Annotated in this window: 46 protein-coding genes, 1 tRNA gene and 1 pseudogene (1 of these 48 cut by a window edge); 9 read left to right on the top strand and 39 right to left on the bottom strand. The window is 64.5% G+C overall.

Annotation, left to right across the window (positions count from 1 at the left end; genetic code table 11):
• Window positions 1-874: 2-oxo acid dehydrogenase subunit E2 (locus tag BLR75_RS11185; protein WP_175469373.1), on the top strand; the 874-nt coding region annotated here is incomplete at its 5' end.
• 36 nt (window positions 875-910) lie between these two features.
• On the opposite strand, the gene BLR75_RS11180 is transcribed toward BLR75_RS11185, so the two are convergent.
• Window positions 911-2,911 (bottom strand): peptidase U32 family protein, encoded by a 2,001-nt coding sequence (locus BLR75_RS11180; RefSeq protein WP_084315551.1) that lies wholly within the window; start codon window positions 2,909-2,911, stop codon window positions 911-913.
• 162 nt (window positions 2,912-3,073) lie between these two features.
• On the opposite strand from BLR75_RS11180, the gene BLR75_RS11175 reads away from it, so the two are divergent.
• A complete protein-coding gene (locus tag BLR75_RS11175; RefSeq protein WP_371858160.1) occupies window positions 3,074-5,167 on the top strand; it encodes a TonB-dependent receptor family protein in 2,094 nt (697 codons plus the stop codon).
• Between the two features lie 1,128 nt (window positions 5,168-6,295).
• Here the strand turns inward: BLR75_RS11175 and BLR75_RS11170 are convergent.
• From BLR75_RS11170 to BLR75_RS11115, 12 genes are all read right to left on the bottom strand, one after another.
• The gene (locus BLR75_RS11170; RefSeq protein ID WP_084314724.1) at window positions 6,296-8,578 is read right to left on the bottom strand and encodes an ATP-dependent DNA helicase; all 2,283 of its coding nucleotides are present in this window, start codon (window positions 8,576-8,578) and stop codon (window positions 6,296-6,298) included.
• Window positions 8,575-10,221, bottom strand: a complete 1,647-nt coding sequence (locus BLR75_RS11165; RefSeq protein ID WP_090416049.1) for a VRR-NUC domain-containing protein — start codon at window positions 10,219-10,221, stop codon at window positions 8,575-8,577. The genes BLR75_RS11170 and BLR75_RS11165 overlap by 4 nt, the downstream gene beginning before the upstream one ends.
• 175 nt (window positions 10,222-10,396) lie before the next feature.
• A complete protein-coding gene (locus BLR75_RS11160) occupies window positions 10,397-11,212 on the bottom strand; it encodes a gamma-glutamyl-gamma-aminobutyrate hydrolase family protein (RefSeq protein ID WP_084314726.1) in 816 nt (271 codons plus the stop codon).
• 321 nt (window positions 11,213-11,533) lie between these two features.
• The gene (locus BLR75_RS11155; RefSeq protein ID WP_084314727.1) at window positions 11,534-12,181 is read right to left on the bottom strand and encodes a cupin domain-containing protein; all 648 of its coding nucleotides are present in this window, start codon (window positions 12,179-12,181) and stop codon (window positions 11,534-11,536) included.
• Window positions 12,182-12,224: 43 nt separating this feature from the next.
• Window positions 12,225-12,455: a hypothetical protein gene (locus BLR75_RS11150; protein WP_084314728.1), complete on the bottom strand. Its 231-nt coding sequence runs from the start codon at window positions 12,453-12,455 to the stop codon at window positions 12,225-12,227.
• A 42-nt stretch (window positions 12,456-12,497) separates the two neighbouring features.
• Window positions 12,498-12,671, bottom strand: coding sequence for a con-10 family general stress protein (locus tag BLR75_RS11145; protein WP_084314729.1), 174 nt, complete (start codon window positions 12,669-12,671; stop codon window positions 12,498-12,500).
• Between the two features lie 94 nt (window positions 12,672-12,765).
• Window positions 12,766-13,440: a polysaccharide lyase family 7 protein gene (locus tag BLR75_RS11140; protein ID WP_084314730.1), complete on the bottom strand. Its 675-nt coding sequence runs from the start codon at window positions 13,438-13,440 to the stop codon at window positions 12,766-12,768.
• A gap of 109 nt (window positions 13,441-13,549) precedes the next feature.
• Complete coding sequence (locus BLR75_RS11135; RefSeq protein WP_084314731.1) at window positions 13,550-14,242, bottom strand: DUF2238 domain-containing protein; 693 nt, start codon at window positions 14,240-14,242, stop codon at window positions 13,550-13,552.
• Between the two features lie 76 nt (window positions 14,243-14,318).
• Complete coding sequence (locus tag BLR75_RS11130) at window positions 14,319-15,509, bottom strand: sugar transporter (RefSeq protein ID WP_084314732.1); 1,191 nt, start codon at window positions 15,507-15,509, stop codon at window positions 14,319-14,321.
• Between the two features lie 757 nt (window positions 15,510-16,266).
• Window positions 16,267-16,845, bottom strand: coding sequence for a hypothetical protein (locus BLR75_RS26505; RefSeq protein ID WP_139207016.1), 579 nt, complete (start codon window positions 16,843-16,845; stop codon window positions 16,267-16,269).
• A 205-nt stretch (window positions 16,846-17,050) separates the two neighbouring features.
• Complete coding sequence (locus BLR75_RS11120; protein ID WP_084314734.1) at window positions 17,051-17,452, bottom strand: helix-turn-helix domain-containing protein; 402 nt, start codon at window positions 17,450-17,452, stop codon at window positions 17,051-17,053.
• Window positions 17,453-17,460: 8 nt separating this feature from the next.
• Window positions 17,461-17,745: a type II toxin-antitoxin system HigB family toxin gene (locus BLR75_RS11115; protein ID WP_084314735.1), complete on the bottom strand. Its 285-nt coding sequence runs from the start codon at window positions 17,743-17,745 to the stop codon at window positions 17,461-17,463.
• Window positions 17,746-17,959: 214 nt separating this feature from the next.
• Here BLR75_RS11115 and BLR75_RS27035 point away from each other — a divergent pair.
• The 3 genes and pseudogenes from BLR75_RS27035 to BLR75_RS11100 form a co-directional block, all read left to right on the top strand.
• Window positions 17,960-18,064, top strand: a pseudogene (locus tag BLR75_RS27035) (hypothetical protein); the annotation flags it as partial.
• Between the two features lie 66 nt (window positions 18,065-18,130).
• Window positions 18,131-18,382, top strand: a complete 252-nt coding sequence (locus BLR75_RS11105; RefSeq protein ID WP_084314736.1) for a type II toxin-antitoxin system Phd/YefM family antitoxin — start codon at window positions 18,131-18,133, stop codon at window positions 18,380-18,382.
• A 9-nt stretch (window positions 18,383-18,391) separates the two neighbouring features.
• Window positions 18,392-18,739: a type II toxin-antitoxin system RelE/ParE family toxin gene (locus BLR75_RS11100; RefSeq protein WP_084314737.1), complete on the top strand. Its 348-nt coding sequence runs from the start codon at window positions 18,392-18,394 to the stop codon at window positions 18,737-18,739.
• Window positions 18,740-19,103: 364 nt separating this feature from the next.
• On the opposite strand, the gene BLR75_RS11095 is transcribed toward BLR75_RS11100, so the two are convergent.
• The 16 genes from BLR75_RS11095 to BLR75_RS11030 all read right to left on the bottom strand — a co-directional run bounded on the left by BLR75_RS11095 (window position 19,104) and on the right by BLR75_RS11030 (window position 29,716).
• Window positions 19,104-20,465, bottom strand: coding sequence for a phage terminase large subunit (locus BLR75_RS11095; protein WP_084314738.1), 1,362 nt, complete (start codon window positions 20,463-20,465; stop codon window positions 19,104-19,106).
• Window positions 20,455-20,886, bottom strand: a complete 432-nt coding sequence (locus tag BLR75_RS11090) for a hypothetical protein (RefSeq protein ID WP_041014704.1) — start codon at window positions 20,884-20,886, stop codon at window positions 20,455-20,457. Before BLR75_RS11090 ends, BLR75_RS11095 begins: the two co-directional genes overlap by 11 nt.
• 35 nt (window positions 20,887-20,921) lie before the next feature.
• Window positions 20,922-21,917, bottom strand: coding sequence for a major capsid protein (locus BLR75_RS11085; protein WP_084314739.1), 996 nt, complete (start codon window positions 21,915-21,917; stop codon window positions 20,922-20,924).
• Between the two features lie 145 nt (window positions 21,918-22,062).
• Entirely contained in the window at window positions 22,063-22,605 is a 543-nt protein-coding gene (locus tag BLR75_RS11080) for a hypothetical protein (protein ID WP_084314740.1), read from the bottom strand.
• On the bottom strand, window positions 22,602-22,883 hold the full coding sequence (locus BLR75_RS11075; RefSeq protein ID WP_041014701.1) for a hypothetical protein: 282 nt from the start codon (window positions 22,881-22,883) through the stop codon (window positions 22,602-22,604). Before BLR75_RS11075 ends, BLR75_RS11080 begins: the two co-directional genes overlap by 4 nt.
• The gene (locus tag BLR75_RS26495) at window positions 22,877-23,173 is read right to left on the bottom strand and encodes a hypothetical protein (protein WP_125912193.1); all 297 of its coding nucleotides are present in this window, start codon (window positions 23,171-23,173) and stop codon (window positions 22,877-22,879) included. Before BLR75_RS26495 ends, BLR75_RS11075 begins: the two co-directional genes overlap by 7 nt.
• 11 nt (window positions 23,174-23,184) lie before the next feature.
• Window positions 23,185-24,729, bottom strand: coding sequence for a YfjI family protein (locus tag BLR75_RS11070; protein WP_084314741.1), 1,545 nt, complete (start codon window positions 24,727-24,729; stop codon window positions 23,185-23,187).
• Window positions 24,726-25,139: a CHC2 zinc finger domain-containing protein gene (locus BLR75_RS11065; RefSeq protein WP_084314742.1), complete on the bottom strand. Its 414-nt coding sequence runs from the start codon at window positions 25,137-25,139 to the stop codon at window positions 24,726-24,728. The genes BLR75_RS11070 and BLR75_RS11065 overlap by 4 nt, the downstream gene beginning before the upstream one ends.
• A gap of 2 nt (window positions 25,140-25,141) precedes the next feature.
• Window positions 25,142-25,447, bottom strand: coding sequence for a hypothetical protein (locus BLR75_RS11060; protein ID WP_084314743.1), 306 nt, complete (start codon window positions 25,445-25,447; stop codon window positions 25,142-25,144).
• A complete protein-coding gene (locus tag BLR75_RS26725) occupies window positions 25,444-25,608 on the bottom strand; it encodes a hypothetical protein (RefSeq protein WP_169720295.1) in 165 nt (54 codons plus the stop codon). Before BLR75_RS26725 ends, BLR75_RS11060 begins: the two co-directional genes overlap by 4 nt.
• 281 nt (window positions 25,609-25,889) lie before the next feature.
• A complete protein-coding gene (locus BLR75_RS11055; protein ID WP_084314744.1) occupies window positions 25,890-26,171 on the bottom strand; it encodes a hypothetical protein in 282 nt (93 codons plus the stop codon).
• On the bottom strand, window positions 26,168-26,389 hold the full coding sequence (locus BLR75_RS11050) for a helix-turn-helix transcriptional regulator (RefSeq protein WP_084314745.1): 222 nt from the start codon (window positions 26,387-26,389) through the stop codon (window positions 26,168-26,170). Before BLR75_RS11050 ends, BLR75_RS11055 begins: the two co-directional genes overlap by 4 nt.
• A gap of 105 nt (window positions 26,390-26,494) precedes the next feature.
• A complete protein-coding gene (locus tag BLR75_RS26485; RefSeq protein ID WP_139207015.1) occupies window positions 26,495-27,133 on the bottom strand; it encodes a hypothetical protein in 639 nt (212 codons plus the stop codon).
• A complete protein-coding gene (locus BLR75_RS11040; RefSeq protein ID WP_084314747.1) occupies window positions 27,130-28,416 on the bottom strand; it encodes a tyrosine-type recombinase/integrase in 1,287 nt (428 codons plus the stop codon). The genes BLR75_RS26485 and BLR75_RS11040 overlap by 4 nt, the downstream gene beginning before the upstream one ends.
• 166 nt (window positions 28,417-28,582) lie before the next feature.
• Window positions 28,583-28,656: transfer RNA gene (locus tag BLR75_RS11035), tRNA-Gly, on the bottom strand.
• A gap of 166 nt (window positions 28,657-28,822) precedes the next feature.
• Complete coding sequence (locus BLR75_RS11030; RefSeq protein ID WP_084314748.1) at window positions 28,823-29,716, bottom strand: alpha/beta fold hydrolase; 894 nt, start codon at window positions 29,714-29,716, stop codon at window positions 28,823-28,825.
• A gap of 353 nt (window positions 29,717-30,069) precedes the next feature.
• Between BLR75_RS11030 and BLR75_RS11025 the strand changes: the two genes are divergently transcribed.
• Together BLR75_RS11025 and BLR75_RS11020 are read left to right on the top strand one after the other, a co-directional pair.
• Window positions 30,070-31,047, top strand: coding sequence for a substrate-binding periplasmic protein (locus tag BLR75_RS11025; protein WP_245726131.1), 978 nt, complete (start codon window positions 30,070-30,072; stop codon window positions 31,045-31,047).
• A gap of 10 nt (window positions 31,048-31,057) precedes the next feature.
• Window positions 31,058-33,934, top strand: coding sequence for an HD domain-containing phosphohydrolase (locus BLR75_RS11020; RefSeq protein WP_084314750.1), 2,877 nt, complete (start codon window positions 31,058-31,060; stop codon window positions 33,932-33,934).
• A gap of 98 nt (window positions 33,935-34,032) precedes the next feature.
• Here BLR75_RS11020 and BLR75_RS11015 read toward each other — a convergent pair whose 3' ends face one another.
• The 4 genes from BLR75_RS11015 to BLR75_RS11000 form a co-directional block, all read right to left on the bottom strand.
• Window positions 34,033-34,773, bottom strand: a complete 741-nt coding sequence (locus BLR75_RS11015) for a murein L,D-transpeptidase catalytic domain family protein (protein WP_084314751.1) — start codon at window positions 34,771-34,773, stop codon at window positions 34,033-34,035.
• 68 nt (window positions 34,774-34,841) lie between these two features.
• Complete coding sequence (locus tag BLR75_RS11010) at window positions 34,842-35,888, bottom strand: L,D-transpeptidase (RefSeq protein WP_084314752.1); 1,047 nt, start codon at window positions 35,886-35,888, stop codon at window positions 34,842-34,844.
• Between the two features lie 305 nt (window positions 35,889-36,193).
• Window positions 36,194-36,889, bottom strand: a complete 696-nt coding sequence (locus BLR75_RS11005) for a pseudouridine synthase (RefSeq protein ID WP_084314753.1) — start codon at window positions 36,887-36,889, stop codon at window positions 36,194-36,196.
• On the bottom strand, window positions 36,889-37,098 hold the full coding sequence (locus tag BLR75_RS11000; protein ID WP_084314754.1) for a cysteine-rich CWC family protein: 210 nt from the start codon (window positions 37,096-37,098) through the stop codon (window positions 36,889-36,891). Before BLR75_RS11000 ends, BLR75_RS11005 begins: the two co-directional genes overlap by 1 nt.
• A gap of 275 nt (window positions 37,099-37,373) precedes the next feature.
• Between BLR75_RS11000 and BLR75_RS10995 the strand changes: the two genes are divergently transcribed.
• On the top strand, window positions 37,374-37,571 hold the full coding sequence (locus tag BLR75_RS10995) for a hypothetical protein (RefSeq protein WP_084314755.1): 198 nt from the start codon (window positions 37,374-37,376) through the stop codon (window positions 37,569-37,571).
• A 6-nt stretch (window positions 37,572-37,577) separates the two neighbouring features.
• On the opposite strand, the gene BLR75_RS10990 is transcribed toward BLR75_RS10995, so the two are convergent.
• Complete coding sequence (locus tag BLR75_RS10990; RefSeq protein WP_084314756.1) at window positions 37,578-38,507, bottom strand: LysR family transcriptional regulator; 930 nt, start codon at window positions 38,505-38,507, stop codon at window positions 37,578-37,580.
• Window positions 38,508-38,664: 157 nt separating this feature from the next.
• On the opposite strand from BLR75_RS10990, the gene BLR75_RS10985 reads away from it, so the two are divergent.
• Complete coding sequence (locus tag BLR75_RS10985; protein WP_371858153.1) at window positions 38,665-40,593, top strand: alkyl/aryl-sulfatase; 1,929 nt, start codon at window positions 38,665-38,667, stop codon at window positions 40,591-40,593.
• A 45-nt stretch (window positions 40,594-40,638) separates the two neighbouring features.
• Here the strand turns inward: BLR75_RS10985 and mmsB are convergent, their stop codons facing one another.
• From mmsB to BLR75_RS10960, 5 genes are all read right to left on the bottom strand, one after another.
• Window positions 40,639-41,523, bottom strand: coding sequence for a 3-hydroxyisobutyrate dehydrogenase (gene mmsB / locus BLR75_RS10980; RefSeq protein WP_084314758.1), 885 nt, complete (start codon window positions 41,521-41,523; stop codon window positions 40,639-40,641).
• A 151-nt stretch (window positions 41,524-41,674) separates the two neighbouring features.
• Window positions 41,675-42,778: an enoyl-CoA hydratase/isomerase family protein gene (locus BLR75_RS10975; RefSeq protein ID WP_084314759.1), complete on the bottom strand. Its 1,104-nt coding sequence runs from the start codon at window positions 42,776-42,778 to the stop codon at window positions 41,675-41,677.
• Window positions 42,779-42,824: 46 nt separating this feature from the next.
• On the bottom strand, window positions 42,825-43,643 hold the full coding sequence (locus BLR75_RS10970; protein WP_084314760.1) for an enoyl-CoA hydratase: 819 nt from the start codon (window positions 43,641-43,643) through the stop codon (window positions 42,825-42,827).
• A 245-nt stretch (window positions 43,644-43,888) separates the two neighbouring features.
• Window positions 43,889-45,052 carry an isobutyryl-CoA dehydrogenase gene (locus tag BLR75_RS10965; protein WP_084314761.1) on the bottom strand — a complete coding sequence of 388 codons (1,164 nt, stop codon included), beginning with the start codon at window positions 45,050-45,052 and terminating at the stop codon, window positions 43,889-43,891.
• Window positions 45,053-45,083: 31 nt separating this feature from the next.
• A protein-coding gene (locus BLR75_RS10960; RefSeq protein ID WP_084314762.1) for a CoA-acylating methylmalonate-semialdehyde dehydrogenase crosses the window boundary here: on the bottom strand, window positions 45,084-45,800 show its 3' portion. It continues 777 nt past the right edge of the window; 717 of the gene's 1,494 nt are visible here — the last part of the coding sequence; its start codon lies beyond the right edge, outside the window — the gene reads right to left on this strand; the stop codon is at window positions 45,084-45,086.

Here is a 45,800-nt window from a genome sequence, read left to right as displayed (position 1 = left end):
CCGCGAGTTCGGCGTCGAGCTGGCCGTCGTTCCGGGGACCGGTCCGAAGGGCCGCATCCTCAAGGAAGACGTGCAGGTCTACGTCAAGGCGATGATGCAGAAGGCCAAGGAAGCGCCGGCCGGCGCGACCGGCGGTGCCGGCATCCCGCCGATTCCGGAAGTCGACTTCAGCAAGTTCGGCGAAGTGGAAGAAGTGGCGATGACCCGCCTGATGCAGGTCGGCGCCGCCAACCTGCACCGCAGCTGGCTGAACGTGCCGCACGTGACCCAGTTCGACTCGGCCGACATCACCGAGGCGGAAGCCTTCCGCGTCGCGCAGAAGGCCGTCGCCGAGAAGGCTGGGGTCAAGCTGACCGTGCTGCCGATCCTGCTGAAAGCCTGTGCGCATATTCTCAGGGAGATGCCGGACTTCAACAGCTCCCTGGCCCCCAGCGGCAAGGCGCTGATCCGCAAGAAGTACGTGCACATCGGCTTCGCCGTGGACACCCCGGACGGCCTGCTGGTGCCGGTGATCCGCGACGTCGACCGGAAGAGCCTGCTGCAGCTGGCCGCCGAAGCCGCCGAACTGGCGGAGAAGGCGCGCACCAAGAAGCTCTCCGCCGACGCCATGCAGGGCGCCTGCTTCACCATTTCCAGCCTCGGCCACATTGGCGGCACCGGCTTCACGCCGATCGTCAACGCGCCGGAAGTGGCGATCCTCGGCGTGTCCAGGGCGAGCATGCAGCCGGTATGGGACGGCAAGGCCTTCCAGCCGCGCCTGATGCTGCCGCTGTCGCTGTCCTACGATCACCGGGTGATCAACGGCGCCGCCGCCGCACGCTTCACCAGGCGTCTCGGCGACCTGCTCGGCGATATCCGCACGCTGCTGCTGTGATTTTCCGGCGGGGCCGCGATGGCCCCGCCTTTCCGCTCAGTGCGCCGGCTTGCGGATGGTCTTGAGCAGGTCTTCCGGGCTGATCTGGCCGACGATCTGCGCCACCGCGCTGCCCGGCTGCGGCAGGTCGAGGATGTGGCCCTTCATCTTGCCGATCACGTGCATTTCGCAGGGCTTGCAGTCGAACTTCAGGGTCAGCACCTCGTCGCCGTGGATCAGCTGCATCGGCTGCACCTTGGTGCGCACGCCGGTGACGCCCTTGGCCTGCTTCGGGCAGAGGTTGAAGGAGAAGCGCAGGCAGTGCTTGGTGATCATCACCGGCACCTCGCCGGTTTCCTCGTGGGCCTCGTAGGCCGCGTCGATCAGCTGCACGCCGTGGCGGTGGTAGAACTCGCGGGCCTTGTGGTTGTAGACGTTGTACAGGAAAGACAGGTGCGCTTCCGGGTAGACCGGCGGCGGATTCGTCTCGGCCTTGCGCGCGCCGCGCGGATGGGCGGCGACGCGGGCACTGGTCAGCGCTTCGATGGCCTCGCGACGCAGCGCCTTGAGCTGCGAGTTGGGGATGAAGTACGCCTGCGGCGCATCCAGTTCGACGGCCTCGGCATGGTAGATGGTGGTGCCGAGCTGGCCGAGCAGGTCGCGCAGTTGTTCCAGCGCCTGCTCCGGCTTGTTCGCCGCGCCGAACGGACCGTCCAGGGCGACCGTGGCGCTGACGCCTTCCTCGCTGGTGGCGGTCAGTTCCAGGCGCTCCTCGCGCAGGCGCGCCTGCCAGGACAGGCCGATGCGGCGCTCGGCGGAGGTCTTCTGCAGCGCCTGCTGCCAGTTGTGGTCGAGGTTGCGCGACAGCGGGTGGTTCGGCCGCAGGCGATACATGCCCTCGGGCATCTCGTTGGGTTCGACGCGATAGCGCCAGCGCTTCTCGCCGTCCTCCTCGAACTCATTGCGCAGCTCGGCGATGTTGGCGCGGAAGCCGACCACCTCGCGCTTGACCAGCACGTTGAGACCGTCGCCGTTGGACAGCGGCTCGTGGGTGACGGCGATCAGGTCGCGCTTGCCGACTTTCTCCACCACGCCCACCGGCAGGCCGGTGAAGGTCGGCGAGTCGAAGGCGCCGATGTCGACCTTGCGCGCGTTGACGAAGTAGTCGGTGCTGCCGCGGTGGAAGGTCTTGTCCGGGGCCGGCACGAAGAAGTGATCGGTGCGGCCGCTGGAGGCGCGAGCCAGGTCCGGGCGCTCGCCGAGGATTTCGTCCAGCAGCTGGCGGTAGTAGGCGGTGATGTTCTTCACGTAGCCCACATCCTTGTAGCGCCCCTCGATCTTGAACGAGCGCACGCCGGCATCCACCAGGGCGCGCAGGTTGGCGCTCTGGTTGTTGTCCTTCATCGACAGCAGGTGCTTCTCGTAGGCCACCACGCGGCCCTGGTCGTCCTTCAGGGTGTACGGCAGGCGGCAGGCCTGCGAGCAGTCGCCACGGTTGGCGCTGCGTCCGGTCTGCGCGTGGGAGATGTTGCACTGGCCGGAGAAGGCCACGCACAGCGCGCCATGGATGAAGAATTCGATGGCCGCGTCGGTTTCGTCGGCGATGGCGCGGATTTCCTGCAGGTTCAGCTCGCGGGCCAATACCAGTTGGGAGAAGCCGGCCTGGTCGAGGAACTTCGCCCGCCCCAGGGTACGGATGTCGGTCTGGGTGCTGGCGTGCAGCTCGATGGGCGGGATGTCCAGGTCGAGGACGCCGAGGTCCTGCACGATCAGCGCGTCGACGCCGGCGTCGTACAGCTCGTGGATCAGCTTGCGCGCCGGCTCCAGCTCGTCGTCGTGGAGGATGGTGTTGATGGTGGTGAACACCCGTGCGTGATAACGATGGGCGAACTCCACCAGGGCGGCGATGTCGCTTACCTCATTGCAGGCGTTGTGCCGCGCACCGAAGCTCGGGCCGCCGATGTAGACGGCATCGGCCCCATGCAGGATGGCCTCGCGGGCGATGGACACATCGCGGGCGGGGCTGAGCAGTTCGAGGTGGTTCTTGGGCAACGACATGACAAGGGCATCCGGCACGGGCGGGGCGCGTATTGTAGCGGCCAAGTGGCGCATCGGCACCCGCGGGGCGCCATGCGGCAGGTTCCGTCGTCGGATCGAACGGTGGAAAACGCTGCGCGGTTTTCCACCCTACGCTTGCCGGAGGGGTTCCGGGGACAAGGGATGACAGCGAAGCGTTCGACATGCATGGCGCTGCTTGGCGCGGCCTTCTCCCTGGCCGGGGAGGCGCAGGAGCGCGCCGAGCTCGATCCGATGGTGGTCACCGGCAGCTACAGCCTGAGCCGCAGCTTCGACCAGCCGGCCTCGGTGGACAGCGTCGACCGCCGGCAGATCGCCGAGGGCCAGCTGCGCATCAACGCCTCCGAAGCCCTGGCCCGCGTGCCCGGGCTGGTGGTGCAGAACCGCCAGAACTACGCCCAGGACCTGCAGATATCCTCCCGAGGCTTCGGCGCGCGCTCGGCCTTCGGCGTGCGCGGCATCGAGCTGCTGATGGATGGCATCCCGGCCAGCACGCCGGATGGCCAGGGCCAGGCGGCGACCTTCAACCTCGACGTCGCCGAGCGCTTCGAGGTGCTGCGCGGTCCGGCCGCGACGCTCTACGGCAGCAACGCCGGCGGGGTGATCCAGATGTTCTCCCGCGACGGCCAGGGCGCGCCGCGCGTCGGCGCGGAAAGCCTGCTCGGCAGCGACGAGCTGAAGCGCAACCATGTCTACGCCGAGGGCGGCAACGACGCCGGCGACGCGGGCTTCGTGCTGGACGCCTCGCGCCTGGACACCGACGGCTACCGCGACCACAGCGCCGCGCGCCGCGACCAGACCTTCGCCAAGCTCAACCTCAGGCCCGACGACCAGAGCCGTCTGGCGCTGATCGCCAGCACCCTGGAGCAGAACGGCACCGAGGACCCGCTGGGGCAGACATGGGCAGGCTTCGACGCCGACCCGCGTTCGGTCACGCCCAACGCCCGGCTGTTCGATACGCGCAAGAGCATCGACCACCAGCAGCTCGGCCTGAACTACGAGCGCCAGTTCGGCGCGGCCAGCCTGCAGTTCGCCGCCTACGCCGGCCAGCGCAGCGTGCTGCAGTTCCTCGCCATCCCGCCCACCGCCATCGCCAATCGCCTCGGCAGCGGCGGGGTGGTGGATTTCGACCGCGACTTCCACGGCGGCAGCCTGCGCTGGCTGCAACCGCTGCAGGGCGTTCCGGGCGAGCTGAGCCTGACCTTCGGCGTCGATTACGACTGGAGCGAGGACGATCGCCGCGGTTTCCGGAGCTTCAATGGCGACCAGCTCGGCGTGAAGGGCGCCTTGCGCCGCGACGAGCTGGACACCGCCAGCAGCCTCGATCCCTATGTGCAGGCCAGCTGGGTGCTTGGCGACTGGACCCTGCTGGCCGGCATCCGCCGCGCCAGCATGAAGATGGAGGTGGACGACCATTTCCTCTCCAACGGCGATTCCAGCGGCTCCCGGCGCTTCGAGAAGAACGTGCCGTCGCTGGGGGTGATGTATGCCTTCAGCCCGCAGCTGCACGGCTACGTCAGCGCCGGCAAGGGCTTCGAGACGCCGACCCAGGCGGAAATGGCCTATGCCCCGGGGCAGCTGGAAAGCTTCAACTTCGACCTGCAGGCGGCCAGCAGCAGGCAGTACGAGCTGGGGCTGAAAGCGTTGCTGGGCGAGGTGGCGAGGATCAACGCGGCGCTGTTCGAGATCCGCACCGACGACGAGATAGTGGTCGCCGAGGCCACGGGCGGGCGCACCAGCTTCCAGAATGCCGGCAAGACCCTGCGGCGGGGCTTCGAACTGGGCGTCGAGGCGGATCTGAGCGAACAGTGGACGGTGAGCCTGGCCTATACGCGGCTGTCGGCGACCTACGATTCCAGCTTCGAGTCCGGCGGCGAGACCATCGACAAGGGCAACCACCTGCCCGGCATCCCGGCCAGCAGCCTGTTCGGCGAACTGGTCTGGCGCCCGCGCGATGGCGTCAGCACCGGGCTGGAGGGGCAGTACCGCAGCAAGGTCTACGTCGAGGACAGCAACGCGGCGAAGCCGGCGCCGAGCTATGCGGTGTTCAACTGGCGCGCGCAGTTCGAACAGGTCCAGGGGCCGTGGAGCTTTCGCCAGTTGCTGCGCCTGGACAACCTGCTGGACCGCCAGTACGTCGGCTCGGTGATAGTGGGCGACAGCAACGGCCGCTTCTACGAGGCAGCGCCGGGGCGCTCGTGGTATGCGGGGGTGGCTGCGGAATACCGGTTCGAGTGAGCCTCACGACGCCGGCGTCAAGCGTGGCTGCGTAGGGTGCATAACGCGCCAGCGTTATCTGCCGTCCGGTCCTGCGTCCGAACGTGGAACTATCGGCGTAGCGCTGTTCTTCGTAGGAGCCAGCTTGCTGGCGATCAACCGAGCTATCCGGCTACGCCGATGCCAGGCCGACACCTCGGATCGCCAGCAAGCTGGCTCCTACAGGTCCGGCGTCAGTGGTGCAGCGCAGGATGCATGGCGCGCCAGCGTTATCCGCCGTCCGGTCCTGCGTCCGAACGCGGAACTATCGGCGTAGCGCTGCTCTTCGCAGGAGCCAGCTTGCTGGCGATCAACCGAGCTATCCGGCTACACCGATGCCAGACCGACATCTCGGATCGCCAGCAAGCTGGCTCCTACAAGTCCGGCGTCGGTGGTGCTGAGTCGGGTGCATGACGCGCCAGCGTTATCCACCGTCCGGTCCTGCGTCCGAACGCGGAACTATCGGCGTAGCGCTGCTCTTCGTAGGAGCCAGCTTGCTGGCGATCAACCGAGCTATCCGGCTACACCGATGCCAGACCGACACCTCGGATCGCCAGCAAGCTGGCTCCTACAGGTCCGGCGTCAGTGGTGCAGCGCAGGGTGCATGACGCGCCAGCGTTATCCGCCGTCCGGTCCTGCGTCCGAACGCGGAACTATCGGCGTAGCGCTGTTCTTCGCAGGAGCCAGCTTGCTGGCGATCAACCGAGCTATCCGGCTACACCGATGCCAGACCGACAGCTCGGATCGCCAGCAAGCTGGCTCCTACAGGGCCGGCGTCAGTGGTGCAGCGTAGGGTGCATGACGCGCCAGCGTTATCCGCCGTCCGGTCCTGCATTGGAACGCGGAACTCTCGGCGTAGCGCTGCTCTTCGCAGGAGCCAGCTTGTTGGCGATCAACCGAGCTATCCGGCTACACCGATGCTAGACCGACAGCTCGGATCGCCAGCAAGCTGGCTCCTACAGGTTCGGCGTCAAGCGGGGCAGGTGAGTAGGGCGCATAACGCGCCAGCGTTATCCGCCATTCCATCGGCATGGCGCTCAACGGCGGATGAAGCGTTCCGCTTCATTCGCCCTACACCAGCGGTGGGCCATGGCGCGAAGACAGTCGCTCCTACAGTTCGGCTTCCGTCCAGCGCAACCGCTCGGTCTTCCACCATCCCGGCAGCAGCCGCCGCGTCGCCGGCTGGTTGAAGCGGTCATCCAGCAGGTAGATCACCCCGCTGTCCTCGGTGGTGCGGATCACCCGTCCGGCCGCCTGCACCACCTTCTGCAGCCCGGGGAACAGGTAGGTGTAGTCGTAGCCGTTGCCGAACATCACCTGCATGCGCTGCTTCACCTCCTCGTTGACCGGGTTCACCTGCGGCAGGCCGAGGGTGGCGATGAAGGCGCCGATCAGGCGCTCGCCGGGCAGGTCGATGCCCTCGCCGAAGGCGCCGCCGAGCACGGCGAAACCGATGCCCTGCGAGCCGTGGACGAAGCGGTCGAGGAAGCCCTGGCGCTCGGCCTCGCTCATGCTGCGCGACTGCGCCCACACCGGGATATGCGGATGCTCGCTGCGGAAGCGTTGCAGCGCCTGCTCCAGGTAGGCGTAGCTGCTGAAGAATGCCAGGTAGTTGCCTGGGCGTTCGGCGAACTGCCGGGCCATCAGCGTGGCGATGGGCGCGAGGCTGGCTTCGCGGTGCTGGTAGCGGGTGGACAGGTTGCTCAGCGCGTGCACGCGCAACTGCTCGGCGCGGAACGGCGATTCCACTTCCAGCCAGGTGGTGCCTTCCGGCAGGCCGAGCAGGTCGGCGTAGTAGTGCGCCGGGTTCAGCGTGGCGGAGAACAGCGTGGTGCTGTGCGCCGCCTCGAAGCGCTCGGCGAGGAAGGGCGCCGGCACGATGTTGCGCAGGTTCAGGGTCGCCTGCGGCTTCCAGCCGGCGCCGCGGTCCACGGTGACGTCGAACAGCGAGTGCGGCCCGTAGGCTTCGGCCAGCCGGCAGAACAGCATCGAATCGAGATAGAAGCGCAGCAGCGCTGCATCGTTGCCGGTGGGCTGGTCGGTGAGGTGGTCGGTGATGGCGCTGACCACCTTCTGCAGCGCGGCGATGAACAGGTCGGGCAGCAGCGGATGGATGCGGTAGTCCTCTTCCTGTTCCTTGTAGATCTGGTTCCAGTGGCGGTTGAGGCGGTCCAGCGCGTTCTTCAGGGATGCCGGACCGGCCTTGCGCAGGGCGGCGAACTCGCCCTGGTCCAGCTCCGCGCTGTACATGCCGCGGCCGCGCTCGATCAGGTTGTGCGCCTCGTCCACCAGCAGGGTCACACGCCAGTCGTTGAGCACCGTCAGGCCGTAGAGCAGGGCGGTCATGTCGAAGTAGTAGTTGTAGTCGCACACCACCACGTCCGCCCAGCGGCACAGCTCCTGGCTCAGGTAGTAGGGGCAGATCTGCTGGGCGATGGCGACTTCGCGCACGGCGTCCTGGGTCAGCCAGCGGCGGTTCAGCGCGGCCAGCCGGGCGGCGGGCAGGCGGTCGTAGAAGCCCTTGGCGAGCGGGCAGGATTCGCCGTGGCAGGCCTTGTCCGGATGCTCGCAGGCCTTGTCGCGGGCGACGTGTTCCAGCACTCGCAGCGGCATGTCGTCTTCCTGCGAGCGCAGCGTCGCCAGGGCGTCCAGCGCCAGGCGGCGGCCCGGCGTCTTGGCGGTGAGGAAGAACAGGCGGTCGAGCTGTTTGCCGGGGAAGGCCTTGAGCTGCGGGAACAGCGTGCCGAGGGTCTTGCCGATGCCGGTGGTGGCCTGCGCCATCAGCGTGCGGCCGTCGCGGGCGGCGCGGTACACCGCCTCGGCCAATGCGCGCTGGCCCTTGCGGAAATCCGCGTAGGGGAAGCGCAGGCGTTCCAGGCTGCCGTCGCGGGCCACGCGGTGGGCGCTTTCCTGCTCGGCCCAGGCGACGAAGCGGCTGCACTGCAGCTCGAAGAAGGCGCGCAGGTCGGCGGCGGCGAAGCGCTCGCGCAGCACCGTTTCCTTCTGCGAGATGACGTTGAAATACACCACCGCCAGGTCGATCTCTTCCATTTCGAGCTGCTGGCAGAGCAGCCAGCCGTAGACCTTCACCTGCGCCCAGTGCAGCAGGCGGTGGTTCTGCGGGATGCGCGCCACGTCGCCGCGGTGGGTCTTGATCTCTTCCAGCAGGTTTTCCAGCGGGTCGAATCCATCGGCGCGGCCGCTGACCACCAGCCCGGGATATTCGCCGCGCAGCGGCAGCTCTGAGACGTAGCCGACGCCGCGCCGCGAGACCACGGTGGCGTGACCGGCGATGCCTTCCTGGGCGGTGGGCGCCGGGGTGAAACGCAGGTCGAGGTCGCCCTCCTTGGCGGTGAATTCGCACAGCGCGCGCACGGCGATGGCATAGGTCACGCGGCGTCGCTCCACTGCACGTAGCAGACTTCCACCGGCATGCCGTGCTCGGCGCAGAACGCCAGCCAGCGCTTCTGGTTGTCCTGCAGGCGGTCGCCGGGGCCTTTCACCTCGATCATCCGGTAACGCCGCTCGGCCGGCCAGAACTGGATCAGGTCCGGCATGCCGGCACGGTTGGCGCCGATGTCGGCCAGCAGGCGCTGGAACCAGAGCTTCAGATGTTTGGCGGGCAGGCAGGCCAGTGCGGTTTCCAGCAGTTCCTCGGTGAGCAGCTCCCAGTAGACGAAGGGCGAGGCGATGCCGAACTTGTCGCGGTACGTGCGGCGAATCCTGTCGAGGTATTCGCCGTTGTCGATCAGCGCGAAACAGCCGGCGAACAGCCCGGCGCGACACGTGGCGAAGTCGGCGCTGAGCAGGTCCGCCGGGCCGGCGTGGAAGGGGTGGAAGAAGGCGCCGGGCAGCGGGGCGAAGATCGCCTCCCAGCAGAGCAGGCCGAACAGGCTGTTGATCAGCGTGTTCTCGACGTAATAGGCCGGCGCTTCCGGCTCGTCCAGATACAGCTGTACCGCCTGCTCCACGCTGATCGCATCGGCAAACGGCAGCTTCAGGTCTATCCTCCGTTCTGGCGGAACAGGGCTGCGCGGGAGGCGCGGATGGCCAAGCTGGCGGTCGAGGCGCACCAGCGCGCGTTCCACCAGTTGCACTTCTTCTTCGCTCTGCGGAGCTGCTGCCGCCTGCAGGGCGAGGGCGTGGGCCTGCCGGTGCCGGCCGAGCAGCTCCAGCACGCGGATCTGCCGCTGGCGCGAGCCGGCATGGGTGCTGCGCTGGTAGAGGGCGAGGGCGCCTTCCAGATCGGTTTCGCGTTCCAGCTGACGCGCCAGGCGGAACAGCAGGCGGGCATGGCGCGCCTGCAGGAAGGGGTTGTCGCTGGCGAAGTCGCCGACCTGAGCGACCACCTCGTCCACCGGCGAGCCGGCGGCGAAGCACTCGGCACAGCGCCAAAGATGCAGGTAGCCGTCGAGGTCGGCGCGGTTGCGGAAAGCGCGGGATTCGGCGCTGAACGGCACCTGTTCGTAGCGGTAGATACCCAGGTCGGCGAGGACGAATTCTGACCAGTCCTGCCGCAGGTTGCCGAAGAACAGCAGGCGCAGGCGGTCGCAGAGTTCGCCGATGGTCAGGCTGTAGAGCGGTTCGTCCAGCCCGGGGCACCAGCCGTGGAAGCTGTGCCGCTGTTCCCGGTAGGCCGCCAGATGGTCGGGCAGATCGCCCTTTCGCAGCGAAGCGGAGGGCAGTTCGCTGCGAAAGCGCGCGATCAGCTCGTCCTTGCGCAGCAGTTGCAGCAATTCGGCGAATTCCAGTTCCACCGATTCGCTGAGCCAGCCCAGTTCCAGCAACGGCCCGGCGGCCCGGCGCGGGCAACCGATCTCCGCGTAGCTCAGCTTGCCGGCGCGAAAGTGCGGCCCCTTGCGCATCACCAGGCGCACCAGCAATGCCTGCGAAGCCACGTCCAGCGCGCGGAATTCGCGGATGAAGCGGCGTTCCCCGTCGTCCAGCAGCGGCGCGTGGCGTTCGTCGATCCAGTCGAGCGCGGTGGCGAAGTTGTGCAGGTAGTACAGGCCGGAATCCGGCGCGGGAGAGGGCATGGGCAGCAGATGACTGTTTCTTTATACAGTGCGCAGCATGACCTTCAGAACTTTCTTCAGCAAGGGAAAATGCCTACGAGACGACAGGCGTGGCCGGCGGGCCATGACGGGGGAATGCCGGGTCGTTCGGAATGCCGGAAAGAAAGAACCCGGCCTGAGCCGGGTTCCCTTGCAGTCACGCTACGCTGCCGAACGTCCGCGCCGGCGATTTCTTCAGCACCTGCTGTCGGCAGGCATCGCCGAAGGCCTGGAAGATCTTCACCGAATCCGGGTTCTGCGCGGCCTGCCATTCCGGATGCCATTGCACCGCGAAGAGGAAGGGCGAAATGCTCGGTGCGTGGATGGCCTCGACCAGGCCGTCCTCCGCGTGGGCCAGCGGCTCGAGGCCTTTGCCGAGGGTCTTCAGGCCCTGGCCGTGCAGCGAGTTGACCCGAATCTCGTCGGTATTCATCAGCTTGCGCAGCCAGCTGTTCGGCGCCAGGCGCACGCTGTGCACGGCGCTGTACTGCACGTCCACCGGGTCCTCGGGGTTTTCCCGGTGATCGTTGAAGCCGGGCTCGGCGTAGAGCTTCTGGTACATGTCGCCGCCCAGCGCCACGTTGATTTCCTGCATGCCGCGGCAGATGCCGAAAATCGGCAGGCCACGCTTGAGTGCGGCATGGATCAGCGGCAGGTCGAACAGGTCGCGGTCCTTGTCCTGCGCTTTTTCGGGAGTGAGGTTTTCCTGGCCGTAGAGGGCCGGATCGATGTTGCTGCCGGCGCCGGTGAGGTACACGCCGTCAGCCATGTCCAGGTATTGCTCGAGGTCTTCGGTGCCGCAGCAGGTGGGCACCAGCACCGGCACGCATCCGGCCTGTTCGACCAGCGGCACGATGTATTTGTGGGTCATCACCTGGTAGTCGTGACCCTTGCGTTCCTGGCTGCCCATGGACATCAGGACGACGGGTTTGCGGAGTTTCTGATTCTTGTTGCCAATGTTGCTGTTGGACATATGTCACCTTGGGACAGGCGCGGCCTGTCGTTGCTGTGCAGGCGCGCGGCTGAAAGCGGCACTGCCTGGGGCTTCGAGCACTGCCGGAAGGGTGTGGAAAGGGCCGCTTTCCGGTCGAAACCTGTGCACCAGCCTGCCAGAGCCGTTGAATATGTCAAACGAAATCGTTGATCGGTGTCAAAAATAATCTTCGTTTTGTGTCTGGCTTTTGTGTGTAACTGAATGATTTTTAAATGATTTATTTGATTCGTGGATTTCTTGAGGGTCCAATATATTCAACGGCTGTTCGGGATGCCGAAACATTGGCCTTCGCTGCGCGGCTCACTCGGCCAGACGCTCGCTGGCGTCGCGCTGCTGCAGGGCTGCATCCTTCAGCCAGACCCGCGCGCCGTCGGGCCCGGCCTGCGCCCGCAGTGGCATGCCGGCCGGCAGGCGCAGCCAGGACAGCGCTTCCAGGCGGTCCCGGCCGTCGCTGAAGCCGCCGGCCAGCACCAGCAGTTCCAGCCCGCGCGGGTTGTCCAGCTGGCGAACCTCTCCCGCCGCCCACTCCTCGATGCGCACCTGCTCGTGCGGATTCTCGAACAGCACGCCGGTGCAGCCCGGAGGGGCGACCACCTGCTCGCCGTCGTCCTCGCGGAACTGCCAGAGCCTGACGAAGATGCTGCAGCCCGGTCCCGACGCCGGGGAATGATGGCTGCCGGGCGGATTGCGCACATAGGAGCCCGCCGGATAGGCGCCGTGTTCGTCCTCGAACACGCCGTCCAGCACCAGGAACTCCTCGCCGCCCGGATGCATGTGCTGGCTGAACCGACTGCCCGGGGCATAGCGGACGATGGAGGTCGCCCGGGCCTTTTCCTCGCCGATGCGGAAGATCATGCGCCGCTCGACTCCCGGCGAAGGGCTGGGCTGCCAGTCGAGCCGGGCGGCGTGGACCAGGGTGCGGGCGGTGAAGTCGTCGTTCAGTTTCATCGGGGAGCAGGATTCCGTGGGGTTCCTGCTCAGGATAGCTCCGCTAGCCCTTGGTGATGCCGGTCACGGTGATGCCGTAGCGGCGCAGCAGGAGCATCGCCGGCTCGCCGGTGGCTTTCGGCTCGGCGCCCGCGAACTCGCCGGGCTTGATGTTCTCCTGCGCCCATTCCAGCAGGAAGCGGGCCGCGTCTTCCGGCTCGGGCTTCGCGCGGGATCGCATTTCCACCGTGCTGGTGTTGTTGGCTCGCTGGTAGCTGATCGTCCAGGTCGTCATGCGCTGATTCTCCCTTCCAGTTGAGCGTCCCCGTGCGCCGGCTCAGCGGCGGGCCTCGCCGTGGCTGTGCTGGCCACCCTTGCGCGCCCGTTCGGCCCGGTCGGTATCGCTGCGCACGTTGCCGCCGGTGGCATGCCCGTCACCCTTGCGGCCGGCTTCGGAAACTTTCTGCGGATCGTCGGCGAAGCTGTGCTTGCCGCCTTTCTTCGCTGTCATGGCTCGTTCCTCCTGCGGGTGTGCATTAACAGGTAAGAGCGGGGATGACGCCAGGTGTTCAGAAAATCTGGCGAAGCGGCGGGCCGGGAGGTGCTCAGGAGTGGGTGACCGACAGTTCGCTGATCACGCAGACCGACGCATCCGCCGCCAGGGTCGAGGGGCCGGGGTCGAGCTGGTTGTAGACGCCGCCGTGGAAGTTGAGCAACCGGCCGTTCCAGCTCCCATCCAGGCGCAGCGGGCTGGGCGCGGACTTCACGCCATTGCAGCTGGCGGTCACCGATACCGAGCCGCCATCGGTAACGTGCAGGTTCAGGCGGAAGGTCGCGCCGAGCGGAACCTTGTCCAGCACCGTGGAATTGACCGCTTCTTCCCGTTCATGGCTGCGGCGAAAACCCAGGGTCAGCTTGCCCTTGTTCCAGAACACCTTCAGCGGCGGGCGGTCGCTGTCCTTCACGTGCATCTGCGCTACCACCACCTTCTGCCCGGAATTCACCTGGGTCAGGCGCATTTCCTGGCGGCTCCAGTGGTCCGCTGCGCTCTCCAGCGACCAGTAGCGTGATTCCCGCCACTCGCAGCGGGTTCGCGTGGTGCTTTGGGTCGAGGCGGCCAGCATGGGGGCGGTCATCCGCACTTCCTCGCCGGACAGGCGCTGGATGAACTGCGGGTAGAGCCGCAATGCCTCGTCGCCGGGGAGTTCCAGGGCGGTGGAGCTGGTCGCCGATTTCGGCGCGGGCAGGGTGATGATGAAGTCTTCGATGGGGGTTGCCATGATCGCTGTCCCTCCTGGTTGGGAATGACCCATGACGCCCGCCGCGTGGCCGGGCGTACCAGGTTCGACAGGAGGGTTCGGGGCGAGTACGGAAAAGGCGACCGGATAGCTACGCTTGCGGCTTGGCGCCGTGCAGCCAGGCCTGGAAGGCTTCGCCGGTAATGATCAGCAGCGCGCCGAGCATCGCCAGCGCCATGTCCTTCTGCGCGTCCCACTTGTCGTTCTGCGCGGCGACGAAGGCGGCAGACTGGTCGCCGCCGAGGAATTCGCCGCCGATCCATTCGGCCATCTCGTAGATCGCCGAGGTCGCCAGGATCAGGCTCAGCGCCAGCAGCGCCGCGGCCGTCCAGCCCAGCCGGAGGTTGCGCATCAGCAGTTCGCGCAGCGGCCGCTGCAGCAGCAGGCCGTAGCCGAGATGCACGAAGCGGTCGAAATTGTTGCGCCGCCAGCCGAGCAGTTCATTCAGCCGCTCGCCGGTCAGCGCCTGCCACGCCGCATCGTAGGGCACCCGGGAGTAGGTGTAGTGGGCGCCGGTTTCGTGGATCAGCAGGAAGATCGCCAGCATCCACCAGGACGCCAGCGACAGGTTCAGGTGGCGGCGAAACCCCAGCATGCCCGCCAGGGTGCCGGCCACGACGACGTTCTCGATCAGCCAGTCGCTGCGGTTGACCGGCGCGATGCCGAGGGCGATCGCCAGCGCCAGCAGCGTCAGCCACAGGTAGCGCGGCGGCGGCACCGCCGGCTCCAGCGGCGGCCATCGCTGGCATTGCGATGGCCGGGAGGGATCGCGAGAAAGGAGCATGCATTCTTCCCGAGGGGCTTGCGGGGTAGACCGCCCGCCCGGAAAGGAATTGGTTCGCCCTGACGAAGGGGCGTAGTCAGCCGGCCCTGTGCCGCCATGCATCGGCGTAGCGCCAACTGGCGAATCCGCCCAGGGCCAGGCCGGCGAGCGCCAGCACGCAGCCGACCATGCCGATGTTCTCCAGCCCCAGCCGGGCCCCGATCACGCTACCGAGCAGCGCACCCGCGCCGATGCCGACGTTGTAGAGGCCGGAGAACAGCGCCATCGCCACGTCGGTGGCGTCGGAGGCCAGGCGCAGCACGTTGGATTGCTGCGCGAGGCCGAAGCCGAGGATCGCCATTCCCCAGAGCATGCACAGCCCCAGCAGCCAGGCGGGAAGATGCGCCAGCGGCAGCAGCAGCCCGAGGCACAGCGCCAGCGCCGCGATGCTCGCCAGCAGGAAGCCGCGGGGGAAGCGGTCGCCGCTATGGCTGAAGATGATCGAACCGAAGATGCCGGCGCCGCCGAACAGCAACAGCAGCACGGTGGTCATTTCCCCGCTGATGCCGGCCACCCGCAGGGCGAACGGCTCGATGTAGCTGTAGGCGGTGAACTGCGCGCTGATCACCACCACGGTCAGGGCATAGACGCAGACCAGCGCCGGGCGCCGGAACAGCAGCGGCAGGCTGCGCAGCGACCCGGAATTCTGGCTCGGCAGCAACGGCAGCGAGCGGGCCAGCCAGAGCACCGTCAGGCCGGCGACAGCGGCGATGCCGAGGAAGGTGGTGCGCCAGCCCAGCGCCTCGCCAACCACCCGGCCGAGCGGAATGCCGAGCACCATCGCCAGGGTCGTCCCGGTCGCCAGCAGGCCCAGCGCCTTCGCCTGCTGCCCCGGCGGCGCGACGCGCACGGCCAGCGACGCGGTGATCGCCCAGAACACCGCATGGGCGAGGGCGATGCCGAGCCGGCTGACCATCAGCACGCCGAAGCTCCATGCCACGCCCGACAGCAGGTGGCTGCCGATGAACAGCAGGAAGACGAACACCAGCAGCCGCCGCCGCTCGATATTGCGCGTGAGCAGCATCATCGGCAGCGAGGCCAGCGATACCACCCAGGCATAGATGGTCAGCATCAGGCCGACCTGGGATACCGGCAGGTCGAAACTGCGGCCGATATCGCTGAGCAGCCCGACCGGCACGAACTCGGTGGTGTTGAAGATGAAGGCGGCCAGCGCCAGCGCGATCACGCTGAGCCAGCTTCCTTCCTGGGAGGTGGGGGAGGTTGTCATTTTGGAGTGGGTCTTCGAGGTTGCGCGGCCGGTGGTGGGCGGAGCGGGATGAAAAAGGATGTCGTCCAAAGGCTGGGGCCCGAAAACACAAAGCCCCCGAAAACGCTGAGCTTTCGGGGGCTTTGTTGGAATTCTGAAGCGGGCGAAGGGAATCGAGCCCCAATCATAGCATGTCGTTCAGGCGCTATGTGCGTCGTTACTGGGCCGCTGAGCGAGGCGGTGTGCCGTTTCGTGCCTATTGGTGTCTATGCTTTCGACACTTTTTCGACGGACTGAGAGCTTCCGGATGGGCCGGAAGCAGCAGCCATTTTCATCGATCCTATTTTGGCTGGAAAAGGAATGTCAGAGTGGGGATTTGCTCAATCGTATAAACTTCACGGCTCCGCTCGTTGGATTGTCAAAATAAAGTTAATCTTAGGCTTTGGAGTAATAAATCTTATTTTCGAGCCCGCTATGTTGTACGTTTATGTATTCGTCTTCAATTGTCCCGATGCTCGTGCCAATTAAATTTCCATCAACCATATGCTTAATTATCACATTGGTTTCATTCGCTGTGATGGATAGACGGCCTGGTGTCCCCTCTATCCCCCACTGACCTCCAATATTTTTGAGATTTCGCTTTCCGGATTTGAACAGCCAGTCAGTATGGCAATCATGAGGAAGATGGCTGGTTTTATTTTCATGGAATTATCGGCGCCATATTTTATTTATTTATATTTCGGGCGATTTCTATCAGGGTCATTGGCGTCGTAGAATTCTAGTTCTGGTTGCGGTAGTGGAGACCGACACCAAACTTACAATTTCGCTTCTCAATACTGCCTTCCCGGAGAGGCCAGCACGCAGTTTCCTTCATATCGTGCGTCTCTCCGACGACGGTAACTCGAACGCCTGGGGTCCGGGGCTGGGCCGGCTCGGATTGGAAGTTAGTAGGGGGTACTTGCAGCGGGACCACATTATCTGCGCCACGAGGGACGTAGTTGCGGTCATTGAAAACGGTTTGCTTGGGCGGCGGTTCAGTCTGGTACTGGTTGATCGGCGCCTGGGGGGCTTCGACGAGGCTGTTGCGCCTTGCCTGTTCTTCCACTATCCGATCCCACTTATCTTGCTCGCTGTTAGGTCCGGAGCGGCTGATTTGTGCGATTGGAGTGGATTGTGGCGGTATGTATTTCGCCGCGAGGTTTCGGACAGTGCCTTGGAGTAGTGCCGAGCTGCCAGCCTGGAGCAGGCCGAGCGCGATACAGGTGCCGATAATTCCGGGGATTACCCATTTCTTGGCAGTACTTCGCCAGCCGCGCGTACGTAGATAGGAGGGGGCGTCGTCCCAATCTGCTTTCATCTGTCTTCACTCCTTTGAAGCATCCGACGGCCCTGTTCCGCCGATGGTTGTTATCCCTTCGTGTTGAGCCAGCGGTGTGCCGCTTTTTTAGTCAGCGCTATCCCACGCTGGCCGCATTGCCCCACCAGCACCACAGTGTCTTCGTAGAAGGGGACCGGAATCAGTTGCTGTGCTCATCAAGTTGCTCCTTCCGTGAGCCCCGAGGTTAGAAGAACACGTCCGCCGGTACGTTGAAGCGGGCGGCCAGGGCGCGGATGTGCCGGACATTGAGCTGGCGTTTGCCGGCCAGGATCTCCGATACCACCGACTGCGGGCCGATCTCGGGCAGGTCTTCCTGGCGCAGGCCGTGCTCCTGCATGAGGAAGCGCAGTACCTCGTGCCCTGGTGCGTCCGGGATGGGGAAGTGCTCGCTGTCGTAGGCGCTGATCAGGTCGCCCATCTGTGCGGCCAGTGCTGCCAGCGAGTGGCCTTCGGCGCCGCCGATCTCGTCGAGCAGCTCGTCGAGGATCGCGACCAGGGCGTCGTAGTCCGCTTCGGTTTGTGGCGGGGTGAGCAGAGGCGCCACATAGCGCCAATGCTCTGCCGCTTGCTTCAGGATTGCGCTCATCTGTCACCTCACTTCCACTGGTTGCGGTCGTACTCTTTGTGATCGAGCACGGCGCGAATGAAGACCTTCTTGAACTGGTAGTCCACCACGGCAATCAGGCGCAGCTTGTTGCCGCCGATGTCGAACGCATGCTTGTCGCCGACCTTGTCAACGCTGGGAAACAGCTGCTTCATGACGGCGAAGTCGCTTGGGTTTGTGCGCCGAATCAGGCGAAACCAGGCTTCCAGCGCATTGGCCGAGTGCGGCCATTTCTGCTGCGCTTGCCAGATGCGTTTCTGCGTAATGACGTGCACTGTGATCCCGGTATCGCAACTTGCTATACGGCATGGTATCGCGATGGCGGCGGTATAACAAGTTGCGATATTTCTCAGGTGGCAGGGGAGGATGCCTGCATGCGCTTCCACTCCCGATCCGCCGCGCGCTGCGCGTTCTTCTGGCTCGCATGCAGGTGCCACAGGCGCCGGGGCCTGCTCTGGTCGCCGGCGGTGACCTTCTTCTCGGTGCCGCTCGCTGTCGATGACCATGCGCTATGCGCATCTGTCGCAGGATCACTTGTCCGAAGCGATGCGCCTGAATCCACTGGTATCGGCCCAGTCCGATGGAGTGGTTTGAATTTGGTCTAAATTCGGCCTAGCATGGGCTCCAAGTATGTTTCTACAGCAATGGAGGTACCGACTCATGCGAGTCGAGACAATCAGCTATCTAAAACGTCATGCAGCCGACCTGGATCTCTCTGAGCCGATGGTCGTCACGCAGAACGGTGTGCCCGCCTACGTGGTCGAGTCTTACGCCGAGCGGAAGATGCGTGACGAAGCAATAGCTTTGGTGAAGTTGCTTGCGATTGGCTCGCGCCAATACGCCGAAGGCAAGCATCGCTCTGCTGACGAGCTGAAGGATCGCCTTTCCAAGAGGTTTGCTCAGCCCGATTAAGGAAGATCGATGTCTACCGTTGTCGTACGTTTCACTGATACTGCAGAGCAAAGCATCGAAGACCAGGTCCACCACCTGGCACCATTCATAGGTCAGCAACAGGCGCTTCAGACGCTGCTGAACCTCTTGAATGAGATCGAAGAGAAGATTTCCCAGGCTCCCCAGGACTACCCCATCAGCCAGCAGGCAAGCCTTCTGGGCGTGTTGAACTATCGAGAGCTCAACACCGGCACCTACCGCATCTTCTACGAGCTGCATGAGCAGCAGGGCGAGGCCGCAGTCATCCTGGTATTGCGGGATAAGCAGAGCGTTGAGCAGCAACTGATTCGCTATTGCCTGATCGCTCCGTTCGGATGACCTTCAGAAGCGGAGTAGTCGCAAGATTCCTCAAAGCTGTGCCGGCGCTTCGACACTTTCCGAATCCCAGAAACGCAAAACCCCCAGAATCTCAACGATTTCAGGGGGTTAGCTAGGAATTCTGGAGGCGAAGGGAATCGAACTATCTAGTGAATACGGGGCTTTCAGGCTGTTTGAAAGTTCGGGTGTACATGTGGGTGTACAAGATGCCGGTTGCTGGGGCTGAATTGGCTATTTTTTGAGCAGTTCTTTTTATCGTTCGAGTTGATCGAATTCGCACGCTCTCAGCCCCTTAACTTTCCCAAAACGCACCTATGGTCCACCTACAAAACCTACAGAACCGCCTTCCTTGGCAATCGCTCCATCAGATCCACAACTTCATCTTGAGCGCCCTCACAATATCTCGTCTCAGGCAGCCATAGCGCACCGCATCAGCGCCATGATCCGGCCCGGTACTATCCAGGTCTTCCACTCTTTTCTGATCGCGTGCCAGCGTCGGTAGCGTCTCCCACAGGTAGGTGCATCCACGGCTGATATACAGGCCAGGCTTATCTACCTTCCCGGCATCAGCTAATAACCGCCGCATGATGTTCCATCCGGTGATTCGATCCGCCTTTTTAGCCGGCCTGAATGAGACCCGGCACCGTTGGAACTCATCTGCGATAGAGCCGGCTGCATGGCCTCCCTTGGCGAATATGGCATCGTCCGCCACCCCATAAGGACGGATGTCCCATCGCTTGCACATCTCTACGATTTCTTCCGCTAGCACAGGCACGGTCCACCCCAGCCCCGCGTTGGGATTGTCGCGCTTTGCCGTCACCAGCTCGTCTACCAGGACAAGGCTTCCCCTCGGGTAGAACTTCCCATCCGGGCCTTCACCGCCTGGCGACTGCGCGAAAATGTAAGTGGCACTCGGAGCTGATGAACCGAAGTCATGCGCAAGCCAGGTCTCCCAGGTGTCGGGAATGTGCTTCCACGGGTCAACTGCGTTCCGACCCTCATCGAGCACAGACGCGAAGTAGGCACCACGGTTCACAGCCCAATCGCCTGTCATCCATGCGCGCAGCAACTCGGGGTCATCGGGGCAGGCCGATTCGAGCTGGTCTCGGTACTGGTCGGTATCAATGAATCGGTTGCTGTCGAAGGTGGACGGCGCGTAGACCCACTGGCGTTTGCTCTTTGTCTCCAAGAAGGGCTTCCAGGGCGCCGTGGTGAACACATAACGCTTGGCTAGCCAGTAGTGCCCAGGGCCACCGGGGTTCGCCGCTACGATCATCCTGATTGGCATATCCTTGGGGCCGCGCAGGTTCGAGCGCATCAGGTCGAGCAGATCCGGGTTAGGGTACTGGCCCGCCTCATCCACGATCAGCAGTGTGAACGATCGGCCTTGGTACTTCGTGTAGTCCGCGTGCGTTTCGAGCTGGCCTAACTCCAGATAACCGCCGTTCGGGAAGCGCCAGACGTGTTCGGCGGCGTTGTATCGTGCGGCTGATCCGTAGACCGTGCCGTATAGCTCTCGGCAGATCAGTTCGAAGTCCGCCAAACCCTTGTAGGTGCGGCGCAGGTAGAGAATGCGGGCCTTCTCTTGGTACTGCTCGACGTGGCGCAGGCACAGCAGGGCCAGACCGTACGACTTGCCGCCACCACGGCCACCTCCACAGAACACGTCCAGTTCCTCAGGTAGCAGCATGATTCGCTGCTGAAAGTCGTTGAGTTCAATCGTCATGGCTCAGGCTCCCTTTTGACGGGCTAACGTCCCTGGCGAAGTCCTCCAGGCGCAGCGCCCCCGGAAGCTGGAAGTTGATAGAGACCTTGTTGGCGATCTCCGACTGATCCCCTTCGCGGTAGCCGTGACGCGCTTTCAACAGAAAGATGGCGGCGGTTACGTTGCCGCCCTTGGTTGCGTTCTCGTACAGTGCATTGAACAGAGCGTGATGCTCGCGTTCTCGGCCTTCGTCGAGCGCCTGTTGCAGCTCTGGGTGGATCTCCAGCCACTTGTTGAGAGTTTCCACGGTAGTGCCCAGCCGGTAGGCCAGACCTTTCTTGTTGTAGCCACTAGCGGCCAGTTCGAGCAGCGTCTCTGCTGCATTCGCTGGTGGCTTCTTGCGGGTGCCGGTGACGGCGTTTCGCGCTTTCTTCTCGGTCATAACGACAAAGGGGCCATTGCTGGCCCCTCCCTCACTTACTTGGTGACCAGGAAGGCCAGCGGGACGGCTTTCCGCTCGACTACGCGGCTCCAGTGGGCTGCTGTAGCAAGCTCCGCAATAGTCGGAGACTCACCAGCGATGGTGCCTTCTACCCAGGCGAAGCCGGCAGGGTGTACGGCCAGGTTCACGCGGGAATGCAGGATCTGTTGACCAGCACCACGGCCAGCACTCGGTAGGTTCTCCAGCTCCGTGCCATCTGCGACGGTTGGGGCAGTCAGGCCGAAGCCGATAGCGCCTTGACCGAAAAGAACGCTGGTGTAGTTGAAGCCGGTATCGCCGTCCGAAACCTTCGGCATTCCGTCATCGACGATGACAGCAAGACCACGATAGGTCGGCATCCGCATCGAGCCAGCGCTCGGTTGAACGAACTCGATGAGGTCGGCTTTCAGCGCCTGGCGGTAGAGGTCGGAGTGCATCGCGATGCCGGTAACGCCGTCCATTGCATCGCCAAGCGTGCCGGCAGCGTCGATGACTGCCTCGGGGCTGAATGCATTGGCGGTAGCGGCAGTGATATCGAGCACCATATCGGAGCTGTCGTTGGCCACGTTGTCGGCCAGTACCCCGTTAAGCGATGCGACAAGGCGGCGCTGTAGCTGGCGGTCCCAGTAGGCAACGGCGCGGTCTTGGATGCGCGCCATTGCATCAGATCCGGCCAGCTCGCTTGCCAGGTTCATTGCCGACCAGGACTGGTGCAGAAACGCCTTGCGGACGAGCTGCTTGCTTGCCTGAATCAGATTCGGAGTGGAGAAAACGGTGGGATCGTCGGAGCTAATGTTGGCCTCCTCATCCCCCAAATCACGCCAGAACGGCACAGAGAAAGAATCAGCACCAGCATTGAGCTGGGCAGTGATAACGGCGTTTCGTGCCATGACGCCGGATTGCACCAGGGCGGTACGCTCCATAGTGTTTTGCACGAGATAGTCGGTAAAGGCTTCGGGAACGATTACGTCGGTTAGGCGGGTAACGGCCATGAGATATTGCCTCGAATCAGAGTGGTTTGATTCGCAGGGTCACAGACTCAAGCGGAGGGGGTGGCCACGGGCCGGGGTGTAACGAGAGGGTGCCCACAGGGCGGAGGGAGCGACCCCCACAGGAGGTCGCTGTAACATTATAGCATTAGCGAAGACCAAAGCCAGCTTTGGCAGGCTGCGGTTCCCCGGCTGGGGCGGCTGTAGTGGTTTGGCCTCGGTAAGGCTGAGCAGAAGCGCCGCCACCCGTAGCGCGAGTGCCAATCAGGATGCGGTCCCACTTTCCCGTCTCGGCTAGCACTTTGCGCAGGTCGTCGCGGTTAAATCCAATCGGGCGCTGCTTGCCTCGGATATGGCCTTGCTCGGGCGGATCTTCGACAGTGACGCGCTCGCCTTCCTTGTTCAGCACCACGATATCGCCGGCTTCATCCAGCTCGAAGCTGAACTCTTCTTCAAGCTCTGCGCGGGCCAGTCGCGGGGAGACGACGAACAGGTCAGCCAGCATAGCGTCGAGCGGCTTATCGAGACGCAGACTGCGAACCTCTGCGCGTAGCGTTTCGAGTTCGCCGCTGCTGTCGTTGCTCTTGGCCTTCGCTCGCTTGAGTTCGTCCAGTAGCTCGGCATTCTTCTGGCGCAGGCGATCAAGCTCAGCGGTAAGTTCTTCGTGGTTGGGCTGGGTATTGTCGGTCATTGGTGTTCTCCGTGGATCTTCATGGTTTGTACAACGATGCTCAGGTAAGCGAGCGTCTGCCCGGATGGGCCTATCGCACCCTTGCTGCGAAGCTGGCCGGTGACGGTTAGCCGCGCATGTTTCGGTAATTTGCTTATCAGTTCCGCATGGGTGTCATTCAGCACCAAGGCGCGCACAGAACGGCGGGCCTCGTCGCTGTAGATCGTGCAGTAGCGGTGCCCCTCGGGCGTGGTTGAGAGAAACGAAGTCAGCCCGCCAGTAATGGTCGCTGTCAGCATTGGTGCCACCTCGGATTGGATTTGATGAGTGCGGCAACTGCGCGTGGATCGGCGTTTGCCTGTTCCTCTAGGTCGTGCCGGTCTACGAAGCCCTTCTCTATCAATTGCATCGTGCCGACCTCCAGTAGCGAGGCGACTGCTGCAAGCCAGCCCAGTTGAGGCGCGGTTATGGGGTCGTTTGCAGAGGGCTTTTTCTGAAAATGCGCCGATGGGGTGCCTACAGAACCTACAAAACTAGGTTTCGTTGGTTTTGTAGGTGCGTCGTCTGCGTGTTTTTCGATTTTCTGCATCCACCGTCCCATCATGCAGCCCTCCGCCAGACGTACCGCTTGGACGGGCGTCCGCCCTTATCGCTAGCGACTTCGTAGCCGATGACGATGTGGTGTTCGGCCAGGGTGGCGAGCGCATCGTTAACCGCTTCCAGCGAGTCGAGACCGGCCCAGCCTTTGAGCCGAACTTCCCTCGGGGTAAACGGCTCTGGCAGTTTTTCCTTGCGCTCCAGAATCAAGCGGGAGCCCATCAGCGGCGCATTGATCGCGGCACCGTACAGGCGCGCAGCGTGCGACTTGAGGTAATCGGCCCAGTCCAGGGCGCGAGCCGTGGCGTGCATGCAAACAGCCTCGGTCCCGCCGTCGATCAGGCCGAACAGCAAGGCCAGTCCGGCGATGGTCTGCGGCATCTTCATAAAGTGCGATTGCAGCGCCGGGTGGATATCGCCTTGCCTGATTTCGAGCATGTGCTCGGTGTACCAAGCGTTGAATAGCTCTTGCGCCTCAGGTACGAAGTGCAGCGCCTTGCGGGGTTCATCCGGCATCTGGTCCAGACGCTCGATAACCGCGTCTACCCGATCCTTGGCAGATTTGTTCGGCCAGCGATCCACGAGCGACCACTCCCGATCATCATCCGGCCATACCGCAAGTTGCAGGCGTTGCACCAGGCCATCGTCGAGTTCACCAGTGACCGCCCCGCGCACGAGTGGCGCGATACGCGAGGGCTGAATGCCGCCGATCAGCGAGAGGCAGCACGACTCGATAAACACGGTTCCGCGTCCGATCCGGTCATAAACGAAAGATCCGTTGCCGTCGAAGCATTCCAGGTAGAAGGCGCGACCAACTGCGCCATCCTCCGTCTGCATCGTTGCAAGCCATCCGCCCAGCTCGTCGCGTACTAGCAGCAGGCCGTTGGGGTTTTCGTTCAGCAGCTCGCCCAGCTTTTCCACCGTGGCATCGTTGACGATGTAGCGGCGGGCGACTGGTGCGGGTAGATCGTTTGCGAACTCGGTCAGGGCGGCTAGCGCGGCGTCCTTCTTGCCATCGGTCATCAGCTTCTTGGCTTTTTCCTTGGCGGACTTGCGCTCTAGGTCCAGGATTTCGCCAGCGGCCTTATGCTCGGTCATCGCGTCCCGGTGCTTTTCCCGCTCTTTTGCCTCCAGAGCAGCCAGCGGGCGTAGCGCCTGCTTCATTGCTGGTGACTTCATCGCGGAAGGTCTGCCGATGATGCAACCCCACTGATTCGGCACAACTTCCCAGTCGTCGTGCTGCTTCGGATGGATGCTGAACTTGCGACCAACCACAGCGCTAATTCCGACGATGAGCGCGACGGCTACGAAGTCTGGCGGGCACTGGGTACGGTCTGCCACGTCTCGGACGAAGTAGCGAAGCTCTTTCGGCAGTAGCTCATCCTCCCAGGGCAAGGCTGGGGTAAGTCCTACCGGCAGCGCTTGCGGCTGAATCGCTGGGTTGATGAATGACGCGAGCGCATGTTCTGGCATCTCGGCTGCGAAGCCTGGCAGCTGATCCAGCAAACTCCACTCGGTTGCAAAGCGATCTTTAGCGACGGCAGTCATTGATTCACCCCCAGTCGTTTCTTGGCCAGATCGAAGCGGGCTTGGTCTTCGGCGTCTAAGCGGCAGCCCTGCATCTGCATCGAGAGGCCGATCTGATAAATGGTGCGCTCATGCTGTACTGCGGCTTTGCTTGGTCCACGTCGCGGTTGATGCAGGCCGGGGAACAGGTCGCGCAATTCCAGGCCGATAGCGGCGGCGATATCGGTAGCAGTGCAACCAGCGAAGCAATGCAGCAGCACCTTGCCGTCGCTGGCCTCGCGAATGCTCAGGCTGGGGTCTTTGTCGTCGTGCGCCGGGCAGCACGCTTTCCACTTACCGGCACCGTCCGATTTCACCTTGTCGAGCCGGGCCAGGACTTTTTCCAGGCAAGCCGATCCCATCGGCGCGCAGGCGCCGTTTTGAATTTTCATGGTTACGCCCTCGGTTTAAGCGTGCGGCGGCGATTGCTCACGGCGTTGCCGGTATCGGCCAGGCGGGCAGAGAGTTCGCCCAGACTTTCCAGTAGCCAGCCAATGTCGGTGGCGGTCTGATCGTTCAGACCGGTCTGCCCATTTGAGGCGGTGCAGGCGAGCAGATTTCCGATAGCCGCAATTCCAAAGCCGAGGGTGATGCTGTATTGCTCGATTGCTCCGTCTACGCGCTGAAGCTTTTCCGGGGCCATGCTTTCAATGGCACCCATTGTCGGCAGCAGATCGTTCCAGTTCGGGACGTTGCTCATTTGGCACCCCCTACGGTTTCCAGGGAGCGGGCGCGGGCCATCGCTTCGTTGTAGCGGCGTAGGCGGACGGACAGTGACGAATCAGCGCGCAGGGCAGCGAAGGCGCGGGCCTTCCAGGCGGCGGCGTGGGTGGACGGATTGCGGGTAAGGGTAGTGCGCATGGGTGTAGCTCCTAGAGTTAAGGAGCTGCCACAGATCGTCGCCAAACGATTAAGGGTGGCAGCTGTACGCAGGTTGGCGAACCGAGACTCTAGGAACCCGGCAGACCTTTCGGTCTCCCACGCACAGCCGCCATAACTCGAAACGGCGGACGCAAAAAAAGCGCCTGCTATCGGATATGGGGCGCTTGTGCGCCTAGAAGTGTTCGGGTCGCCAAACCCGGTCACTGAATTTGCAGCGACAGGCCGACGATACATGCGGGGACGTGTGGATGCAAGAATCATCATTGCAAACCCTCCGGCGCGTCGTGAGTCACAGCGAACACGGCAACAAAGTTGCTCAGTTCTGGCACGGTGTAACCCTTGGTCGAGAGTATTGCCACCATCGCAGCGAGAGCTGCCAGTGCGGCTGCTTCGGTCGGATGGTTGTTGGAGCGGGCATAGCCGACCACCATTGGTAGAAGATCATTCATCATGAACGCCTCATGCGCGGTCATATCGAACGAGTTAGTATCGGACTGCATGCTGTGCAGGCCGCTTTCCTTTGCCGGGGCGGCCTTTTTCATGCGGCATCCCTCGCTTCGATCTTGGAGCGGAGCCAGCTTTCTACCTCGGACACGACGTAATACGCAGCGGCCTGGCGGGTATCGCCATCTTTGAGAGGCTTCGGGAAGGTGGGGTCTTTTTTGCGGAGCTTGTCCAGACCGGAACGGGACAAATCGAGCCATTCGCAAAGCGCGGGTTGGCGGATGAGTGCTTTTGATGGGGTACTGTCTAGGTGCATTTGAGCGCCTCCGTATTGGTGACGCTCCCCATTATTCACATGCAGGTGTTCAATAAAATTCGGCTGTCGTGCTGGAAATACGTTTCCCGTGCCGAAGTGATATTTTTACTTTTTCGATCTGCCCCTTTTCGAAGCGTGCGGGAATTCCCGAGCGACCTCGCTGATCCATCTTCTTAGTACAGGCATGGTGGGGCGTTGTTCTAGAAGTAGCGGATGCTCTGCCATCCATGCCCATATGATCTCCGTCATGTCGCCGGTTCGGATCATGCTGTTGCGGTCCTCTTGCCAAAGTGACCTGGCCTTCCCTTGTGCATACTCCGTAGCGATTTCAAGCTTCGCTAACGCCATTTCTCGCGGCAGGCTCTGCTTGGAAACCGTGATCTGAGCTTCTAGGGCCGCGATTCGTTGTTCTCTGGGAAGCCTGACCTCTTGTTCCAGATCTTCCGCCGCTGCACCTAACCGAAACATGGTCATCAGTACTCTGTACAGCTCCGTTTGATCAGATCCTTTCACCAAACTCCCACGGATTTCTTGCACCAGTGCTAGGACACCGCTAGCAGTTCTGCCTTGAATGCTATCGCCTACTAATGGCGATGCCTCCCTTTCCAGGTACGAGAGCATCGTCTCTAGATCTGTAAACCAATCCTTTGTCTCTCGCACCCAGCCGAAGGCCGTAAACTGCTCTGGCTTACTATGTTCTGTAGGTTTTGTAGGTAGGGTATCCGACCGTTTTTCGTTTTTCATGCGCGCACCAGCTCGACGATGTTGCTCTCGATGACGTTAACGCGACGGTCATAGTCGGCCCGTTGTGCCGGGGTCATGCCATCGGCCAGGCAGTCCAGGTAGTCGCAATACCACTGCATCATGGCGCGGCGCTGGGGCAGGTACTGGGCTTGGTTGTAGATGCCCGCTACGCCTTCTTCCTTGTGCGCTAGCTGGGCCTCTACATGGTCCCTATGCCACCCGTGTTCGCGTAATAGTGTGCTGGCGGTATGTCTGGTGCCGTGACCTACCAGGCGGCCTCTGTAGCCGATCTTGCGCAGCGTCAGGTTGATTGTGTTCTCGCTGATCACGGGCTGCTTCGCACCGATGCCGGGGAACAGATAACGGCCACGTCCAGTCAGCCGGTGCAGTTCGCGTAGCGCATCGAGCGCTTGGCGGGATAGTGGCACTACATGGTCGCGGCGGGTCTTCATCTTGGCCGCTGGGATCGTCCACAGAGCCGTTTCGAAGTCGATCTCTGACCACTCAGCCCATCGCACCATTCCAGGCCGTGAAGCCGTCCAGAGGCACAGCCAGGTCGCTGTACGGGCAGGCGTGCGGCTGGTGCTACCCCGCATGGCTTGCAGGAAGGCCGGTAGCTCAGGTTCCAGCAGGTGAGGGTATGGCTTAGCGCGTGGCGTCTTCGTGGCGATAGTGACCAGCTCGGACGCTGGGTTGACCTCGCACAGGCCACGGGCGATTGCCTGGCTGAATATCTGGCGTAGGGCAACGCGGATCTTGTCGCGTGTGTTCGTTGCGCCTCGGGCCTCGATGCTCTCCTGCAAAGCAACGCAGTCCCTCGGGGTAATCTCTGTGATCGGCTTATCGCCTAGCGCCGGCAGAATGTCGTTGTCCAGGTAGCCCCGCATTAGGCGGAGTGTGCTTTCGGCTAGGCCGTCATCCACCTTGCGCTGATACCAGTAGGCTACCGACTCGCGGAACGGGTTCAGCACAGCGGCCTCTCTGGCGGCTTTCTGCGCTGCTTTGTGCTGTACCGGATCTACGCCGTGGGCTACCAGTTCGCGTAGCTCCAGTGCTTTCTTGCGGGCTACCTTGGCTGGTATCTCGGGATAGCCCCCCAGGCCGTGCCAGCCCCAGCGCCCGTCAGGCTTCTTGTGACGTAGCAGCCAGCCCTTTTGACCATTGGCCTTCACGCGGAAGTACAGGCCGTTGCCGTCCAGCTCCCGGTATTCCTTGCTTTCAGGCTCTAGGCTCGCCAGTACCGTGTCTGCGAGCGGGCGTTTCCTGATCTCTGAACGCTTCATCCGTGTACACCTTAGTTAGGTCATTTTCCCCAGTGTACAAGCTGGTGTACAGCGTGGGCAATGCTATATGGGCATATCGGGAAGCATGTAGAAACAAGAAACCCCGCACTAGGCGGGGCTTCGAGGGTGTTTCCGGTGCATGTGGGAACATGTGGAAACGGGTATGTGGAGCGGGCGAAGGGAATCGAACCCTCGTCATGAGCTTGGGAAGCTCAGGTAATGCCATTATACGACGCCCGCTTGGGGGTGCCTTTTTACCAGAAGGCGGGGGCTTAGTGAAGCCTCGGTGACGGGTGTTTTTCCCCGGTTGCGGGTTGGGCCGGGCGGGGAATGCTCCCCCAGCATTGGGGGCAGTGAAAAGGGGCCATGCATCCTGCACGGCCCCTTCAGGGATACGCCATCGCTTTCAACCTGCCAACGCGGCGATCGGGATGCCCTGGGTGCTCGGCACGTAGGCCGGGGCCAGGATCGGCTGGCGCTGCGGGCGGAGGAAGGCGAGGAGGGCGTCCTGGGTGTCCTGCCAGCCCTGCTTGTGCTCGGCGTCGATGAAGTGTCCGACGTTGTCGATGGTGCGGAATTCGCTGTCGCGGATCAGCTGGCTGAACAGGCGCGCATCGGCGGGGCTGGTGTAGTCGTCCAGCTCGCCGTTGACGAACAGCATGGGGATGTCGATGCAGTTGAAGCGCTCCATGTAGCTTTCCGCGCTGAGCTTGAGCACCTCGCAGACCTGGAAGTGCATCTGCAGGTATTCGTGCTCGTCCAGGGCGCTGACGTGGCGGAAGTTGCAGCGCTTGAACAGCTGCGGCAGGTAGCGGCCGATGGTGTCGTTGATCAGGTTGGCGATGTTGCTGCGGTCGCAGGCCGCGAGGTAGTCCAGGCCGCGGTGCAGGTAGTCGAGCATGGCCGCGTTGAGCAGCGGGGAGAAGGAGTTGATCACCGCCTTCCTGATCCGGCTCGGGCGCTGCGCCAGGGCCAGCAGGGTGGCGACGCCGCCCCAGGAGAAGGACATCACCACGTCGGCGCGGAAGTGCTCGATCAGTCCGAGCAGCAGTTCGGCCTCGTATTCCTTGGAGATGAACTCCTTGTTGGCGTTGTGCGGCTTGGAGCGGCCGGCGTAGGGCTGGTCGAACAGCACCACGTTGAAGTGGGGCTGCAGGTACTTCACCGTTTGCGCGAAGGAGGCAGTAGTGGACAGCGAGCCATTGACCAGAATGATGGTCTGGCGAGCTTCCCTGTTGGCGTAGAACTCCGTGTAGATGTTGTGCTGGTGAATCGCGACGATGGCGGTTTCCGGCCTCATGTCGTTTCCTCCTGACGCATCTCATGAATGACGCACCCAGGCTCGGGTGCGAGAGGATTACCAGGCAGAGGAAAGCGCCTTGAGGTGACAGCTTCGTGTCACGCGGCGGAATTTAATAATTTCTTTATTTTCAGTGAGTTACGACATCAAAAGGGCTATCCCGACGCCGTTTTCTACGGGTCGGTGCGGACTCTTGATCAGGCAGGAAGGAAGCAGCGGGAAACGCTGAGAACCGCAAAAAATCTTCTTGGACGTGGTGCGTGACCGGCAAGTCACACACGGCTCAGAGTTAAGCAGTTCCGCCCGGGCGCTGCAACCGGCAGTTTTGACGCATCGCCGTGGAATCCGACGAAATGCATTTCTCCGCGTCGAAAATCCGGCAGGTCGCCAAGGGCCGATTACACTTCGTTGAAACGCAATCAATTCTCACTGAGGCACTGTCGTCTGCCTGGATGAAGCGTACCCCTCATCCAGGCCGGCACAATGGACGGGGCGGGTTCATGGCATGCAAACCTTCGCTTTGCGGGCTGGCGCTGACGCTGACGCTGGCCGCCGGCCTGTGCGCGGCGGCTCCGGCGACCAACCGGTTCGGCTGCGAAGAGCCCCTGCGCCTGGCCTTCCACGACAGCGACCTGTTCTACCGCGACGGCCAGGGCATCGATGCCGACCTCCTCGCCGAACTGCAGCTTCGCAGTGGCTGCAGCTTCGAAGCCTCGGTGCGGCCGCGCGAGGAGATCTGGAAGGCCTTGGCGGCCGGCGAGCTGGACATGGCGACCGGCGGAACGCTCAACGCGGAGCGGCGCAGGCAGGCGTTCTTCCTGCCCTACGCCTATGTCCGCGAGAAGCTGATCGTGCCGCTGCGCCTGGCGGCGCAGGTGCGCACCCTGGGCGACGTGCAGCAGATGCCGGGTGCGCGGCTGGGGGTGATTGCCGGTCATCAGCATGGCGTCTACATCGAATCGATGTTGCGGATACTGGGCGCTACGGGACGTGTGCAGGAATACCCCGACGAGGCCGCGGCGTTCGGCGCGTTGTTCGACGGCCGGATCGAGGCGCTGGTCGGCCACGAGCAGAATCTTTTTGGCTCGGCCAGGGATCCCGACAGCCGCAAGCAGTACCGCGTCTTCGATGTGGCCGAGGCGTCTGCGCTGGTGCATGGCCTGATGTTGTCGCGCCGGCATTTCAGCCCGGCGCAGAGCGCCGAGTGGCAGCGTCTGATGGACGGTCTGCGGCTGGACGGAAGTCTGGCGAGAATCGTGCATCGCAATGCGTCGCCGGAGGCAGCGGCGGATCTTCTCGACAGCAGTAATCACCGCAACGTCATGGAATAGGGCTGGCGAAATGAAAATATGCAGACGCGGTATTTCTCTCCAGCCCCTGGTCGCGGGCGCCATCATCGTCAGCATGCTGGTGCTCACCGGCGGCCTGCTGATCCAGGGTTACCGCGGCATCGAAGGCGCGCTGGTGACGGCCGCGGGCGAATCCGCCCGCCAGCTCGGCGCCACCATCAACGAATGCATCCGCCGCCTGATCGACCCGGCCGAAGCGACCCTGCGCCTGCTCACCCACGACTCGGTCGCCACCAGCGACAACCTGCCCGAACGCCTCGACCGGTTGCCGGCGCTGGTCGAGAACCTGCGCTCCAATCCCACCCTGAGCGCGGTCTACGTCGGCTATTCGAATGGCGAGTTCCTTCTCGTCCGCGGCCTGCGCGACGAGCCGATGCGCCAGCAGATGGAGGCGCCGGAAAAGGCCCGTTACCTGGTGCAGAGCATCACTCTGGACGAGAAGGGCGCCAGCCGCGGCGAATGGCGCTACTACGACGACGAGCTGCACCTGCTGGGGATGCGCGACAAGCCCGACTACCAGTTCGATCCGCGCCAGCGTCCCTGGTACAGCGAGGCCCAGGGCAGCAAGGGCACGGTCCTCACCTTGCCCTATGTGTTCTTCACCACCCACCAGATCGGCCTGACCCTGGCGCACCGCAGCGTCGACGGCTCCGCGGTGATCGGCATGGATGCCTCGGTGGACGACGTCGGCGAGGAGATGTACGGCCTGCGCAAGACCGCCAATACCGAGCTGGCGCTGGTGGACGGCAAGGGTTCGGTGATCGCCTATCCGGACCTGTCGCGCCTGCTGGTGCACAACGGCGACGAAACCCGCCTGGCCAGCCTCGATGAGCTGGGCGTGCCCAGCCTCAGGCACTTCGCCGGACTGCCGGTGGCGGAGGGCGTGCCACAGGCATTCGAGGTGGATGGCAACAGCTGGTACGGCGTGTGGGTGCCGCTGTCGGACTTCTCCACCAGCGAGGCGCGGGTGCTGGTCACCATCCCTTCCGACGAACTGCTCGCCGGCGCCCGACAGCTGCTGATGCAGCAGGCCTTGTGGGGCCTGGCGCTGCTGCTGGTGCTGCTGGGGATCGGCTGGTACATCGGCCAGCGCATCGCCCGGCCGCTGAGTACCCTGGCCGAGCAGGTCGGCGCCCTGGCGGCCTTCGATTTCTCCCGGCCGGTGGGCGTCGAGTCGCGGATTTCCGAGGTGCGCGATCTCAGTCGCGTGCTGCGCAGCATGTCGCGCACCATCCACAACTTCCAGTCGATCACCCTCACCCTGAGCCGCGAGACGTGCCTGGAAAGCATGCTCGAAGGCGTGCTCTCGCGCCTGGTGGAAGCCACCGGGGTGAAGGGCGGTGCGGTCTATCTGCTGCAGGAGGAGGACTACCGGCTGCGCCTGGCCTGCTCGGTGAGCGGCGAGCAGTACCCGCAGTCGATGCTGATCGAGGGCTTCGCCGAGGAGCGCCTGGAACGGCAGGTCCGCCAGGCCCTGGCGCGCGACGGCCAGTACCTGGCGGTCTCCCTGCGCAGCCGCGGCGAGGAACTGCTCGGCATACTGGTCCTGCAACTGGAGGAGAGCGACCACGGGCGCAAGCCGCGGCGGCCGTTCATGCGCTTCGTCGAGGAGCTTTCCGGCGCCGCCGCCGTGGCCATCGAGACGCGCCAGCTGATCGAGGCGCAGCAGCGTCTGCTGGACGCCATCATCAAGCTGCTCGCCGACGCCATCGACGCCAAGAGCCCCTACACCGGCGGGCACTGCGAGCGGGTCCCGCAGCTGGCCGGCATGCTGCTGGAAGAAGCCATCCACTCCAGGGATGGCGAGTTCGCCGACTTCGACATGAGCGACGCCGAGCGCTATGAATTCCAGATCGCCGCCTGGCTGCACGACTGCGGCAAGATCACCAGCCCGGAACACGTGGTGGACAAGGCGACCAAGCTGGAGACCCTATACAACCGCCTGCACGAGATCCGCATGCGTTTCGAGGTGCTCTGGCGCGACGCCGACATCGACTACTGGAGCGGCCGCGCCGCCGGCGGCGATGCGGCGCTGCTGGCGAGCCAGCGCGATGCCCGCCAGCAGCAGCTGGTCAGTGATTTCAGCTTCGTCGCCCAGGCCAATATCGGCGGCGAATGCATGAGCGACGAGGAGATCGAGCGCCTGCGCCGGATCGGCGAGCAGCGCTGGATGCGTCATTTCGACGACCGTATCGGCATCTCCTACGAGGAGAGCGAGCGCCTCGCGGCCATTCCGCCTGCCCCGCTGCCGGCCCCGGAATACCTTCTCGCCGACAAGCCCGAGCACCGCGTGTCCTGGGGCGAACGCAAGCCGCCGGTGGACCGCAACGATCCGCGCAACATCTGGGGCTTCGACATGCGCCTGCCGCCCTATGCCAGCAACTTCGGCGAGCTGTACAACCTCAGCGTGCGGCGCGGCACGCTGAACGAGGAAGAGCGCTTCAAGATCAACGAGCACATCGTGCAGACCCTGATGATGCTCACTACCCTGCCGCTGCCCAAGCACCTGCGGCGGGTGCCGACCATCGCCGGCAACCACCACGAGAAGATGGACGGCACCGGCTACCCGCGCCGCCTGACGCGCGAGCAGATGAGCATTCCCGAGCGGGTGATGGCGATCGCTGACATCTTCGAGGCGCTGACCGCGGCGGATCGCCCGTACAAGCCGGCGAAGACGCTGTCGGAGTCGCTGAAGATCCTCGCCATCATGGCCCGCGACCAGCACATCGATGGCGAACTGTTCCGCCTGTTCGTCAGCCGTGGCGTGTACCGCGAATACGGCGCGCAGTTCCTCGATCCGAAGCAGCTCGACGAGGTCGACGTGAAGGCGTTGCTGGAGATGGCCGAGCGGGAGTGGCAGAGCGTCTGAGAGCGTTTCTCTGATGGTTCCCACGCTCCTGCGTGGGAACCGTCCGGGGACGCTCCTGCGTCTCCACGCGGGAGCGTGGGGACGATGGGCCGTCGAGCTTATCGGTGGGCTACGGACTGTGCGTTGCGGTCGTTGCGCGCCAGCACCGAGCAGCTCTGCCCGGCGAGGAATTGCGAGGTCTTCAGCCACTCCTGCTGCGGGTAGTAGGCGAACACGTAGCTGCCTTCCTTCAGCGTGTCGATCAGCTTCTGCGCCACGGCCGGACGCACCGCCGGGCAGCCCTGGCTGCGGCCGAGGCGGCCGAGGGCGGGCACCACCTTCGGATCGGCGTAGGCGGCGGCGTGCATGACGATGGCGCGGTCCTCGCTGTTGTCGTTGAAGCCCGGCTCCAGGCCGAGCAGGCGCAGCGAGCGGCCATGCTTGCCACGGTAGGTGGCGCCGGTCTGGTAGAGGCCGATGGACGACTGGTAGCTGTTCACCCGGTTGGAGAACGAGGTGGCGAGATCGTCGCCGCTGTTCTTGCCGTGAGTGACCCATTCCTCGAACAGCAGCTTGCGCTGCTTCAGGTCGAAGACCCACAGGCGCTTGTCGCGCGAGGGCTTGGAATAGTCGATGACGGTCAGCAGCTCATCCGAGCCGCCCAGCCGCGTGCTGGCGCACTGGTAGGCGTTCAGCGCCAGGCGCAGCGCGGAGAGGCTGGTGGTCGGCGCCAGGCGATGCAGTTCCTCGGCGCTCGGCAGACGGCCGGCATGCGCCGCTTTCCAGCCGCCGAGGCTGAAGAGCGCGACGCTGGCGATGGTGATCCGGAAGATCCCCCAGAATTTCCTGATTGTCGGCATGAATGCAACGTTCCCATGGAATAAGTGTGGTTTTTTCAGGGAAGTGAAGCATTGTGCGTGATTTTTGATCAGTCCGCTGTCTGATTTTTGGCCGATTCCGATGTCATTGGTCGGCTGTTCGTGGTGATCACCGTGAAATCCGGATTGCTCCGCGTCTCGCGGGTCGACGGCAGGTCGGTGATCACCAGCGTGCTGCCGACATCCATCGCCAGCAACAGGGAGCGCAGGAACTGGCGGTCCATGCTGACCTTGCCGAGCTGCTCGGCGGGAGTCATGCCGCGTTCCGGATTGCTCACCTGTACTGCAGTCCAGCGTAGCGCAGGATTGTCGCTGATGATCTGCAGCGGATCGGGTTTCTCCAGCAGGGCGAAGGCCGCCACCCCGGACTTCTCGTGCGGATTCTCGAAGGCGACCGGCGCCGAGCCGATCTGCACGCCGCCACGGTAGACGTAGGCGCGCCGGTCGGCACGGCTGACCAGCACCGACAGCGGCCCCTGCAGTACGCCGGGATCGCTCCAGTACGGCTCCACCGGGGACAGCGGCGGGCCGCTGGGTCGGCCGTCGCTAACCGTCGGCGCCAGCAGTCCCGGATGGTCGACTTCCACCGGCGAGCTGCGGGCGTCGGAGATGATCACCGTGGTGCTGGAGAAGCCGGTGACCTCGTAGAGCTTCCTGGCGAACGCCATCGGCAGGCGGATGCAGCCGTGGGAGGCGGGATAGCCGGGCAGCCTGCCGGCATGCAGGGCGATGCCGTCCCAGGTCAGGCGCTGCATGTAGGGCATGGGGGCGTCGTCGTACAGGTCGGAGCGGTACTCGACCTTCTTCTGCAGGATGGAGAACACGCCGGTCGGGGTTTCCTTGCCCTTCTTGCCGGTGCTGACCGTGGCGACGCCGATGGCGATGCCGTTGCGGTAGACGAAGACGCGCTGCTCGCTGAGGCTTACCACCAGCGTGACCGGGCCCTGGGGGGAGATTTCCGGGTACCAGAGGAACTGCCCGGGCTTCAGCGTTCTCACGGCATGGGACAGATCGCTCAAGGGCGAAGGTTTGTTAGGCGAGGCAACGACCAGGCTGGTGGCCAGTCCGAATGCCAGTGCGGTCAACAGTCTCTTCATCGCCACCTTCCTGCGGTGCCCGGGTGTCAAGGCAGCTTAACTGCGAAGGGCGTGGCTGCAAACCGGGGGCTGCAGGAGCGGGCCATGCCCGCGAAAGGTATGGTACGGGTGGCGTCGTGGCGCCAGAACGGTGGACGTGAAAAGCCACGTCCACCCTACGCACGGGGGCAGTCCTGTAAGCGGGCCATGCCCGCGAAACTCCGGCGCTGGCGATGTCGCGCGCATGGCGCGCCCTAATGTGGCGGTGGATAACGCTGGCGCGTTATGCACCCTACGCAAAGCCACCGAACCCGCAGAAGCGGCTGTCAGCCGAGAACGGCGATTTCCGCAGCGGTCAGGGACCGGTATTGCCCGGGTGCGAGGGTGGGGTCCAGGTGCAGGCTGCCCATGCTCTCCCGGTGCAGGCGCGTCACCCTGTTCTGGAAGTGGCCGAACATGCGCTTGACCTGGTGATAGCGCCCCTCGTGCAGGGTCAGCCGCGCCGCGCGCGGGGCGAGGATGTCCAGTTGCGCGGGGAGGGTGGTGAGGTCCTCGAAGCGGAAGTACATGCCGCGGGCGAAGGTTTCCGCGTAGTGCGCCCCGATCGGGTCTTCGGTCTCGACGTAATACACCTTGGGCAGCTTGCGCCCGGGCAGGGTCATGCGTCGCGACCACTGGCCGTCGTTGGTGATCAGCAGCAGGCCGGTGGTGTTGTAGTCGAGCCGGCCGCCGATGTGCAGTTCGTCCTTGTCCGGCTCGTCGAGCAGGTCGAGCACGGTGCGGTGTTCCGGGTCGCGGGTGGCGCTGACGCAGCCCTGCGGCTTGTGCAGCATGAAGTAGCGCGCCGGCTTGCCCTGCTGCAGCGTCTCGCCGTCCAGCTCCACCCGGCTGAATACCCGCACCTCGTGGCGCCCGTCGCGCACCGGCTGGCCGTCCACCTTCACGCGTCCCGACGCCAGCAGGAGGCGGGCATCCTGGCGGCCGAACTGCGGCAGGTTGGCGAGGAAGCGGTCGAGGCGCATCAGTCGTGTTCGGGCGGCAGGTTGGCGGCGCAGCGCGGACACAGGCAGGCGCGGTTGCGCTGTTCGGGCGGGATGCGTTCCAGCGCGGCGGGATCGACGCGGGTCTCGAAGCACCAGCACGCCTCGCCCCGGCGTTCGGGATCGGCCTGGGTGCAGCGGTTGCTGTGGCCGCAGAGCGGGCAGCGGGTCGGGTCGAGGGTGTCGGTCATGCCGGTGGGCGGGTGATTGCGCGGGGCGCATAGGGTGGAGCGTCGCATGGTGTGGCGCAAGGGGTTTCGGATGGAGAGCCCGGTTTCGGGCTTGCGGGCACCTTATGCTGCTGTGCGACTTTCCCGAAAGTTCCCGGCGTTATATGTAAATTGATGATTTACAAAGGGTTTACCTTCGACTGCGGCACCCGGTTGCGGCACATCTGTCTGATCCTGTGAGTCCGACAAGCATTGGCCTGCAATTCCGCACGGCAACCGGACCTTCAGGAGGCGCCATGCGTCGCATCATCGCTGCTCTGCTGCTGTTCCTTCCGCTGACCGGCTGCGTGGTCCACGAGCACCACCATGACAACGACCGCTACCGCGGCTGGAAAGACCGTTCCCATTACGACCGCCCGGTGCCGCGCAATTACGACCGGCGCGACCATGACCGCCGCGACCGGGACCACCGGGACCGCGACTGGCACCGCTGAGTCCGCTCAATCCTGCCGCTGCGGAGCGGGCTGGGTGGCCTGGTCCTCGCGCAGCAGGTATTCGACGAACACGCTGGCCGCCGGCGACAGGCTGCGGCTGGCGTGGCGTACCAGGCCGTAGGCCGAGCCCTGGCGCTTGCCGTCTTCCCCCGGCTGCGGCCAGCGCACGGTCGCCAGTTCTCCGCTCGCCACGTCCCGGGCCACCACGTCCCAGGAGGCCACGCAGACCACGTCGCTGCCTTTCACCAGTTCCTTGAGCAGCAGAACGTCGTCGCACTGCACGCCGAGCGACTGTACGTGACCGAGGGTGCGCGCCAGCCGCTCCAGGGCGCTGGGCGGCAGGCGCGGACCGGCCAGGGGATAGCCTCCGAGATCCTCCGGCGTGACCCGGGCACGGCCGTGCAGCGGGTGGCCCGGGCGGCAGAACAGTACGATGCGGTGGGGTTGCAGCGGCTGGATGTCCAGCCGCGGGTCGTCCATCAATTCCCGGCAATCGGCGACGAACAGCTCCAGTTCGTCATCCAGCAGGCGCTGGTGGAGGACCTGCCAGTTCTCGATGGTGAGCAGCACCGCGACCTTCGGGTGGGCGCTGCTGTAGCGCGCGAGCGTCTGCGGAATCAGCCGTGCCGCCGGCAACGGGCCGCAGCCCAGGCGCAGTTCCCCGGTTTCCAGGTTGGCCAGTTGCTGCACGGCATTGTCCAGCGCGCGGCTGCCGGCCAGCAGCCGGCGCGCATGCTCCAGCACCAGCCGGCCGTGGGCGGTGAGTGTCACTCCGCGCGGATTGCGATCCACCAGCCGGCAGTTCAGCTGGCTTTCCAGCGCCTGGATGCTGCGCGACAGCGCCGGCTGGCTGAGACTCACCGCTTCCGCGGCGCGGGCGAAATGGCCGTGGTCGGCGAGGGCGGCGAAGTGGCGGAGCTGGCGTAGGTCGTTCATGCGTATGCTGCATCGGATGTTCGATTGGAATGCATTGGAATTATTGACTGGCTCGTCGGCATAGTGCGAGGGCAATTCCAATAACAAAGGTTTCCGGAGCGCTTCGATGATTCGCCTTTCCGCCGCCATTTTCCTGGCCAGCATTTCACCCTCCCTGATGGCCGCCGACGTCGACGGCCCCAAACCGCCGACTGCCTTCACCATCCAGGCGCAGAAGCAGGTCAAGGCGAGCCTGCCGTTCAGCGACCGCGCCGACTTCGGGCGTGTCGAGAAGGGCCTGGTCAAGCGCCCGGAAAACCTGGTGATCAGGAACGAGGACGGCAGCGTCGCCTGGCAGCTGGGCGGCTACGAGTTCCTCGCCGACGGCAAGGACTTCGACAGCATCAACCCGAGCCTGCAGCGCCAGGCGCTGCTCAACCTCAAGTACGGCCTGTACAAGGTCGCCGACGGCATCTACCAGGTACGTGGCTTCGACCTGGCCAACATCACCTTCGTCGAGGGCAAGAGCGGCTGGATCGTCATCGATCCGCTGACTACCCCGGCGACGTCGACGGCCGCCTATGAACTGGTCAGCCAGGAGCTCGGGAAGAAGCCGGTCAAGGTCATCGTCTACAGCCACGCCCATGCCGACCACTTCGGCGGCGTGCGTGGCCTCGCCAGCCAGGAGCAGGTGGACAAGGGCGAGGTGCAGATCGTCGCGCCGAACGGCTTCATGGAAGCCGCGATCAAGGAGAACGTGCTGGCCGGCAATGCCATGATGCGCCGCGCCTCCTACCAGTACGGCTCGCTGCTGCCGCGGGGACCGCAGGGGATGGTCGACATGGCCATCGGCAAGGCCACGGCGCGCGGCCCGCTGACACTGCTGGCGCCCACCCGGGTGATCAAGGGGGCGCTGGAGGATGTCCAGCTGGACGGCGTGACCTTCACCTTCCAGAACACCCCGGGCACCGAATCGCCGGCGGAAATGAACATCTGGCTGCCGCAGCAGAAGGTGCTGCTGGTTTCCGAGAACGTGACCGGCACGCTGCACAACCTCTACACCCTGCGTGGCGCCGAGACCCGCGACGCGCTGGGCTGGAGCAAATACATCAACGAAGTGCTGCACCGCTTCGGCGACCAGGCCGAGGTGATGATCGCCTCGCACAACTGGCCGCGCTGGGGCCATGACGACATCGTCCGCACGCTGGAGAAGCAGCGCGACCTGTACGGCTACCTCCACGACCAGACCCTGCACCAGGCCAACCAGGGCGTGACCATCAACCAGATCCACGAGCACATCGAGCTGCCGAAGGCGCTGGCCAACGAGTGGTACAACCGCGGCTACCACGGCTCGGTCAGCCACAACGTGCGCGCCGTGGTGAACAAGTACCTGGGTTACTACGACGGCAACCCGGCGACGCTCAATCCGCTGGCGCCGGAGGAATCGGCGAAGAAGTACGTGGAATTCATGGGCGGCGGCGAGAGCCTGCTGAAGATGGCCCGCCACTGCTACGAGCAGGGCGAGTACCGCTGGGTGGTGGAAGTGGTCAACAAGCTGGTCTTCGCCGAACCGGGCAACAAGGCCGCCCGCGAACTGCAGGCCGACGCCCTGGAGCAGCTCGGCTACCAGGCGGAGAACGCCGGCTGGCGCAACAGCTACCTGACCGCTGCGCAGGAGCTGCGCAAGGGCGTGCCGCGCAAGCTGCCGGTGCCGAAGATGGCCGGTGGTGACGCGCTGAAGGCAATGGATACCGGCCTGATCTTCGACTACCTGGGCGTGCGCCTGGATGCGGCGAAGGCCGAGGGCAAGGACATCGCCATCAATCTGGTGCTGCCGGACATCGACAGGAAATACCTGGTGGAGCTGAAGAACTCGCACCTGAACAACATCGAGGGCGTGCAGAGCCCGAAGGCCGGGCAGACCGTGACCATCGACCGCGCGGATCTCAACCGCCTGCTGCTCAAGGAGGTTTCCGCCGCCAGGCTGATCGCCGAGGGCAAGCTGAAGTCCTCCGGCGACCCGCAGCTGCTGGGACAGCTGTTCGGCATGCTCGACGACTTCAACTTCTGGTTCGACATCGCCACGCCGGCCGGCCAGGAAGGCTGATGGAAGGGCCCGGTGCCCCTGCACCGGGCTTTTCGCCGGGTCCCGTCAGGATTCGAACAGTTTCTGCACCGAGGAGAAGTCCTTCTCCGCATAACCCTTCTTCAGCAGCATGCGGTACAGGCTCAGCGCCAGGCTTCCCATCGGCGTGCTGTTGCCGGTCAGCGCCGCGGCCTCCTGGGCGAGGCCCAGGTCCTTGGCCATCAGCGCCGACATGAAGCCGCCCTCGTACTCGCGCGAGGCGGGGGCGTTCTCCATCACCCCGGGCCAGGGGTTGTACACCTCCAGCGCCCAGTTGCCGCCGGAGCTGCGGCGCATGATCTCGGACAGCACCTTCGGATCGAGACCGTTGGCCACGCCCAGCGCGAGGGATTCGGCGGTGCCGATCATCAGCACGGCGAGCAGCTGGTTGTTGCACACCTTGGCGACCTGCCCGGCGCCGTCGCCGCCGGCGTGGAAGATGTTGCGGCCCATGGCCTCGAACACCGGCCGGGCCTTCTCCAGCACCGCCTCGTCGCCGCCGACCATGAAGGTCAGGGTGCCGGCGGCCGCGCCGGCTGTGCCGCCGGAGACCGGCGCGTCGAGCATCTCGAGGCCGCGTTCGGCGGCGGCATGGTGCACCTTGCGCGCCGAGGCCGGGGCGATGGTCGAGCATTCCAGCACCAGGGTGCCGGGGGCGATGTGCGCCAGCAGGCCGTCGTCGCCGAGGTAGAGGCTTTCCACATGGTGGCTGGCGGGCAGCATGCTGATCACCACGTCGACGCCCTGCACCGCGTCGCGGGCGCTGCGCGCGGCGCTGGCGCCCTGGGCGACGGCGGTGTCGATGGCGCTCTGCACCAGGTCGAAGACCCGCAGCAGGTAGCCGGCCTTGAGCAGGTTGGCGGCCATCGGCGCACCCATGTGGCCCAGGCCGAGGAAGGCGATCTGTTTCATCTTCGTTCTCCTGTCAGGTAGGAGAAGTGTAGATAGCCGACCGGATAACGACGGGGGATGTACTTGGACTGTAGGAGCGGGCCATGCCCGCGACCGGTTTGGGGCCTGGGTCGCGGGCATGGCCCGCTCCTACAGGGGGGCGCGAGCAGGATCACAGATCCGCCAGCGGATGCGCCCCCTCCCAGGTCGGCGTGAAGTGTGCCTCGATCACCGCCGCCGGAATCGCCGTCACGTCCGGCCAGTGCCAGTTCGGCTTGTTGTCCTTGTCGATCAGCCGGGCGCGCACGCCTTCCGGGAATTCCGGGTGGCGGCAGCAGTTCAGGCTCATGGCGTATTCCATGCGGAACACTTCGGCGGTGGACAGGTGGCGGGCGCGTTTGATCTGTTCCCAGACCAGGTGCGCGGTCAGCGGGCAGCCGGCCTTGAGCGTGGCGGCGCCGCGGGCGATCAGCGGGTCGGCGTCGTCCACGCGGGCGACCAGCGCCTGCCAGGCTTCGACCAGGTTCGCGCCGTCGAGCAGCGCGTCGATGCGTTCGCGGCGTGGCAGCAGCTGGGCTTCCGGCAGTTCGGCGCGGGCCTCGTGTTCCAGCGCCCTGAGCAGGCTGTGCAGCTGCACGTCGGCCTGGTCGCGCCAGTTCAGTTGAACCAGCCCTTCGATCAGGTCGTCCTGCTGCGAGTCGAGCAGGAAGCGGTCGGCCAGGTCGAGGTCGAGGGCGTCGCGGGCGTTCATCTGCGTGGTGGTCAGGCCGAGGAACAGGCCGAGCTTGCCCGGCAGGCGGGCGAGGAACCAGCTGGCGCCGACGTCCGGGTACAGGCCGATGTTCATCTCCGGCATCGCCAGCCGGCTCGACGGGGTGACGATGCGCACGCCGGAGCCCTGCATCAGGCCCATGCCGCCGCCCATCACGTAGCCGTGGGCCCAGCAGATCAGCGGCTTAGGATAGGCGTGGATGGCGTAGTCGAGGCGGTATTCGTCGGCGAAGAAGCGGCGGGCGAGGGCGGGTACCTCGCCGGGATGCTCGCGGCAGGCGTCGACCAGCTTGCGCACGTCGCCGCCGGCGCAGAAGGCCTTGGCGCCGTTGCCGCGCAGCAGCACGCAGGCGATCTGCGGGTCTTTCGCCCAGGCATTCAGGCGCTCGCCCAGCGCCTCGATCATCGGCAGGCTGAGGGCGTTCAGGCTCTTCTCCGAGTCGAGCGTGGCGACGCCGATGCGGTAGCCGTGCAGGCTGGGGCGTTCTTCGAACAGTACGTTCATGCAGGCAGTCTCGTGATTGTTTGTTGCGCCGTTATTTATTGCGCCGTTATTTATTACGCCACTGGGGCTCGCGTTTTTCCAGGAAGGCGTTGACGCCCTCGCGGGTGTCGTCGGCATCGAACAGGTCGACGAAGCGCTCGCGCTCCTCCGGCAGCCAGCTGTTCGGGCCGCGTTCGCGGGCGCCCTGGATCAGCGGCTTGATGGTGCGTACCGCCACCGGGCTCTGGCGCGCCACCTTGGCTGCCAGCAGCAGCGCGGTACCGCGCGCCTCGCCGCTGTCCACCACCTGCTCGACCAGGCCGATGCGCAGGGCGGTCTCGGCGTCGATGCGCTCGCCGCAGAGGATCATGCGCTTGGCCCAGCCTTCGCCCACCAGCCAGGACAGCGCCTGGGTGCCGCCGGCGCAGGGCAGCAGGCCGACCGCGGCTTCCGGCAGGGCCATCTGCGCCTGGCGCTCGGCGATGCGGATGTCGCAGGCCAGCGCGCACTCCAGGCCGCCACCCATGGCGTAGCCGTTGATCGCGGCGATGGACACGCCGCGGAAGTCGCGCAGCGCCTCGAAGGCTTCGCCGAAGCGGCGCGCCATCTCGCGGGCGCGGGCCTTGTCGCCGTCGGCGAACATGTTCAGGTCCGCGCCGGCGGAGAAGAACTTCGGACCCTGGCCGGTGACCACCAGCGCGTAGATGTCATCGTCGCGGTTGAGGTGCTCGACGACCTGGCGCAGGCCGATCAGCGAATCGCGGTCCCAGGTGTTGGCCGGCGGGTGGTTGATGGTGATCAGCGCGGTGTGGCCGTGCTTTTCCACGGTCAGCTTGTGGGTGAGGTCGAAGACGCCGGGCTTGTAGGGTTCTACGGCATTGCTCATGAGTCTCTCCTGGTCTCGATGCCGCGCCGGGCGCAGGCAGGGATGGTGTCGGTGACTGTAGGCAGCGGGGCGGCCTTCAGTCCATGTCCGATCTGTTCAGTTTCGCCCGCGCGGGGCGGGCGGTTTTTCCATTGGGATGGCATGTTCCCGTAGGTTGGGTGGAGCGAAGCGATACCCAACATTCCACAGCCGCATGGATATCGCTGCGCTCAACCCATCCTACGAAGAGCAGCCACGTGCAGGCGTTACAACAACCGATCCAGCATCCCCCCCTGTTCCAGCAGCCGGCGGGCGACGATCACGCGCATGATCTCGTTGGTGCCTTCGAGGATCTGGTGCACCCGCGCGTCGCGCACCCAGCGCTCCAGCGGGTAGTCGTTGAGGTAGCCGTAGCCGCCGTGCAGTTGCAGCGCGTCGTTGCACAGGGCGAAGCAGCGATCGGTGGCGAAGCGCTTGGCCATGGCGCAGTACAGCGTCGCCTCGCCGTCCTTGTGGTCCAGCTTGTGCGCGGCCAGGCGCACCATCTGCCGGCTGGCGGTGAGGTCGGTGATCATGTCGGCGAGCTTGAACTGCAGGGCCTGGAACTCCGCCAGCGCCTTGCCGAACTGCTTGCGTTCCTCGACGTAGCGCAGCGACTGCTCCAGCGCGGCCTGGGCGGCGCCGAGGGAGCAGCTGGCGATGTTCAGGCGGCCGCCATCGAGGCCCTTCATGGCATAGATGAAGCCCTGGCCTTCCGGGCCGATGCGGTTGGACGCCGGGATGCGCACGCCCTCGAAGGTGATGGTGCGGGTCGGCTGGGCCTTCCAGCCCATCTTGTCCTCGTTGCGGCCGTAGCGGATGCCTTCGGCGTTGGCCGGCACCAGGAAGCAGGAGATGCCCTTGGCGCCTTCCACCCCGGTGCGCGCCATGACGATCAGCACGTCGGTGCTGCCGGCGCCGGAGATGAAGGTCTTGGCGCCGTCCAGCACGTACTCGTCGCCATCGCGGCGCGCCCGGGTGCGCAGGTTGGCGGCGTCGGAGCCGGCATCCGGCTCGGTCAGGCAGTAGGAAGCCAGCAGCTCGCCGCCGATCAGCCCCGGCAGCCACTGTTCCTTCAGCGCCTCGTCGCCGAAGGAGGCGAGCATCCAGGCCGCCATGTTGTGGATGGTGATGTAGGCGGTGGTGGCGACGCAGCCGGCGGCCAGTTGCTCGAAGATCAGCGAGGCGGACAGCCGCGACAGCCCGAGGCCGCCGTCTTCCTCGCGGATGTACAGGCCGAGGTAGCCCTGTTCGGCGGCGCGGCGGATCACGTCCACCGGGAAGTGGTGCTGGCGGTCCCAGTCGGCGGCGTGCGGCGCCAGCTCGTGGCTGGAGAAGGCGCGGGCGCTTTCCACCAGCAGGCGTTGTTCTTCGGTGAGGTCGAAATTCATGCGGCTTCCTCTTTCTTGTACTGCCGTCGGGCTATTTCAGATGGATGGTCATGTTCGGTCCGCCGACCGGGGAGTCGTCGAACCAGCGGGTGGTCACGGTCTTGGTCTCGCTGTAGAAGCGCACTGCCTGCTTGCCGTAGGCGTGCAGGTCGCCATAGAAGGAGCCCTTCCAGCCGGTGAAGGAGAAGAAGGGGAGCGGCACCGGGATCGGCACGTTGATGCCCACCTGGCCGACTTCCACCGCGTGCTGGTAGTGCCGCGCGGCGCCGCCGGAGCGGGTGAACAGGCTGGTGCCGTTGCCGTAGGGGTTGGCGTTGACCAGGGCGATGGCCTCGTCGAGGGTGTCGACTTCCAGGCAGATCAGCACCGGGCCGAAGATTTCCTCGCGGTAGATGGTCATCTTCGGCGTCACCCCGCGGAACAGGGTCGGGCCGAGCCAGTTGCCGTCCGGGAAGCCTTCCACCTGGCACTGCGAGCCGTCGAGCAGGCACTCGGCGCCTTCCGCCTTGCCCTCGGCGATCAGGCGCAGCACCCGCTGTTTCGCCTGCGGGCTGATCAGCGGGCCGTAGGAGGCGCCCTGGTCCTTCCAGTGGCCGGGCCTGAGTTCGGCCATGCGCTCGGCCAGCTCGGGAATCCACTCGCGCGATTCGCCGACGAACACCGCCGTGCTGATCGCCATGCAGCGCTGGCCGGCGGCGCCGCAGCTGGAGCCGATCAGGTTGCTGATCACCTGGTCCTTGTGCGCGTC

This window comes from Pseudomonas jinjuensis, from assembly GCF_900103845.1.
In the GTDB taxonomy this organism is placed as follows: domain Bacteria; phylum Pseudomonadota; class Gammaproteobacteria; order Pseudomonadales; family Pseudomonadaceae; genus Pseudomonas; species Pseudomonas jinjuensis.
This window is presented reverse-complemented; position numbering and strand designations above follow the sequence as displayed.

What these genes read in the sequence shown, in the direction of transcription:
- BLR75_RS11010 (WP_084314752.1), bottom strand. Translation starts at nt 35,888, where the DNA reads ATGAAGAGACTGTTGACCGCACTGGCATTCGGACTGGCCACCAGCCTG.
- BLR75_RS11080 (WP_084314740.1), bottom strand. Translation starts at nt 22,605, where the DNA reads ATGACCGACAATACCCAGCCCAACCACGAAGAACTTACCGCTGAGCTT.
- BLR75_RS11085 (WP_084314739.1), bottom strand. Translation starts at nt 21,917, where the DNA reads ATGGCCGTTACCCGCCTAACCGACGTAATCGTTCCCGAAGCCTTTACC.
- BLR75_RS10965 (WP_084314761.1), bottom strand. Translation starts at nt 45,052, where the DNA reads ATGAATTTCGACCTCACCGAAGAACAACGCCTGCTGGTGGAAAGCGCC.
- BLR75_RS11120 (WP_084314734.1), bottom strand. Translation starts at nt 17,452, where the DNA reads ATGAGCGCAATCCTGAAGCAAGCGGCAGAGCATTGGCGCTATGTGGCG.
- BLR75_RS11015 (WP_084314751.1), bottom strand. Translation starts at nt 34,773, where the DNA reads ATGCCGACAATCAGGAAATTCTGGGGGATCTTCCGGATCACCATCGCC.
- BLR75_RS11155 (WP_084314727.1), bottom strand. Translation starts at nt 12,181, where the DNA reads ATGAAACTGAACGACGACTTCACCGCCCGCACCCTGGTCCACGCCGCC.
- BLR75_RS11175 (WP_371858160.1), top strand. Translation starts at nt 3,074, where the DNA reads ATGACAGCGAAGCGTTCGACATGCATGGCGCTGCTTGGCGCGGCCTTC.
- BLR75_RS26485 (WP_139207015.1), bottom strand. Translation starts at nt 27,133, where the DNA reads ATGAAAAACGAAAAACGGTCGGATACCCTACCTACAAAACCTACAGAA.
- BLR75_RS11140 (WP_084314730.1), bottom strand. Translation starts at nt 13,440, where the DNA reads ATGGCAACCCCCATCGAAGACTTCATCATCACCCTGCCCGCGCCGAAA.
- BLR75_RS26505 (WP_139207016.1), bottom strand. Translation starts at nt 16,845, where the DNA reads ATGAAAGCAGATTGGGACGACGCCCCCTCCTATCTACGTACGCGCGGC.
- BLR75_RS11005 (WP_084314753.1), bottom strand. Translation starts at nt 36,889, where the DNA reads ATGCGCCTCGACCGCTTCCTCGCCAACCTGCCGCAGTTCGGCCGCCAG.
- BLR75_RS11060 (WP_084314743.1), bottom strand. Translation starts at nt 25,447, where the DNA reads ATGAGCAACGTCCCGAACTGGAACGATCTGCTGCCGACAATGGGTGCC.
- BLR75_RS11100 (WP_084314737.1), top strand. Translation starts at nt 18,392, where the DNA reads ATGTCTACCGTTGTCGTACGTTTCACTGATACTGCAGAGCAAAGCATC.
- BLR75_RS11150 (WP_084314728.1), bottom strand. Translation starts at nt 12,455, where the DNA reads ATGACGACCTGGACGATCAGCTACCAGCGAGCCAACAACACCAGCACG.
- BLR75_RS11050 (WP_084314745.1), bottom strand. Translation starts at nt 26,389, where the DNA reads ATGCACCTAGACAGTACCCCATCAAAAGCACTCATCCGCCAACCCGCG.
- BLR75_RS11000 (WP_084314754.1), bottom strand. Translation starts at nt 37,098, where the DNA reads ATGACCGACACCCTCGACCCGACCCGCTGCCCGCTCTGCGGCCACAGC.
- BLR75_RS11040 (WP_084314747.1), bottom strand. Translation starts at nt 28,416, where the DNA reads ATGAAGCGTTCAGAGATCAGGAAACGCCCGCTCGCAGACACGGTACTG.
- BLR75_RS11180 (WP_084315551.1), bottom strand. Translation starts at nt 2,911, where the DNA reads ATGTCGTTGCCCAAGAACCACCTCGAACTGCTCAGCCCCGCCCGCGAT.
- BLR75_RS10975 (WP_084314759.1), bottom strand. Translation starts at nt 42,778, where the DNA reads ATGAACGTACTGTTCGAAGAACGCCCCAGCCTGCACGGCTACCGCATC.
- BLR75_RS10970 (WP_084314760.1), bottom strand. Translation starts at nt 43,643, where the DNA reads ATGAGCAATGCCGTAGAACCCTACAAGCCCGGCGTCTTCGACCTCACC.
- BLR75_RS26495 (WP_125912193.1), bottom strand. Translation starts at nt 23,173, where the DNA reads ATGCAGAAAATCGAAAAACACGCAGACGACGCACCTACAAAACCAACG.
- BLR75_RS11020 (WP_084314750.1), top strand. Translation starts at nt 31,058, where the DNA reads ATGAAAATATGCAGACGCGGTATTTCTCTCCAGCCCCTGGTCGCGGGC.
- BLR75_RS11105 (WP_084314736.1), top strand. Translation starts at nt 18,131, where the DNA reads ATGCGAGTCGAGACAATCAGCTATCTAAAACGTCATGCAGCCGACCTG.
- BLR75_RS10995 (WP_084314755.1), top strand. Translation starts at nt 37,374, where the DNA reads ATGCGTCGCATCATCGCTGCTCTGCTGCTGTTCCTTCCGCTGACCGGC.
- BLR75_RS11130 (WP_084314732.1), bottom strand. Translation starts at nt 15,509, where the DNA reads ATGACAACCTCCCCCACCTCCCAGGAAGGAAGCTGGCTCAGCGTGATC.
- BLR75_RS11095 (WP_084314738.1), bottom strand. Translation starts at nt 20,465, where the DNA reads ATGACGATTGAACTCAACGACTTTCAGCAGCGAATCATGCTGCTACCT.
- BLR75_RS11070 (WP_084314741.1), bottom strand. Translation starts at nt 24,729, where the DNA reads ATGACTGCCGTCGCTAAAGATCGCTTTGCAACCGAGTGGAGTTTGCTG.
- BLR75_RS11165 (WP_090416049.1), bottom strand. Translation starts at nt 10,221, where the DNA reads ATGCCCTCTCCCGCGCCGGATTCCGGCCTGTACTACCTGCACAACTTC.
- BLR75_RS11135 (WP_084314731.1), bottom strand. Translation starts at nt 14,242, where the DNA reads ATGCTCCTTTCTCGCGATCCCTCCCGGCCATCGCAATGCCAGCGATGG.
- BLR75_RS11065 (WP_084314742.1), bottom strand. Translation starts at nt 25,139, where the DNA reads ATGAAAATTCAAAACGGCGCCTGCGCGCCGATGGGATCGGCTTGCCTG.
- BLR75_RS11090 (WP_041014704.1), bottom strand. Translation starts at nt 20,886, where the DNA reads ATGACCGAGAAGAAAGCGCGAAACGCCGTCACCGGCACCCGCAAGAAG.
- BLR75_RS11030 (WP_084314748.1), bottom strand. Translation starts at nt 29,716, where the DNA reads ATGAGGCCGGAAACCGCCATCGTCGCGATTCACCAGCACAACATCTAC.
- BLR75_RS11055 (WP_084314744.1), bottom strand. Translation starts at nt 26,171, where the DNA reads ATGAAAAAGGCCGCCCCGGCAAAGGAAAGCGGCCTGCACAGCATGCAG.
- BLR75_RS11025 (WP_245726131.1), top strand. Translation starts at nt 30,070, where the DNA reads ATGCATTTCTCCGCGTCGAAAATCCGGCAGGTCGCCAAGGGCCGATTA.
- BLR75_RS11075 (WP_041014701.1), bottom strand. Translation starts at nt 22,883, where the DNA reads ATGCTGACAGCGACCATTACTGGCGGGCTGACTTCGTTTCTCTCAACC.
- BLR75_RS10990 (WP_084314756.1), bottom strand. Translation starts at nt 38,507, where the DNA reads ATGAACGACCTACGCCAGCTCCGCCACTTCGCCGCCCTCGCCGACCAC.
- BLR75_RS10985 (WP_371858153.1), top strand. Translation starts at nt 38,665, where the DNA reads ATGGCCGCCGACGTCGACGGCCCCAAACCGCCGACTGCCTTCACCATC.
- BLR75_RS11145 (WP_084314729.1), bottom strand. Translation starts at nt 12,671, where the DNA reads ATGACAGCGAAGAAAGGCGGCAAGCACAGCTTCGCCGACGATCCGCAG.
- BLR75_RS26725 (WP_169720295.1), bottom strand. Translation starts at nt 25,608, where the DNA reads ATGCGCACTACCCTTACCCGCAATCCGTCCACCCACGCCGCCGCCTGG.
- mmsB (WP_084314758.1), bottom strand. Translation starts at nt 41,523, where the DNA reads ATGAAACAGATCGCCTTCCTCGGCCTGGGCCACATGGGTGCGCCGATG.
- BLR75_RS11160 (WP_084314726.1), bottom strand. Translation starts at nt 11,212, where the DNA reads ATGTCCAACAGCAACATTGGCAACAAGAATCAGAAACTCCGCAAACCC.